This window comes from Fischerella sp., assembly GCF_013388695.1.
Classification (GTDB): Bacteria; Cyanobacteriota; Cyanobacteriia; order Cyanobacteriales; family Nostocaceae; genus PCC9605.
In genome coordinates, this window is record NZ_JACAEU010000097.1 from 1 (window position 1) to 41,423 (window position 41,423).

General features: G+C 41.0%; 41 protein-coding genes, 1 pseudogene and 2 CRISPR repeat arrays. Of the genes and pseudogenes, 27 read left to right on the forward strand and 15 right to left on the reverse strand.

Translation table 11 applies throughout. The features are described 5' to 3' along the window. Positions 1 to 98 precede the first annotated feature (98 nt). The gene (locus HXY43_RS13015; RefSeq protein WP_290883607.1) at positions 99 to 248 is read left to right on the forward strand and encodes a hypothetical protein; all 150 of its coding nucleotides are present in this window, start codon (positions 99 to 101) and stop codon (positions 246 to 248) included. 228 nt (positions 249 to 476) lie between these two features. Here the strand turns inward: HXY43_RS13015 and HXY43_RS13020 are convergent, their stop codons facing one another. From HXY43_RS13020 to HXY43_RS13040, 5 genes are all read right to left on the reverse strand, one after another. Beyond that, complete coding sequence (locus HXY43_RS13020; protein ID WP_290883608.1) at positions 477 to 1,352, reverse strand: NAD(P)-dependent oxidoreductase; 876 nt, start codon at positions 1,350 to 1,352, stop codon at positions 477 to 479. A 137-nt stretch (positions 1,353 to 1,489) separates the two neighbouring features. Continuing rightward, a complete protein-coding gene (locus tag HXY43_RS13025; protein ID WP_290883609.1) occupies positions 1,490 to 2,233 on the reverse strand; it encodes a tetratricopeptide repeat protein in 744 nt (247 codons plus the stop codon). A 913-nt stretch (positions 2,234 to 3,146) separates the two neighbouring features. After that, on the reverse strand, positions 3,147 to 3,299 hold the full coding sequence (locus HXY43_RS13030) for a hypothetical protein (protein ID WP_367161481.1): 153 nt from the start codon (positions 3,297 to 3,299) through the stop codon (positions 3,147 to 3,149). Between the two features lie 128 nt (positions 3,300 to 3,427). Beyond that, positions 3,428 to 4,519, reverse strand: coding sequence for a redox-regulated ATPase YchF (gene ychF / locus HXY43_RS13035; RefSeq protein WP_290883610.1), 1,092 nt, complete (start codon positions 4,517 to 4,519; stop codon positions 3,428 to 3,430). 41 nt (positions 4,520 to 4,560) lie between these two features. Next, a complete protein-coding gene (locus tag HXY43_RS13040; RefSeq protein WP_290883611.1) occupies positions 4,561 to 4,773 on the reverse strand; it encodes a hypothetical protein in 213 nt (70 codons plus the stop codon). A 115-nt stretch (positions 4,774 to 4,888) separates the two neighbouring features. On the opposite strand from HXY43_RS13040, the gene HXY43_RS13045 reads away from it, so the two are divergent. After that, the gene (locus HXY43_RS13045) at positions 4,889 to 6,427 is read left to right on the forward strand and encodes an aminotransferase class I/II-fold pyridoxal phosphate-dependent enzyme (RefSeq protein ID WP_290883612.1); all 1,539 of its coding nucleotides are present in this window, start codon (positions 4,889 to 4,891) and stop codon (positions 6,425 to 6,427) included. A 242-nt stretch (positions 6,428 to 6,669) separates the two neighbouring features. Here the strand turns inward: HXY43_RS13045 and HXY43_RS13050 are convergent, their stop codons facing one another. Beyond that, positions 6,670 to 6,798 (reverse strand): hypothetical protein, encoded by a 129-nt coding sequence (locus HXY43_RS13050; RefSeq protein ID WP_290883613.1) that lies wholly within the window; start codon positions 6,796 to 6,798, stop codon positions 6,670 to 6,672. A 452-nt stretch (positions 6,799 to 7,250) separates the two neighbouring features. Between HXY43_RS13050 and dnaK the strand changes: the two genes are divergently transcribed. After that, entirely contained in the window at positions 7,251 to 9,155 is a 1,905-nt protein-coding gene (gene dnaK / locus HXY43_RS13055) for a molecular chaperone DnaK (protein ID WP_290883614.1), read from the forward strand. Between the two features lie 234 nt (positions 9,156 to 9,389). Then, positions 9,390 to 9,524: pseudogene (locus tag HXY43_RS13060) on the forward strand (acetoacetate decarboxylase); the annotation flags it as partial. A gap of 545 nt (positions 9,525 to 10,069) precedes the next feature. Here HXY43_RS13060 and HXY43_RS13065 read toward each other — a convergent pair. After that, positions 10,070 to 11,656 carry a helix-turn-helix domain-containing protein gene (locus HXY43_RS13065; protein WP_290883615.1) on the reverse strand — a complete coding sequence of 529 codons (1,587 nt, stop codon included), beginning with the start codon at positions 11,654 to 11,656 and terminating at the stop codon, positions 10,070 to 10,072. Positions 11,657 to 12,179: 523 nt separating this feature from the next. Continuing rightward, positions 12,180 to 13,061, reverse strand: coding sequence for a YafY family protein (locus HXY43_RS13070; protein ID WP_290883616.1), 882 nt, complete (start codon positions 13,059 to 13,061; stop codon positions 12,180 to 12,182). A 97-nt stretch (positions 13,062 to 13,158) separates the two neighbouring features. Here HXY43_RS13070 and cas3 point away from each other — a divergent pair, with 97 nt between their 5' ends. The 12 genes from cas3 (at position 13,159) to HXY43_RS13125 (ending at position 24,728) form a co-directional block, all read left to right on the forward strand. After that, positions 13,159 to 15,267, forward strand: a complete 2,109-nt coding sequence (gene cas3 / locus HXY43_RS13075) for a type I-D CRISPR-associated helicase Cas3' (protein WP_290883617.1) — start codon at positions 13,159 to 13,161, stop codon at positions 15,265 to 15,267. Between the two features lie 28 nt (positions 15,268 to 15,295). Then, complete coding sequence (locus tag HXY43_RS13080) at positions 15,296 to 15,571, forward strand: DUF433 domain-containing protein (protein WP_290883618.1); 276 nt, start codon at positions 15,296 to 15,298, stop codon at positions 15,569 to 15,571. Beyond that, complete coding sequence (locus tag HXY43_RS13085; RefSeq protein ID WP_367161482.1) at positions 15,552 to 15,815, forward strand: DUF5615 family PIN-like protein; 264 nt, start codon at positions 15,552 to 15,554, stop codon at positions 15,813 to 15,815. Before HXY43_RS13080 ends, HXY43_RS13085 begins: the two co-directional genes overlap by 20 nt. Further along, positions 15,799 to 15,936, forward strand: coding sequence for a hypothetical protein (locus HXY43_RS26950; RefSeq protein WP_341272410.1), 138 nt, complete (start codon positions 15,799 to 15,801; stop codon positions 15,934 to 15,936). The genes HXY43_RS13085 and HXY43_RS26950 overlap by 17 nt, the downstream gene beginning before the upstream one ends. Next, on the forward strand, positions 15,933 to 19,280 hold the full coding sequence (cas10d, locus tag HXY43_RS13090) for a type I-D CRISPR-associated protein Cas10d/Csc3 (RefSeq protein WP_290883619.1): 3,348 nt from the start codon (positions 15,933 to 15,935) through the stop codon (positions 19,278 to 19,280). Before HXY43_RS26950 ends, cas10d begins: the two co-directional genes overlap by 4 nt. Positions 19,281 to 19,342: 62 nt before the next feature. Further along, complete coding sequence (cas7d, locus tag HXY43_RS13095; protein ID WP_290883620.1) at positions 19,343 to 20,371, forward strand: type I-D CRISPR-associated protein Cas7/Csc2; 1,029 nt, start codon at positions 19,343 to 19,345, stop codon at positions 20,369 to 20,371. Positions 20,372 to 20,376: 5 nt separating this feature from the next. After that, positions 20,377 to 21,084: a type I-D CRISPR-associated protein Cas5/Csc1 gene (gene cas5d / locus HXY43_RS13100; protein ID WP_009458811.1), complete on the forward strand. Its 708-nt coding sequence runs from the start codon at positions 20,377 to 20,379 to the stop codon at positions 21,082 to 21,084. A 187-nt stretch (positions 21,085 to 21,271) separates the two neighbouring features. Continuing rightward, complete coding sequence (gene cas6, locus HXY43_RS13105; protein WP_102219629.1) at positions 21,272 to 22,123, forward strand: CRISPR-associated endoribonuclease Cas6; 852 nt, start codon at positions 21,272 to 21,274, stop codon at positions 22,121 to 22,123. A gap of 77 nt (positions 22,124 to 22,200) precedes the next feature. Continuing rightward, a complete protein-coding gene (gene cas4, locus HXY43_RS13110; protein ID WP_290883621.1) occupies positions 22,201 to 22,794 on the forward strand; it encodes a CRISPR-associated protein Cas4 in 594 nt (197 codons plus the stop codon). Positions 22,795 to 22,925: 131 nt separating this feature from the next. Next, positions 22,926 to 23,930 carry a type I-D CRISPR-associated endonuclease Cas1d gene (gene cas1d, locus HXY43_RS13115; RefSeq protein WP_290883622.1) on the forward strand — a complete coding sequence of 335 codons (1,005 nt, stop codon included), beginning with the start codon at positions 22,926 to 22,928 and terminating at the stop codon, positions 23,928 to 23,930. A 33-nt stretch (positions 23,931 to 23,963) separates the two neighbouring features. Continuing rightward, positions 23,964 to 24,143: direct repeats of the CRISPR family, unit length 37 nt; unit sequence GTGGTTAGTGGTTTACTACTCCCCACACCTCTCACAC. A 66-nt stretch (positions 24,144 to 24,209) separates the two neighbouring features. After that, positions 24,210 to 24,482: a CRISPR-associated endonuclease Cas2 gene (gene cas2, locus HXY43_RS13120; protein ID WP_009458815.1), complete on the forward strand. Its 273-nt coding sequence runs from the start codon at positions 24,210 to 24,212 to the stop codon at positions 24,480 to 24,482. A gap of 54 nt (positions 24,483 to 24,536) precedes the next feature. After that, the gene (locus HXY43_RS13125; protein ID WP_146006310.1) at positions 24,537 to 24,728 is read left to right on the forward strand and encodes a hypothetical protein; all 192 of its coding nucleotides are present in this window, start codon (positions 24,537 to 24,539) and stop codon (positions 24,726 to 24,728) included. A gap of 8 nt (positions 24,729 to 24,736) precedes the next feature. Then, positions 24,737 to 26,798: direct repeats of the CRISPR family, unit length 37 nt; unit sequence GTTGCAACTTAAATTAATCCCTATTAGGGATTGAAAC. 232 nt (positions 26,799 to 27,030) lie between these two features. Here the strand turns inward: HXY43_RS13125 and HXY43_RS13130 are convergent. From HXY43_RS13130 to HXY43_RS13145, 4 genes are all read right to left on the reverse strand, one after another. Beyond that, positions 27,031 to 27,423 (reverse strand): hypothetical protein, encoded by a 393-nt coding sequence (locus HXY43_RS13130; RefSeq protein ID WP_290883623.1) that lies wholly within the window; start codon positions 27,421 to 27,423, stop codon positions 27,031 to 27,033. A 5-nt stretch (positions 27,424 to 27,428) separates the two neighbouring features. Further along, positions 27,429 to 28,037, reverse strand: coding sequence for a hypothetical protein (locus HXY43_RS13135; RefSeq protein WP_290883624.1), 609 nt, complete (start codon positions 28,035 to 28,037; stop codon positions 27,429 to 27,431). A gap of 259 nt (positions 28,038 to 28,296) precedes the next feature. Continuing rightward, a complete protein-coding gene (locus HXY43_RS13140) occupies positions 28,297 to 28,548 on the reverse strand; it encodes a hypothetical protein (RefSeq protein ID WP_290883625.1) in 252 nt (83 codons plus the stop codon). A 14-nt stretch (positions 28,549 to 28,562) separates the two neighbouring features. After that, positions 28,563 to 28,883 carry a glutathione binding-like protein gene (locus tag HXY43_RS13145; protein ID WP_290883626.1) on the reverse strand — a complete coding sequence of 107 codons (321 nt, stop codon included), beginning with the start codon at positions 28,881 to 28,883 and terminating at the stop codon, positions 28,563 to 28,565. A gap of 446 nt (positions 28,884 to 29,329) precedes the next feature. Between HXY43_RS13145 and HXY43_RS13150 the strand changes: the two genes are divergently transcribed. The 3 genes from HXY43_RS13150 to sppA all read left to right on the forward strand — a co-directional run bounded on the left by HXY43_RS13150 (position 29,330) and on the right by sppA (position 33,549). Then, complete coding sequence (locus HXY43_RS13150; protein WP_290883627.1) at positions 29,330 to 30,271, forward strand: alpha/beta fold hydrolase; 942 nt, start codon at positions 29,330 to 29,332, stop codon at positions 30,269 to 30,271. A 99-nt stretch (positions 30,272 to 30,370) separates the two neighbouring features. Further along, the gene (gene fni / locus HXY43_RS13155; RefSeq protein ID WP_290883628.1) at positions 30,371 to 31,426 is read left to right on the forward strand and encodes a type 2 isopentenyl-diphosphate Delta-isomerase; all 1,056 of its coding nucleotides are present in this window, start codon (positions 30,371 to 30,373) and stop codon (positions 31,424 to 31,426) included. 293 nt (positions 31,427 to 31,719) lie between these two features. After that, a complete protein-coding gene (gene sppA / locus HXY43_RS13160) occupies positions 31,720 to 33,549 on the forward strand; it encodes a signal peptide peptidase SppA (protein WP_290883629.1) in 1,830 nt (609 codons plus the stop codon). Positions 33,550 to 33,626: 77 nt separating this feature from the next. On the opposite strand, the gene HXY43_RS13165 is transcribed toward sppA, so the two are convergent. Next, a complete protein-coding gene (locus tag HXY43_RS13165; protein WP_197036123.1) occupies positions 33,627 to 33,776 on the reverse strand; it encodes a hypothetical protein in 150 nt (49 codons plus the stop codon). 212 nt (positions 33,777 to 33,988) lie between these two features. Here HXY43_RS13165 and HXY43_RS13170 point away from each other — a divergent pair, with 212 nt between their 5' ends. Beyond that, positions 33,989 to 34,228 carry a hypothetical protein gene (locus HXY43_RS13170; protein ID WP_290883636.1) on the forward strand — a complete coding sequence of 80 codons (240 nt, stop codon included), beginning with the start codon at positions 33,989 to 33,991 and terminating at the stop codon, positions 34,226 to 34,228. A 126-nt stretch (positions 34,229 to 34,354) separates the two neighbouring features. Here HXY43_RS13170 and HXY43_RS13175 read toward each other — a convergent pair whose 3' ends face one another. After that, positions 34,355 to 35,074 (reverse strand): response regulator transcription factor, encoded by a 720-nt coding sequence (locus tag HXY43_RS13175; protein ID WP_026734768.1) that lies wholly within the window; start codon positions 35,072 to 35,074, stop codon positions 34,355 to 34,357. 516 nt (positions 35,075 to 35,590) lie between these two features. On the opposite strand from HXY43_RS13175, the gene HXY43_RS13180 reads away from it, so the two are divergent. From HXY43_RS13180 to HXY43_RS13210, 7 genes are all read left to right on the forward strand, one after another. Then, positions 35,591 to 35,848, forward strand: a complete 258-nt coding sequence (locus HXY43_RS13180) for a transposase (RefSeq protein ID WP_290883630.1) — start codon at positions 35,591 to 35,593, stop codon at positions 35,846 to 35,848. Positions 35,849 to 35,915: 67 nt separating this feature from the next. Next, the gene (locus HXY43_RS13185) at positions 35,916 to 36,182 is read left to right on the forward strand and encodes a zinc ribbon domain-containing protein (protein ID WP_290883631.1); all 267 of its coding nucleotides are present in this window, start codon (positions 35,916 to 35,918) and stop codon (positions 36,180 to 36,182) included. A 3-nt stretch (positions 36,183 to 36,185) separates the two neighbouring features. Beyond that, complete coding sequence (locus HXY43_RS13190; RefSeq protein WP_290883632.1) at positions 36,186 to 36,665, forward strand: PAS domain-containing protein; 480 nt, start codon at positions 36,186 to 36,188, stop codon at positions 36,663 to 36,665. Further along, positions 36,616 to 36,903 (forward strand): hypothetical protein, encoded by a 288-nt coding sequence (locus HXY43_RS13195; protein ID WP_290883633.1) that lies wholly within the window; start codon positions 36,616 to 36,618, stop codon positions 36,901 to 36,903. The genes HXY43_RS13190 and HXY43_RS13195 overlap by 50 nt, the downstream gene beginning before the upstream one ends. A gap of 479 nt (positions 36,904 to 37,382) precedes the next feature. Continuing rightward, positions 37,383 to 37,814, forward strand: a complete 432-nt coding sequence (locus HXY43_RS13200; protein ID WP_290883634.1) for a response regulator — start codon at positions 37,383 to 37,385, stop codon at positions 37,812 to 37,814. Positions 37,815 to 37,955: 141 nt separating this feature from the next. After that, on the forward strand, positions 37,956 to 39,299 hold the full coding sequence (locus tag HXY43_RS13205; protein ID WP_290883637.1) for an ATP-binding protein: 1,344 nt from the start codon (positions 37,956 to 37,958) through the stop codon (positions 39,297 to 39,299). Between the two features lie 63 nt (positions 39,300 to 39,362). Beyond that, positions 39,363 to 40,484 (forward strand): hybrid sensor histidine kinase/response regulator, encoded by a 1,122-nt coding sequence (locus HXY43_RS13210; protein WP_290883635.1) that lies wholly within the window; start codon positions 39,363 to 39,365, stop codon positions 40,482 to 40,484. Positions 40,485 to 40,535: 51 nt separating this feature from the next. Here HXY43_RS13210 and HXY43_RS13215 read toward each other — a convergent pair whose 3' ends face one another. Then, a complete protein-coding gene (locus HXY43_RS13215; protein ID WP_290883638.1) occupies positions 40,536 to 41,006 on the reverse strand; it encodes a response regulator in 471 nt (156 codons plus the stop codon). Positions 41,007 to 41,423: the final 417 nt, after the last annotated feature.

A 41,423-nucleotide genomic window follows, 5' to 3' on the forward strand; every position in this document is an offset into this window, starting at 1 on the left:
ATATGAATTTACAATTCACGGGTATGTAGAGACGTAGCAATGCTACGTCTCTACAATGATTTGGCATCGAGCTACAAAAATGTATGCAAACATAATTCATGACCAAATTCAGCAACGCCCTAATTCTTGCTCATGAGACTGCTTGCAAACATCGAACGTTAAAGCTAGCGATTGCTGGTTTAAATCCTCAGCAAGCAAAAAATCTTTCTGGAAGCACTGGTACTGTGGAGGCGATCGCATTTAAATGAAAGACCCCGGTAGCTAGCTACCGGGGGAGGAGGTTTTAGCAATTCGCTAAAGGACGGCATATATCTATACGTTACCCGTATCTATTGGGAAAAGTTGCCAAAATGGCATATTTATTGCGGTTACATGGAGAATGGGGGAGTAGAGGAGATAGGGAGTGGGCATCGGGCATTGGGCATAGTTAACAACCACTAACCACTAACTACTAACTCTTGACTAATGACTAATGACTAATGACTAATGACTAATTTTTCTAATTCTTCCCGCAATGATAGCGGCGCATACCCCAATGCAAAAGCTTTAGAACTATCCAAAGAAACATCACTAGGTCTAGGTGCAGCCATTTTTACATCTTGTTGACGACAAGCTTTTAGCCCAGTAGTGGGGAGTTGAAATACTTCTACTAATAAACTTCCAAAATCATAGCGAGAAATCCTTTCTTTCCCACCTAAGTGAATTATGCCGTTAACTTTTTCTAATGCTAATAAGAGTCCTTTGGCAGCAGTAGTTCCACTTACTGGTGTGCGAAATTCATCTATAAATAGATTTAGCTGTTTGCCCTCTTTCAGAGTTTGCATGAATGGCTGCATAAAGCTGGTGGCAGTAGGTGCTGCTGCACCAAACATTAACGGCATTCTACACACAGCAGTCATGGGATAGCGTTCTAACATTCCTACTTCTGCCATCACTTTTTGTTCACCGTATCTGTTAACAGGACATACGGTATCTGTTTCTCGATAGGGAGAATTTAAACCATCAAAAACGAGGTCTGTGGAGGTAAAAACGCAAGGGATAGAATTATCCGCACACAATCCAGCAATATTACAGGAGGCTGTGACATTAATTGCATGGGATTGTTCAGGATAATTTTGACAATAATTTGGTTGTGATTGGGCAGCTGTATGAATTACTGCTGTTGGCTGAATTTCACGAAAGATTTGCTGAAGTTCCTGAAAGTCTGTCAAATTGACTTTCAGCATTTTTATATCTGGAATTTCCACTGCATGAGTAAAGTACGTTCCATACACTTCCCATTGTGGCTTGATGAGTTGGCAAAGATGCCAACCTAAAAATCCACTTGCCCCAGTAATTAATATTTTTCGCATCTTCAATTTAGAATCTGTAGAGGCAGATAATTACATCAAGATTATAATTTTACACCTTCATAAATTTCTGCGATCGCCATCTCTAAACTTACCGGGGATAATAGGATGTTATCTGTTTTTACTAATTACTTCTTCCTTTATTGTAGTAATTCTTGAAAACGGACATCATCACGCACTTTGTTAAAATCTGTATCGGTTTTAGCTAATTTTTCATACTTACCGGGAACAAGCTTTTTTGCTTTTCGCAAGTTCTCAACTGCTAATTCCACATTATTCATGAGAGCATAGGTACAAGCTTTGTTGTAATATGCTAAATCTTTATCTGGCTTAATGGCGATCGCTTGATCGTATGATGCCAGCGCTTGTTTGTAGCGTTGCAATTTTGTGAGTGCAATTCCTCGGTTAATCCAAGCTTCATACTTGGTAGATTTGATGGCGATCGCTTTGTCGTATGATGTTAGCGCTTGCTTGTACCGTTGCAGCGTACTTAGGGTATTGCCTCGGTTATACCACGCTTCATCTCTGTCAGGCTCAAGGGCGATCGCGTGGTCATATGATGCTAAGGCTTCTTGATAGCGTTGCAAAGCTGTTAATGCATTACCTCGGTTAATCCATGCTTCCGCAAGCTGGGGTTTAATGGCAGTAGCTTTGTCAAAAGCCGCTATAGCATCTTCATAGCGATGGGAATTTAACAAATGATAACCTTGATTAAAAAAATCTTCTGCCTTTTGTGCTATCTGTGCTTCTGAAAGCAACTGAGCTACATTGGTTTCTTGCACGATTTGACTGCTATGTTTGCCTGCTGAGTTTGCCCAATCACCACAGCCTAATATGAACACAGTTATAAAGCCAGAAGCTACAAAACAACGCCAGGACACCATTTTTTACAAAACTCACTACCTGAATCTGAAAACAGTTTTGGTTCTTTAAAAACTGTAAATCTGTATTTAGTACAATATCATTGAAATGGATTGAATTTAGCAAAAAATATATTTAGAGACTAAATATAATTAAATTCTAAATTTAGACAATTGTATCATGCTATACAGATTTTATATTTTATTTATTGTTTTCTTTGTGAGGTTATATTGAAAATCAACCAGTAAAAAGCTACGTACAAAAGCTGAGATTTTTATGTGTTGATCGTGGGCAAATGCCCTGAGTGTCTATTTTGAAAACAAGTCAGAAGTTGGGCTGACCAATGAATATAGCTTTTTATCATTATTCTTATGAATGAAATTTATGAGTGGCAACCTTGATGCCAAATAGTAGAGTTATTGTCTGTTTAAATGATGTTATTGACTTGATTCTTACCTGTTATTCAATTTTTCATAGTAGAATCAACCCTTTTTAGTTGTGAAAATCCAAAGGCATTAGAAATCGCGTTTCTTGGATCTCATGTACAATTTCCTAGAGTAAACTCTGACCGAGACAATTTTATATTTTAGATTTTGGATTTTGGATTAAAGTCAAAATCTGAAATCTAAAATAAAAGGTTTAAACCACCATTATTCATTTATGGAAAACAAAAACGAGAGTGCAATCATTACTCAAAGCCCCCAATTTCAATCGTGGGACGGCACTCTATGTGGCGACGCTATGAGAGCCACCCGTGCCTCGTCAATCCATGCATCACAAATCCACGCATCCAAAATCGAGTGACTGGTGATTTATTTGTAAATGAATAAATAACTTTCAAAATAATTGGATTGAGGAATTATTAAATATTATTTAAAGTCAGAAAATACATCTGAAATAAATAAGATTTTCTTTAGCATTTAAGAAGATGCACAATCAGTAAGTTGCTTGTAAACGATTGAGAAGATATTCTCCTGCTAAGATAGGTGGATAAATGGGGGGGTGCTCTCCTTGACAACTGCCAAGACAAGCAATTTCCGTATCGTCATTGGGATGACAGAAAAAGGCCACAGAATAGCGGGATTGCATCACTTGCTCGTTATTGGGAATTAGAGACCATTTATAAATTATTTATTAACCACTAACCACTAACTACTAACCAATGTAGAGACGTGCCATGGCACGTCTCTACAACCACTAACTACTAACTACTAACTTTACACATTGAACCGGAATAGCATCACATCGCCTTCCTTCACGACGTAATCTTTTCCTTCACTGCGAACTAAGCCTTTTTCCTTAGCAGCATTCATAGAACCAGCTGCCACTAAATCATCATAAGCAACAGTTTCAGCGCGAATAAATCCGCGTTCAAAATCACTGTGAATCACACCTGCTGCTTGCGGTGCTACCATTCCCGCTTTAATTGTCCAGGCGCGAGTTTCTTTCTCACCAGACGTGAAATAAGTACGCAATCCTAAAAGTGTATAAGTGGCACGAATTAATGATTTCAAACCACCTTCTTCTACACCTAAAGATGCCAAAAAATCTGCTCTTTCTTCTTCTGCTAATTCAATTAATTCTGCTTCCACTTGTGCGGAAACTACAACAACTTGAGCATTTTCAGTTGCTGCAATCTGCCGCACTCTTTCTACGTATTCATTACCCGTTGCCAATTCATCTTCAGAAACATTGGCAGCATAAATTATTGGTTTCTCAGTCAGCAATCCCAATGGTTTAATTACTGCTGCTTCTTCTTCTGTTAAAGTAAGTTGCCGCACCGATTTTCCTTCATTTAATGCCGCAGCTAATTTTTCCAGTACTGTTAATTCAAACTGCGCTTCTTTGCTAGCACGAGCTTGTTTGCGGGTGCGTTCAATACGGCGCTCGATTTGCGCCAAGTCAGCTAAACCAAGCTCCAGATTGATAGTTTCAATGTCACGCGCTGGATCGACCGAACCAGCAACGTGGATAATGTCATCATTTTCAAAACAACGCACCACATGAACAATGGCATCTACTTCCCGGATATGGGACAAAAATTGGTTCCCTAGTCCCTCACCCTGACTTGCACCTTTAACCAAACCGGCAATATCCACAAATTCAACGCGCGCCGGGATAATTTGTGCCGAATTGGAAATCTTACCTAAAACATTTAACCGCTCGTCTGGCACTGCAACAACGCCGACATTCGGTTCAATCGTACAAAAAGGAAAGTTAGCAGCTTCTGCCTTAGCATTAGCAACCAAAGCGTTGAATAACGTAGATTTTCCAACGTTGGGAAGTCCGACAATCCCGGCTCTCAGCATTTTAGATTTTGGGTTTTGAGTTCAACTAGACGAAATTAATTTTAAACAGGTTCGGGGATTGTTTGGGGAATTGGCTCGGGAACTGTCTGGGGAATCGGGCCGGGAACTGTTTGAGGAACTGGCCCAGGTACAGGTTGTGGTATTGGTTGGGGAATTGTTGGGCCTGGTGTTGGTTCAGGACGTGGTAAAGGATTCGGTTCTGGGTCGGGAATTTGTGGTTCGTTAGGTAGAGGATCGGGATTGGGATAAATCATGGTAAGTCTTTTTAAATTATTCGACTTTTCCAACCTAGATGACAAGCAACTGTGCCGACATCTTCCCAATTAGTTACATCTAGATAATTTATCTGTGTCCATCTATGGTCGTAAAATGCTCAATCAAAATCAAACACCTTTACTAGACACCTTAAAAGTCTGTGCAGAACGTCCCCATGCATCTTTTTACACTCCAGGACATAAACAGGGTGTGGGAATTTCCCCGAAGTTAGTTGATGTTTTCGGCAAAGCCGTATTTCGTGCCGATTTACCAGAATTAACAGAGTTGGATAATCTCTTTGCACCTAGCGGTGTTATCCAACAAGCACAACAGCTAGCAGCGGAAGCCTTCGGTGCATCACATACTTGGTTTCTTGTCAATGGTTCTACTTGTGGAATCGAGGCGGCTATTCTCGCCACCTGCGGCACTGGCGATAAAATCATTCTGCCGCGTAATGTTCATTCCTCAGCGATCGCAGGATTAATTCTCTCTGGTGCTATGCCAGTTTTTGTCAATCCAGAATACGACTCAGTTTTAGATATTGCCCACAGCATTACCCCCACCGCCGTAAAAGCAGCACTAGAACAGCATCCCGACGCTAAAGCAGTGATGATGGTTTATCCTACCTACTACGGTGTTTGTGGAGATGTAAACGCGATCGCTCAAATTACCCACCAATATAATATCCCTTTACTCGTAGACGAAGCCCACGGCGCACACTTTGCCTTTCATCCCCAACTACCCACCCCTGCCTTGCAAGCAGGCGCAGATTTAACCGTACAATCCATTCATAAAACCCTGGGTGCTATGACTCAAGCGTCGATGCTGCATATTCAAGGTGAAAGAATAGATCGCGATCGCCTCAGTAAAGCGTTGCAACTAGTACAATCTACCAGTCCCAGTTATGTACTTCTAGCTTCCTTGGATGCAGCACGTCAACAAATGGCGCTGCATGGCAAAGAATTGATATCCCGCACGCTGCAACTTGCGGATGAGGCAAGAAGGCGGATTGCACAAATTCCGGGATTATGGGTTTTAAACCCCACCCCTAACCCCTCCCCGCTAAGGGGAACTGGAACTGTAAGCGCTATGGGATCACCTGGTTTTGTCGCCCTCGATCAAACACGCCTAACCGTCAATGTCTCTGGTTTAGGTTTGACTGGCTTTGCCGCAGAAGAAATTCTCGACCAACAATTTGGTGTAACAGCGGAATTTGCATCGCTGCAACATCTCACCTTTATCATCAGCTTGGGCAATACCCAGGATGATATTGAGCAGCTGGTACAAGCTTTTACCAAACTAGCCCCCTCTCCTTTGAAGGAGAGGGGGTTTGGGGGTGAGGTTTTATGTAATGATCTTTTTAAAATCGGGGATTCCATGCGTATCTCGCCCCGTGAAGCTTTTTTCGCCACAACAGAAACATTACCCATCCAAGAAACTACGGAAAGCATTTGTGCCGAAATTGTTTGTCCTTATCCCCCAGGAATTCCCGTATTAATGCCGGGAGAAGTTATTATTAAACCCGCATTGGAATATCTGCAACACATTCAAGCAATGGGTGGATTTATCAGCGGTTGTGCGGATGCTAACCTAAAAACACTTAAGGTTGTCAAGGCTAAACCTTATCAGCACTCATACTATCAACATAGGTGATGAGAGCTAATGCGATCACACCCCTACCCATCACTTACTGTGCGATCGCTAACTGATTTTGGCGTTGCTGAATTTGGTTATGAATTATGTTTGTATACGTTTCTGTAGTAGAGACGTAGCAATGCTACGTCTCTACACATCCGTAATATCAAATCCGTTTGATTAGTTATCGTATCTGCCCTCACAAGAACTGCCCCTCTCCCAACTTGGGAGAGGGGGTGAGGGTTTTTAATGAACATGAATTAGCCGGACTTGATATGAATTGTAAATTCATATTTTGATTCAGCAACGCCCTGATTTTCTTCGATAATTTTATATCCATTTACCAACTGTGCGATCGCTTGGTCAATTAAATCTACACCTTGCTGCACAGATTCAATGTATTAAACTGCGATCGCACTATCCAAAAAATTTCTCGTAATCGTCGTGACTACCAACCCAAAACCATATAACTACCCACTTACGACTAACCACCAACTACCCACCATTACAAAAGACGGCAAACACCACCATTAGATTACGGTTCACCCGAATCTCTAGAAGTATTAATTCTCATACATTAGACGAAGTGAAGGCAAATAAATATATGAGCCAACTAGAAACATGAAGCATAACCGTCCTTAATCAGGTTCGGAAAACCACCCTTCATCGACTGGTTACACAGGCTCAGTATATATATCATCAGCATAATCTTGGGTTTTTACCCTAGTAAAACCAAAGGTATTAATGCTGGACTAGCTGCTTTATTAAATCAGTTAGTCCAAAAATTAGCCCTTTATACTCCCATTCATTCATTTGTAGTTATACGGAGCCAGCACCTACAATGGCAAAAGTAGTTGGAATTGACTTAGGTACGACAAACTCCTGCGTCGCAGTAATGGAAGGTGGTAAACCCACGGTTATTGCCAACGCAGAAGGTTTTCGGACAACACCGTCAGTTGTGGCATTTGCCAAGAATGGCGATCGCTTGGTGGGCCAAATCGCCAAGCGGCAAGCGGTAATGAACCCCGAAAATACCTTTTATTCGGTAAAACGCTTCATTGGACGCCGCTTTGATGAAGTTACTCATGAAGCTACAGAAGTTTCTTACAAAGTACTGCGGGATAGCAGCGGCAATGTTAAATTAGATTGTCCTGTAGCTAGTAAGCAGTTCGCGCCAGAAGAAATTTCCGCCCAAGTTCTTCGCAAGCTAGTAGAAGACGCTAGCAAATACATCGGTGAAACCGTTACTCAAGCAGTAATTACCGTTCCCGCTTACTTCAACGACTCCCAGCGCCAAGCTACCAAAGACGCTGGTAAAATAGCCGGTATTGAAGTGCTGCGGATTATCAACGAACCTACCGCCGCTTCTCTAGCATACGGCTTTGACAAAAAGAGCAACGAAACCATTCTAGTATTTGACCTTGGTGGTGGTACTTTCGACGTATCCATCCTCGAAGTTGGTGAAGGTGTATTTGAAGTGTTAGCTACCTCTGGTGATACCCACCTTGGTGGTGATGACTTTGATAAAAAAATCGTTGACTATTTAGCGGAAGCATTTAAGAAAGACGAAGGTATTGATTTGCGGAAAGACAGACAAGCTTTACAGCGTCTGACTGAAGCCGCAGAAAAAGCCAAGATTGAACTTTCTAGCGTTACCCAAGCAGAAATCAACCTGCCATTTATCACTGCTACCCAGGACGGGCCCAAACACCTGGATATGACGCTGACACGCGCTAAATTTGAAGAACTTTGCTCAGATTTAATCGATCGCTGCCGCGTTCCTGTAGAAAATGCTCTGCGCGATGCGAAGTTAACAAAGAACGACATTGATGAAGTCGTGCTGGTGGGTGGTTCTACCCGTATTCCCGCCGTCCAAGATGTAGTGAAGCGGATGCTGGGCAAAGAACCAAACCAAAGCGTTAACCCCGATGAAGTGGTAGCAGTTGGTGCAGCAATTCAAGCTGGTGTGCTTGCTGGTGATGTCACTGGCATCTTGCTGTTAGATGTAACACCGCTGTCCTTGGGTGTAGAAACCTTGGGTGGCGTGATGACCAAGATTATTCCCCGTAACACCACCATTCCTACCAAGAAGTCAGAAGTCTTCTCTACCGCCGTGGATGGTCAAACTAACGTAGAAATTCACGTCCTCCAAGGCGAACGGGAAATGGCAAGCGATAATAAGAGCCTGGGAACCTTCCGCCTTGATGGTATCCCTCCCGCACCACGCGGCGTACCCCAAATCGAAGTAGTGTTTGATATTGACGCTAACGGTATCCTCAACGTTACTGCTAAAGACAAAGGTACAGGTAAGGAACAATCTATCAGCATTACTGGTGCTTCAACTCTCGATAAATCTGACGTTGAGCGGATGGTTAAAGAAGCCGAATCTCATGCGGCAGAAGACAAAGCACGTCGTGAGAAAATTGACCGCAAAAACCAAGCTGACTCCTTGGCATACCAAGCTGAGAAACAGTTGCAAGAATTGGGTGATAAAGTCAATGCAGCCGACAAGACTAAAGTCGAAGGTTTGGTGAAAGACCTGCGGGATGCTATTTCCAAAGAAGACGACGAGCAAATCAAGAAGCTGATGCCAGAACTACAACAAGCACTATTCGCTGTTGGTAGCAATATCTATCAACAAGCTGGTGGTGGCCCTTCTGCTGGCCCTACAGGCACTTCTGATGGCGCTTCCTCCACTGGCAGTGGTGATGATGTAATTGACGCAGATTTCACTGAGTCTAAGTAAGTAGTTAGTGGTTGTAGAGACGTGCCATGGCACGTCTGTACATTAGTTAGTAGTTAGTAGCTAACAACCAAAAAGCTAAGTCCAGCTAATGAGTAATTAACAATAACCCACTCAAGGTATACCTTTGGGTGGTTATTTTTTGATTTGATAGTCAAATAATAGTTAGTAGGCGTACAATGCATACCACCTGTGCAGTAATTAGTTATTAATTTTACCAATATTCAAGTAATAAAAATGGGATACCCATCAGCACCTTGGACACTGAAAGGCTACGCTCTCCTGACCTTGCATTTGCTCGACGTTGACCGCGTACGCCACCTGATTCCCAAAGAATTAGAAATTAAAACTGTGTGGCCTGGTAAAACAGTGCAGAGGTAGCGATCGCTCTGTTTTACCTTCTGGTTATTTTTCAGATAATCACGCGCCCAATAGTCCTCTTCTGTCACTCTCCGAAACTAGAACTTTGAAAGAGTTATTTTATCCGCTAGGAAGATAAAGCTTAAACTCATTCAAAATAAGCTGAAGCAAGTCACTTCTTCAGAGCGATCGCAGAAATTTTTGGTCTACTCAATGTTTATAGATTCCAGGGTTAATTCTTGAAAAGGACTGTAACAGGGATGGTAACAAAAAAAGCGATCGCATTTTGATTGAGATCGAGCCAAGGGTGCTATGCATTAGTCGGATCTAGAGCGAGCAAAAGTATTTTGAGGAGTGGGGAAGTGGATGAGTGGGAGAGTGGGGGATTTATTACAACTTTTCCTCCACTCTCTCCATAGAGGACACAAACAATGCTGAGAAAAGAAGAAAAATTTACGGCGATGACCCTGGAAATAAGTAATGTGATTTTAGCTGCTGGGTATTTTACAAGCAAAAATCCTAAGATGACACGACACTGAGGAGCGGGATTAAGTGAATTAAGCTATACCCAGAACTTTACGTAAAACTACTTGATCCTCTAACTTGACTTTCAGGCGACCTTTTTCAATGTCACGAATCCAGCTTTGGCTTTTACCTGCCAGCTTTGCTAATTCTCTTTGCGAGAGATTCAAGTTTTTTCGTGCCCGCGAAATTTGTTCGCCAAGTAAATCACCTGTGGTTTTGGTTTTTCTTTTGTTTTTTGTAGTTCGCTGCTTTTTTTCTGAGTCCGCCAGTTGCTGTTCCCAATCTGGTGGTAGTGTGAAAGACAAAATCCGGGCATTGATCAGCAGATTCCACTTGCCACGAGGGCTGATGTCTGTCAAGCGCGAACCGTTGCTGCCATCATTAATCCAAAATTCTAATGCTTCATCCGGATCTTCAGGAATATCGACTAGTTTTGCCCATAAAGGTTGTATTGCTGGTGGGTATGTGACTGGGTCAAATACTGGTTTCATACCATAATGATTGAGGACTTCTAGATCGTGTTCAAAAGTCCGTAATAGTCGTTTGCGTTCTTCTCTTTGTCTGCACGCTAAAGTGATTTTCTCCTCACCATAGGCAACGCGCATTAAGGTAGGAACTGTGATGCGTTGGGAAGCACCCATTTTGGTTTTAAACAGCAACCAAAGCATTAGTCGCGCTGCACCCTCATGTTGCTGCCAAATACTCATGACTGTGGTTAACAAAGATTTTGGCAAACTACCATATTGATAAAATGCAGTTCGTTCCTTACATGCTTGTTTGTTTAAGAAATATTGGGCCCAAGTTCCCGCTTTGATTTTAAAGGTTAACCCAACAAGATATTTACACCCGAGTTCATCTTCTTGAAAATGGCGCTGAATTTTTACTAATTGCCACAAACGGCTTTCTCTAATAGAAAACCCCTTGACTATACCTTGTTGGGGCCAGTCAATAGAAATGACGAGTGAGCAAGCTTGCTGTACCAAGTTTTTAATTAAAGTCAGCTTGACATTCTTGCTCAAGTCTTTGCGTTTCTCCAAACCCAAATATTTCTCAAGTTGCCGCTCATCAATAGTAAATTCTTGCTGCCAAGGCTGCTCCAAAGCTGTAGCATGAGCTGCAAAAATTAAATGAATGCAAGCTGATCTGATATCTAGCGCTGCAATTGTCCCTAACTCTGATACAGGTTCGCTACTATCGGGTGATTTAGTAATATGAAAAGCGATCGCTCCCTTACCCTGACTAACTTGGCGATGATAACACAGGTTTCCTTGTTCATCTCTTTGCCAAGGTAACGATGTGCGTTGTGCCAACACATTGCAAGCTTCCCAAATCACAATTGCCGAAGCAAATGGGTTACTCTTTCCATTAGAAAATAAATCTGGACTAGTAACCTCTCTTAAATCTACTTTGCATCTCCCTTTTTTTGCATGCCAAGGCATGGGAGAATTTGTGGGGCAAGCTATCACGCATTGTGGTTCGGGATAATAACCTTCGCAATTGTTGCAAAGACACGGATCGATCCAGTATTCATCGTTCTCGATTTTGATAGCACCTGTAGGACATTGGGGACGGCAGTTGTCACATCCAACGCAACTATTGTTAGGAATTGTATAAGGCATAAGGCTATTGCCACTTTACTCGTTGAGATGTTTGGCTCAAGTCTCCCCTGGATGTGTCCTCTTGATCCACCACTCACTACCGCATTCTTTCGGCAAAATATAAATTTGAATTGCCGTATTAACCACCCACATCTATTTCGGACTTACCATCCAATTGGAAGATATTCTATGCTTAATAACTTGACCGAGCCTAATTTAAATCTTGATTATCTATACATTTCACAAATACTTTTATAAAGTTGTTCATCACGAGCGAAAGATAAATTTTGTTAATTTTTCCATCTTCAGTAATGCCCGCATATCTTACCTTTAAGAAAAACCTGTTACTCAAGTATTTGTTATTTCTAACGTTTAAACATATAGGTCGGTACTTTGAAACTAGATTATTAATAATATTAATATTTAACAAAAATTATTATTCTGTCAATTGGTTTACATTTTTCTGGTTTCTACTCATATTTGTATGTCGTGGGGACTGGTGAGTTCCCCGTGTCTGGTGCGTCAGCCTCATTCATCCCATTATTCAGCAACGCCAAAATTCTTCTGTCTCCTCTGAATCATATCGTTGACAAAGGGTTTTGAGTTTTTCACGGACAAGCGATCGCACGTTTTCTGGTGATACAATTACGCAATCTGGCGCATACTGCATGACTTCGCGGATAAACCAAAAGGTACTGGATACACGCCTAATTACTCGCCGCACCCGTGGAGTATCTGGTAGCCATTCATTGAATATATCTTCTGGTTTGGCTTGGTAAGCAAAGGCTAAACCGTTAAATAAGTGCATTTCTACCTCTATTTGTGCCAAGTGCGATCGCCACTCACCAGCAATTGGGATGACAGCGGCGTCTTGGATTCTATCTAAACGCAGACTCCAGTTGTTTCGTAATTCTTCTATATCTAGATTTCCTTCAGTCTCTTCGCACCAGCAATCGAGGTATTGACGTTTTTCGTGGGGTGTAACTTTGGCGTAACGGACAGTGAAATTCCACAAACGCTGTGCTGCATCTTGATAAGAAAGTTGAAAAGGCTGATGACGCAGGATAAAACGATCAATTTCCAAACGCCAAGGTGGAGGTAAATTTTCTAAAAAACGCTCTATTTCAGTTCGCAGTGGTATTGATAGTTCACAGCGTTCGAGAAGTAGTTTAGCAATTTCTTGTGCTTGCTCATTTTGTCCGATGTCGGTTAATGCACGCATCGCTGTGTCTAAGGCTCTAATGCGTGTTTCTGACCAATCGTGATTTTTACCGATGGTTAACTGATGACGTGCGATCGCTTCTACTAGTTTAGAGATGTTTGGGCGATCGCCCCACATCATCCCAAATTCCCGCGCTAGGTTTTCTAACTCGGCTTTATCGCGTTCTGAAACTGACAGTGTTATCGACTGACCTTTGCGACTCATTTTTATACGGACATTTTTATATGGACATATCTTGTCAATCTCTATTTTGAGTGCCAATATAGGATTTAACAACAACTTACGGACACTATTTAAGGATATGTCCAATTACAGTATTTCGCTTAAGCCTGTATATTCCCAAACTGTGTCAACGCCTGAAGGTTTGAAATTACCTAAGAATTGGTCGCTGTCTTGGCATCAAGTCGAAACTTTTAAAGCACTACAAGATCCAAATATTGAGGTCATCTTCAACACAGCAATGACTGGCGATGGTAAAAGTTTGGCGGCTTTTCTGTCAGCAATGAATCATCGTACGTACACTTTGGCAATGTACCCAACAAATGAACTAGCACGAGATCAAGAAAAACAGGTACAAGGGTACAAAGACAAGTTTCAGCCAAAGTATGACCCGCAGATACAACGCCTCACAGCAGCGGTTTTGGAAGACTATGTAAATACAGGGAAGTTACCTTCTAAGCTGGAAGGACTTGATAATATTTCGACTTTGTATGAAATACTCTTAACAAACCCAGACCTATTTCACTACATTCATAATTTCTACTATCTGCGAGGTAAAGTAGATAACCCAGATAGGTTATTTCGCCGAATTGATGAGAGATACAAACTGTTTATTTACGATGAGTTTCACATCTTTTCCTCTCCACAGATTGCGAGTGTAATTAATACTATCCTGCTAATTAAAAATACAGCAAACGACCCAAAGAAATTTTTATTTCTGTCTGCTACACCCAATAAATTATTACAAGGCTTTCTAGAAAAAGCTGGAATAACACCAAAAATTATTAACCCGGTAGATGTTGGTGCATATAAATTTGATGCTGATGCTGACAATCAAGGTTGGCGACAGATTAGTCAGCCAATAAATTTAATCTTTCCTCAAGGACTGGAACCGAATTTGCGTTCGAGTTATGAATGGCTAGCAGAAAATGCTGAAAAAGTTATTTTGAAATTTTTCCAGGACTATCCCAACAGTAAAGGTGCAATTATTCTCAATTCGATCGCAGCGGTGAAAAAATTATTGCCTAAGTTTAAGGCTATTTTTGAACCGCGATGGCAGGTGAGAGAAAATACGGGATTAACAGGGGAAACAGAAAAAAGAGATTCAGTTGCAGAAGCTGATTTACTCCTTGGGACTTCGACAATTGATGTGGGAGTTGATTTTAAGATTAATTTCTTAGTTTTTGAAGCTGCGGATGCGGGTAATTTTATTCAGCGTTTTGGCAGACTTGGCAGACATGAAGGATTTGAAACTTATCAAGCTTATGCATTAATTCCGAATTTTTTAGTTGCGAGGTTATTTGAAGAGCAATCCCATCCATTACAGGAGGGTGAAACTTTTGACCGAATAACTTTTACGAACGCTATTCGTAGTTCGTGGGTAGACAGAAACGAATTTGAAAGATATCCGAAGCGATGGGGTGGGATACAGTCAGCTTACATTTACTCTCAGCTGCAAGGTAATTCACATATGAAAGAAAAATATCCCGATGTTGCGAAAAAGTTTGGTGCTGATATTCAAAAAGCGTTAGAAATTAGTATCAAACAAATGAACGGACAGTTTTATCGCTGTCAAAATGAAGGGAAAACAAAAATTATTGATGAGGCGAGGAGCTTTAGGGGTAGTAGTCAATTAGATTGTGCAATTTACGATTTAACTAATCCTGATGATCCAGAAGTGGATAGGTTTAAAATGTATAACCTTCCTGGTATTCTCAGCAACTTTATTTTTGAGTTGTGGGATGAGAAAAGCTTTATGGAAAAAGCGAAAAAAACAGGGGTAACAACCAAAAGATTTGAAAAAGCTTTGTGTTATTTGAAGTTAAAAGATTTTCGAGAAGTGCGGGAAGATTGGCATTTTTACTATCCAGGAAATATCCGCAAGTTGGCGGAAACTGGTAAAGTGCAAGTTCTTGAAGATTTGGAGATTTGCCAACCCCACGGTTACGGTATCCAAAAAATAAGTGATGCAGTCAGTCGGCGTAAATTAGTGTGCTTTATTTCGGATCGCGATCGCAATTATTTACGCGCTACCCTCAGACTACCAATGCACTTTCAACTTTACCCCCTCACCAACGAACCAGAAAATCGAGGTTCCTGGTATTCCATAGCCTTTGGACAGGATGCGTTGTTGTTAGAAACCCTAACTTGGCATTGGAAACCCAAGGATGATGAAGGATGGATATGTTAGAACTATAGGCGTTTCGAGGCAAAGCTTTATGAGTAACGATAATTTACTTTCCCGAATTTCCATTGATCCAAATATCTGTTTCGGTAAACCTTGCATTCGCGGACATCGGATTTGGGTTTCTCTGATTCTTGATTATCTTGCAAGCGGTACAACAATTGAGGAAGTTCTTGAAGCATACCCAAGCATCGAACGCGAAGATGTGCTTGCTTGTATCGCTTATGGTTCAGAAATGGCGCGAGGTGCTTTTGTAGAACTTCCTCTAGACAAAAAAAAGAAGCGAGTGCATGAAGTTAAAGCTAGATGAAAATATCGACATACGTGTTGTAACTTTGTTGCGGTTAGTAGGACACGATGTTACAACAGTACCAGCACAAGGTTTAAGTTCAGCACCGAATAAGGAATTGATTGAAGTTTGTCGCAGTGAGGGTAGATGTTTAGTTACGTGCGACAGAGGATTTGGTAATCGTTTGAGATACAATCCATCAGACTATTCAGGAATTGTAATTATTCGCCTACCCCCACGTTACACATTTGCAGACTGGGCGTGAAACGATTGAGACATTAATTGCTGGATTAGAAGCAGCAGATGTCACAGGAAAATTGTGGATTATCCAGCAAGGAAAAGTTCAAGAATATCAACCACTTGCATTAGAGGAAAAAGATCCATGACAGATTTTGAAGATAATTTTGATGACTTACCGGAAGAGGTACCGGATTTTGATTCCACAGATGGTGACGATGATGAATCGCCGATAAAAAAAGAACTGCTAACAATACGCTTGTTCAAAGAAGCAGTGAAAAAATCGAAAGGTAATCAAGGGGATGCAATTTTAGAAAAGTTTGCGGAATATGTCTTACCTAATCTCATTCAACAGTTAGCGGGTGCAACTGCGAAGGGTGGTAAGTTCTTTGATGTCACAGTTCCAAAAATTAACGCCAAACGTGCTTGTGAAGGTAAACCACCTGTTGATAGAAGAAATGCAGGCGATCAATCGATAGTTGCACATTTACTCAATGGTTTGTTTCCCACCTATCGGATTTTAAGGAAACTGCAATCATCAAAAGAAACAAATCCTGTCAAGCGAAATTGTGAAGATTTACAAGCTTGTATTTTCATCACTGCTTATCTACTGCATGATTATGAAAAATTCCCAGACTATCAAGCTTGGTTGATAGAGAATAATATAGCTGAAAGGGATTGGGAATTAGACACACCTAAAAAAGAAGATGCACCCAATTTAGGACGTGGATACATCACCAAGAAAATACTAGATTTTGGCTTGCATTATTTATTAGGTGATGATTGGCAAGATTTTATTGACGATATCATCGAAATTAGTAATAATTCTGGTGTTAAACACGACTCCGATTTAGGTCTTGCTACTCGTGGATTAAAAACCTTAGATGATGAAAGGATAGATAGTAGAATTCGACAGGTTTTAATCGACCTAGTTTCACTATCTGATTTATTTGCTTCTGTCGTCAAACATCCTAGAGATGTAGAAACTGGTCGTTTACCGAATCTAATTAGCAGACTCAGTAACCATCAATTAAAACTTACGTACCATTCCCTTTCAGAAAATCGTGGTGTTCTTACTAATATCCTCAACAATTCATTAATTGAAGCACACCCAGAAGAATTTTATACACCCTTGCTTTATCTTCCTGATGGTGTTGTCTACCTAGCGAATACAAATGCACCAACCATTACTACTGATACACTTCCTGAAGGTGTTGTTGATAAAATCAAAAGTCTTTGTGCTGAGAAGTTAGGCGAAAGACAAACTGGATTTAATCGTGATGGGAAGGGTTTAAAATTTGCTGATTATTACTGGCTATTCTTTGATGTTGTTGGATTAATGAAAGTCAGTATTGACGCAGCTTGCAGATTACTTCCTGATAGTAAAACCGCCTCTAGTGGGAAACGGGGTGAAAGTTTACAAAGCTATCAAACCCAGGGTGAGTTACCAACAAATCTCAATTTGCAATTTCCCAATGAAATTCGGATTGATAGATTAGCTGAATTTGGTGATATTTTGTGTCGAGGAATTTGGAATTCCTGGTGTGACAGAGTTAAAGAAGCACAAAAAGATATACCAAAAGCGAAAAGAAAAGTACCTCCCGAATTGGATTTGACTCAAAAGTTGGCAGAATATTTGGAATTATCTGATGAAATACCAGCCATTAAACAAATTCAATCCCTCAAGAAAACTGGTGGTGTTCCTCTAGATTGGTACTATCTTGCAGCACAGTATTTCCGCAAGTATCCCGGTAAAGATTTTGCTCAAATCTTGGAAGTTATGCGAGGAATGGTAGATTATGCTGCAAGTTTAATTCAGCCAATTCTTCAAGAATTTCAAGATATTCCTGATGGTTGGGAGGATTTAAAAACCTATGTCAAACGAGTTATTTCATTACCAACAGGAGCAGTTTTCGCACCAGAAACCGAACCATTTTTACTGGAATTAAAACGTTACAACGCCGCAAAAGTAACGGGAAGAGGAAGAGAAAGCGTTTGTGCAATGTCGAGTTCTGCTTATACTGTTACTGAACAGATGGAGTCAGCAACTTTATTTGCACCACAAGTTTATAGCAACCGTCAGATTTTATTTAACGCGCAGGCTGCAAAACGGCAAATCTGCTCAATTTGGTCAATTGAAATCATGTTGAGACAGATTTTAATGAATCAAACTAATGCTGTGGGTGGAGATTTTGAAAGCCGCAAATATCGCTATCTTTATCTTTATCCCACCTACTTCTTCACACCTGAAACCAATAAATTTTTGCAATTAGCCTACAATCAATTCGCGAGAACGCGATTTGATGCTGAGTTGCGAAAGCATTTCATCACTGATAAACAAATTGCAAAATTCGGCATTCAAAATTATCAGCAAGTCGATACACTGCTGATTAAAGAAAATCTCAACCCGGATGACGATCGCACTTTTAAAATCAGCTTTCCTGAAAAGGAAACTCTCACATTTTTCTTCTTAGGATTACCCCCAGGAAGAGAACCAACAGACACCGAATCTTGGGTAACACCTGCATGGCTAGCATTAACTTTACCACTCGTTCTCGATGTGAAAGTAGTCGCATCGGAATCTCCTGTACCACCATTTATTAGTGGTGCAGATTTTGAAGAAACTGTGTTATTAGATGGAGAGCATCAAGCAATTCGTTCTTTGATCAAAAAAGATACTTATCGTTTAGATAGTATTCTTCCGAGCAGTTCACAAAAACGTGAATTTTCACCATTAAATGCGCTGACTGCTGCTTACTGTATTCACCTAGAAGTTAATCGGAAAAAGGATGGTGATCCAGATTGGGGTAAATTGTCAGATTTGGCCAGAGATTTGGAAACAAGTCCCTTATATGTTTTTCATTATCTCACTAAATGGCTACGTAAACCCAAGAAAGATAAAGACGATAAACAAAAAACTCTGGATGCTGTACCAGTAGCAAAAATTCGTCTTTACATGGATTTGTATAAATACTTTGAACCGGGAGAAGAAACCATGAATCAACTAAGGAAATTAACAGAACTCTATCGCCGTTTTTATCGTGCGAAAAGTTCTTATGCTAAAGCCAATGCAATCCTTAAACCTATTGACGAAGCTGCGGATGTGATTTTAAAAATTGATAAAGCTATAGCTAGTGACGCTGAATCATTAACAGATGTTGTGGCTGCACGTTTAGCTAAATTAATGAATAACGTCAGACGCAGAGCTGCTGAAGGAAAACCAACCCTTACTTTCGTTGATGGAAAGTGGAAACCTGCACTTACTCCTGAAGAGGAACGTCAAGCAGTATATGACTTCGCCAATTATTTTGTCAAAGAGATTTTTGAGGTAAATTTCAAATGCGATCGCGCACGTTTAGCAGGTACACAACTTAACCTCATCCGCGATACTTGCGAATATCTTTATCGTCTTGCAGATGACGAAGAACGTAAAAATCGTCCGATTGAGGAACCGGATTATATATCAGAAACAGAAGTTGAAAATGCAGCGTAAACTTAGCTGTTTCAGTAGATTATTTCACTTTGTCACAATTAACCTATTTTTTGGAGAAACATATGAGCTTTTTAAAAACCGTTGATGCTAAATTCTTCCACAACGAAATCCCTGCAAAACCAATGGGTAAGTACGCACATTTTATTACTATTCGCATTACCGAATCTTACCCATTATTCCAAACAGATGGAGAACTCAATAAAGCTAAAGTACGTGCAGGAATTCAACATCAAGAAGCAATTAGTCGTTTAGCAATGTTTAAACGTAAACAATCAACTCCTGAGCGTTTAACCGGACGAGAATTGCTGCGTAATTACAAAATTGGTGATTGGGAAAAATGCGACTACAACGTAGATTTCAGCAAAACAACTCCTGATTGTATTCTCTATGGTTTTGCAATTGGGGATGCTGGTTCGGAAAAATCTAAAGTAGTGGTGGACACAGCTTATTCAATCACTCCCTTTGAAGATTCTCACTTGAACTTTACCCTCAATGCACCATTTGAGAACGGAACTATGAGTAGAAACGGGGAAGTTACCAGCAGAATTAATAGCCAAGATCATATCTTACCCCAAGTTTTCTTCCCTAGTATTGTCACACTTAAAGATCCAACAGAAGCGGGATTTTTGTATGTATTCAATAATATCATTAGAACCCGTCATTATGGAGCACAAACAACACGCACTGGAAGGCTGAGAAATGAGCTAATTGGTATTATCTTTGCTGACGGAGAGATTGTCAGTAACCTGCGCTGGACACAGAAAATATATGACTTGTTAAATTTTGATGGGAAAATTAACCCACCCGATCCACTCAACGAAGATGATGTTCGTAAAGCTGCAATTAAAGCAATTAATGAATTAATGACTCAAGAATGTGTCACCCATACTGATTATATTGGGGATAAATTTACCCCTTTATTAGATGAAGTCAAATCAATCACCAGTAACGAAAATAAACTGCAAGAATTATTGACTCAAGCCAATGTAGAATCTTCCGCTTATGCACAGAAATATATTTCTAAGAATTCTGAAACTAAGAATTCCGATAAAAATAAAAGAGGCAAAAAAGCAGGTGCTGCAACGGAGTAAAAATCATGAGTTTTATTTACCGTTGTCACATCGAATTGCATGATAGTATGTATCATGCCACCCGCGAAATCGGCAGACTCTACGAAACCGAACCAATAATTCACAACTACGCACTCTGCTACGCACTGGGATTAGTAGATAGTGAAAAATATGCAACCACGGTTTCCGAAGAGGATTCCTACCGTTATTTTTGTCCCGAACAAGTTCCCAAATATGAGCAGCATTTAACTCCGCTCAATCAACAGGGAATTTATGTAACTCCTGCTGCTTCTATTCATCATACCTCTATTCTCAATACATGGAAATATGCCAATAATAACTACCATGTGGAGATGGAAAAAACCCAAAAGAATATTCCCAGTTTTGGGAGAGCAAAGGAAATTGCACCAGAAAGTCAATTTGAGTTTTTTGTAATTTCTCAAAAAGAACTCAAATTACCAAAATGGATTCGCTTGGGGAAATGGATGAGTAAAGCAGAAGTTACTGTGGAAAAATTACCGGAAGCGAAAACTACAAATGATTTGTTTATCTGTACCCATCCTTTAAATCCTTTGGATGTCATGTTCACTAATCAAGTGATTAGTTACGATGTGGTAAATATGCCTCCCGTTAGTCTAATTCAAAATGTACAGATGCGGGGACAGTATTACTACTTTGAGGATATCAAAGAACTAAAAATTCCTGTGCGGATGACATACCGTTTTCGAGGTTAATCACTTCTCACAATCCGAAGTACGTTTTCTTTTCTTGGCTGATGCTTGCGCCAGCAACTCTGCACTAAAACCTGTTTGATGTTGCAGCATCAATTTGCGAGTTCGCTGGCGTTGGTATCTCTGCACTTCAGCAGCAAGGGGATTTTATCTTCTCCTTAAATGATTTTTCCTAATCTAAAAGCATCTCATGCCGCATAGTTTAGTTCTCAATCTCATTCCCCAGTCTCCCATCTATCCTAATTATCTGACTGGCAGACATTACCACGCACTGTTTTTAAATCTTGTGAGTTCGGTAGATAGAACTTTGGGTGACTTACTCCATCACTCTACCGCCGACAAAGCTTTTACTCTTTCCCCTTTACAAGTAAAGTCAAGTTATACAGGTAATGGTAGTGGCAAGCGAGGACATTCAAGCCAAAAAAATTACACTTTACAATGGCAACACGAAAAACCTATTCCTCCGGGTACTCCCTGTTGGTGGCGCATCTCTCTACTAGACGACACTCTCTTTAGTCAGCTTACTCCACTTTGGCTGAATATTAATCCCGAACATGCTTGGCACTTGGGTTCTGCGGATTTGTACATTACCAGTATTCTCGGTACTCTCCAATCAACCCAACCTTGGGCAAATGCTTGTACCTATGAGCAATTATATCAGGAAGCAAGTGAGAGCGATCGCACAATTTCCCTTACCTTCACCACACCCACCGCCTTCCGCCAAGGAAAGTATGATACCACTCTCCCGACTAGAGAATGCGTATTTAATTCTTTACTAGCGCGCTGGAATAAATATAGTGGTATCGAGTTTGAAAATCTTTTTCTTGATGCTATATTTCCCAGTTTTGTCAACATTCATACAGAAATCTTAGCAGACTCTCGCAGTAAATTTATTGGCATTGTTGGGGAAGTTAATTATCGCATTTTGGGAGAAGCTGAACCCATCCAAATTAAGCAAATTAATGCTTTAGCTGACTTTGCTTTATATGCTGGAGTTGGACGGAAAACAACGATGGGTATGGGTATGACACGTAGAGTTTAGTTGTTGGTTGATGGTTGATTGTTGTTGGTTATTAGCTGCGATTTCTAATCGCTAAGTCTAAGTGCTTTATCACCACTATGAATAATATAGAATATATACCGATTGCGGCATTAAACCAATATGCCTACTGTCCACATCGCTGCTGGCGCATGTTTTGTGCAGATGAATTTATTGATAATCAATACACAATTGAGGGTACAAGTTTACATGAACGCGTACATACTTTGAGTGATGGCAATCGGGAAAACACTTGGCAAATTCGAGCAATTTATTTGAAATCCGAAAAATATCAACTCATTGGCAAATCAGACTTAATTGAATTAGAAAATAATGAATGGTATCCCATTGAATATAAGCGAGGACGTAAAGGTGAATGGGATAACGATGAGTTGCAAGTATGTGCCCAAGCATTGTGTTTAGAAGAGATGACAGGAAAACCCGTCACCACAGGATATATTTATTATGCTCACTCCCATCAACGTCAATTAGTGGAGATTTCTGAGGAATTAAGACAAAGTGCGATCGCCACAATTAAATTAGTAAAAAATCTCCTGGAAACTGGCATCATGCCAATAGCAACCTATAGCAAACGTTGCCAAGGATGCAGTTTTTTCAACCAATGTTTACCGCAATTACCAGAAAAAGTTAGGCGGTATCAAGAAGAAATTTAAGTTAGTAGTTAGTTGTTGTAGAGACGTGCCATGGCACGTCTGTACATTGGTTAGTAGTTAGTTGTTATTTTCTTCTCCCCACCTCCCCATCGATCCAATTCTAATTCCTTCACATAATTTAAAAATCAATCATGGGTACAGTATACATTACACAAGAAGATGCTTTTATCGGTAAAGTTGATGAAAGGCTCAACGTTAAATATGAGAAAAAAACAATTTTGGATGTGCCTTTAATCAAAATTGATGGTTTGGTAGTTATGGGGAGAGCTAGTATTTCTCCTGCTACGATTGCCGAATTAGTTAATCAAAAAATTCCTCTAACTTTCTTGACAAATAACGGTAAATATATTGCGCGGTTAGAACCAGAAATGAGTAAGAATATTTTCTTACGTTCTGCCCAGTGGAAAGCTAGGGGAGAATCACCACAAGCGATTCATGCTAGCAAAGGTTTTGTGAGAGGAAAGTTAAAAAACTATCGTTATTCTCTCCTAAAGTCACAACGCAGTTATCCTGATTTAGATTTGAACGGAGGACTAAATCAATTAGCAACTGCGATCGCAAATCTTGATCAAGCCACATCTATTGATTCTATCCGAGGTTTAGAAGGTGCAGGTAGTGCCGCGTATTTTAGTTGTTTTAATCAACTGATTCGCGTTGATAACTTTCAATTTCACACTCGCAACCGTCGTCCTCCTACAGATCCAGTCAACTCTTTGTTGAGTTTGGGTTATGCATTATTACGTCATGATGTGCAGGGTGCAATTAATATTGTTGGCTTCGATCCCTATTTAGGATATTTACATACAGAGCGTTATGGCAGACCATCATTAGCACTAGATTTAATGGAAGAATTTCGTCCTGTAATTGTCGATGCAGTAGTCTTAACAGCAATCAATCGTCGCATTCTCGTACCTACGGACTTTATTACCGAACCACTTAGTAATGCTGTTTCTCTCACCAAAGAAGGCTTACATAAATTTTTGCGTCTCTATCAAGAAAAGAAGCAAACAAAGTTTAAACATCCCGTCATGCAAAAGCAATACACCTATCAAGAATCCTTTGAACTGCAAGCAAGATTACTTGCAAAATACCTCATGGGCGAAATTGAAAAATATCCGCCATTGGTAATGAAGTAATTTATCTAGTTAGTGGTTAGTAGTTAGTAGTTAGTGGTTAGTGGTTTACTACTCCCCACACCTCTCACACCCAGTTAGCAATCCTGCTAATACTAAAATTGGTGGTGGTTAGTGGTTTACTACTCCCCACACCTCTCACACCGTAGAAGCTGCTGATTTGAATGCACCCTTAGCTGTGGTTAGTGGTTTACTACTCCCCACACCTCTCACACTCCTCAGACTCCCCATCTCCCCACTGCCCCTAATCCCCACCAGGGGCCCCGAGTTCCCCACCTCCCCATGTTTATTGTCGTCAGTTACGATATCCCCGAAGATAAACGTCGTACCAAAATCCACAATATTCTCAAGTCTTATGGACAGTGGATGCAGTATTCTGTATTTGAGTGCAACCTAACTGAAACTCAGTATGCTAAATTGAGGTCGCGGCTAGCAAAACTCATTAAACCTGATGAAGACAGCATCCGCTTCTATTTTCTTTGTGCTTGCTGTCAGGGTAAAATTGAGCGCATTGGTGGCGAAATGCCAATGGATACTACAGTGTTTTTTGCTTGATGATGGTGCAAACCAGTAGATGTAGAAAAAAAGCAATCAATTTTTGGGGCTGAAATGCTGATTCTGTCTAAGTTAGAGACTGATTTGATGGCAAATGAGGTCTGCACCTTTTCTGTAAATCTTACCCTGACTAGATTTGAGCCATTTTATACTCATTTGCTCTTGACAGTGCGATCGCTCAAACGCTATATTTACTCTAGGTCTGCACCACTGAACCTTGAAAACCAAATACAGCAAGGCTTCTGAATCGAGCAGTTGCAACTTAAATTAATCCCTATTAGGGATTGAAACGCTCTGATGCGACAAGACGCATATATCCTGTGCGTTGCAACTTAAATTAATCCCTATTAGGGATTGAAACTTGGGCGGCGTAGACCCGCTCGGCATTTCAGCAAAGTTGCAACTTAAATTAATCCCTATTAGGGATTGAAACCGGATGCCAAAGAAGATACTTTGCATGCATATCATCAAGTTGCAACTTAAATTAATCCCTATTAGGGATTGAAACACCCTACGCACAGATCGAAAAGGCTGATCACAAGGTTGCAACTTAAATTAATCCCTATTAGGGATTGAAACTTTTGATTTTAGAGTTAGATCTTCGACTAACTCTAGTTGCAACTTAAATTAATCCCTATTAGGGATTGAAACAAAAGTGCCACCTGTAAGGACCCCTGGGAGGAACCCCGCAAGTTGCAACTTAAATTAATCCCTATTAGGGATTGAAACATCATACAGGATAGCAGCGACGCCAAAACTCATAGTTGCAACTTAAATTAATCCCTATTAGGGATTGAAACCCAGTTGGGGATATTTGCCCCGTAATCATTCCGAATGTTGCAACTTAAATTAATCCCTATTAGGGATTGAAACATAAAAAAACTCTCATGGAGCCAGCGGGGAGCTCTGGTTGCAACTTAAATTAATCCCTATTAGGGATTGAAACAGATGGATCGCGCCTTGCCCGGAACCTGGCGGGATGCAAGTTGCAACTTAAATTAATCCCTATTAGGGATTGAAACACACTATCGTATCCGAGTTTACAGACCGCTATCGGTTGCAACTTAAATTAATCCCTATTAGGGATTGAAACGGCTTAATTATCAATGCCATCGGACAAGGATTAAGGTTGCAACTTAAATTAATCCCTATTAGGGATTGAAACGGCTTAATTATCAATGCCATCGGACAAGGATTAAGTTGCAACTTAAATTAATCCCTATTAGGGATTGAAACATCTATATTGCTGATTGGGAGAAATTAGATAATTTCTAGTTGCAACTTAAATTAATCCCTATTAGGGATTGAAACCACTAGTGTATGTGACATGCTCCCACACCTCAGCGTTGCAACTTAAATTAATCCCTATTAGGGATTGAAACTGCTATGAATCGGCTGCTTTAATTTATCAGCAATGTTGCAACTTAAATTAATCCCTATTAGGGATTGAAACCCCACCTCTGGGCAAATCTCTCCAATTGCGCCATCGAGTTGCAACTTAAATTAATCCCTATTAGGGATTGAAACGCTTTAATCGCTAGCAAGGATATACTACTATATAGTTGCAACTTAAATTAATCCCTATTAGGGATTGAAACAATTCCATTGAGAAAAATCTATTTTCATCCTATGAGTTGCAACTTAAATTAATCCCTATTAGGGATTGAAACATGGGCTAAATTCCACTCTATAAAAAGAGTGAACTGTTGCAACTTAAATTAATCCCTATTAGGGATTGAAACGCTCGCCATTGCGCCATCGATTCTGCCCCCCGCAGTTGCAACTTAAATTAATCCCTATTAGGGATTGAAACACTTGAGGGCAAAGATGCTCGCGCCTCCCGTGGGTTGCAACTTAAATTAATCCCTATTAGGGATTGAAACTATCGCCGCAATTTCACGATTCCATCGGAGCAAAGTTGCAACTTAAATTAATCCCTATTAGGGATTGAAACGGGGTTGCAGTTTCCTGGAACTCGACAGCAAGAATGTTGCAACTTAAATTAATCCCTATTAGGGATTGAAACCGCGATCGATCAAATAGCTAATTCCACGCTTGATATCGTTGCAACTTAAATTAATCCCTATTAGGGATTGAAACGTCGTGACATTGCTGTAACTAGTAATGGTGATAAGAGTTGCAACTTAAATTAATCCCTATTAGGGATTGAAACCAACCTCGCAAGATACGAATAAATCAGAGGTTTTGTTGCAACTTAAATTAATCCCTATTAGGGATTGAAACTTTGATTTTCTAGTAATCCAAACCACGATTTCTGAGTTGCAACTTAAATTAATCCCTATTAGGGATTGAAACGCTAAAAGATCATCAAAGGCTCAAAGCGATCGCTCCTCGGTTCTGGGGGTGGGCGATCGCCCTTCAGTTCGTGGTATGGAACTTGTTAACAGTGTTTAGTTTGGGGAAAGAGACTTTTGTAAGTTAAGCTAAAACCTGCTTTTTTAGTTTCTGATACAAGAGCGATCGCCCTTCATTGTCACAAGAAAGTTAAGGATGCATCGCACCCAAACGTAACAAAAGACCCCAACTATTAGAAATTTAACTCAAATGTGGTGCCTTTAAGTTTTGGGTTGGGATATGTTTCAACATAAGTTTTGATGATTTGTTGAAAAGCCTCTGCATAGCTAAATGCAGCTGCTAACTGCTCCCAACTGGGAGTACGAGAAAATTTAATTCCTCGTTCTTTAGCTGCTTTGCGACAAGCACGGTAAGAACCATACTGTTTGAGTAACTGAGTTTTATCAATTATTGTTGGCGCAGAAGGTAAAGCCGCAATAGGCGGTTCAGTTATCTGTAAGCTCTGCTGCTGCAATTCATTAACAGCAACCTGTGCAACAGTGTAGATGGCTGCGGAATTGTGCAACTCATGAAGCTGATTTTCTTTTAGATTCTCTAGTAATTGAGTGATTCGTTTTTTACCCATGAGTTTTACTTATCTAAAAGAGAGCGCCCTTGTGAAGCAGAATCTGTGTACATTTGTGGTTTTTCTCTGCGCTCCTCATCGACATCAACTTCACCAGTAACATAGGATTGGGAGACATTTGTAACATTCAGTGCTTTTGTTTCCTCACCTTTATCCTCACGCCACCATAGCACAATTGCTTTGATTGCTCGTAGGAACTTGAAGAACCGACTAGGAACAGATACATAACTCCAGTAAGCTTTTTCTGGATTATCAACATCTGAGACAGAATCAAACGCTGCTGAAAGTTTATCTAAATGTCCAGCCATCGAGCCGATTTCACGCTCTAGGTCTGTCACAATCTGCCGATTACTAGAAGCAAGCTGTTCTTTTTCTAGTTTAAGTTGGCTAATCATAACTTGTAGACGTTCTACATCTGCTTTTAACCGCAAGGCAGATTGTTTATGTTCTTCATTTCTGCGGAGCAGTTGTGAACGACTACGATTTGTAAAAATTAGACAATCTCGCATTTCTTTGTACAATTCATCTGCCTCAGCGTTGCTCAAGCTTCCAATTGTCTTGGGAAACTCTGTAGCGGAGCGAAAACGAGCAGATGATTGATTCCTACCAGTCATAGTGTTATTGAATTAATTATAAAGTTGTGTCACAAAAGTCTTTGCTTTTAACCCAAAGTGCTTAAAAGTATTGATGAGATGTAAAAATCCAAATCTTACAGAACAGCAGTAGATATATGTAAATATATCATTTTACAGCAAAAAATTTGCTAAAAGCTCCACTAGAAAAGTGTCTATAAACCTAAACATTTGTATTGCAAATACTGGTAGAAAAGACAATAACGGCGTTGCTAATTATTTTGATGAAGTATATTTAACGTTACAATGATGGTTCTGTGGTCAAGCAGGCGATCGCACCTGCTGTTGGCGATCGCACCTCCCCACCAGAGCCATAAACGGAGTTGCTGAGGGGTGAAAGATGGCAGCCAAAAGCCAAATCCGCATGACAAGCCAGAGTTTGAAAGCCTTTCACCCAGTTGAGTAGAAGGATAAGAACTGCGATCGCGGTGCTTATCAGGGAAGAGAGAGTCAGGCGATCGCTTTGGATAACTGCGAGCGCCGCAGTATTCATAGCTTGTGTTAAAACTACACCAAGGGAGCTATCTTGGCGTAAAAATCTTCATCGGCACTCCTGAAAGCAGGACGTTGCATTAAATTGTTTAAGTACTCACTCAAGGAGTCACTATCTGATAACATCCCTAGCTTCTTTGCCCATAGCAAAACCCCTCCAGTCACAATATCAGCAGTCGTAAATCGATTTGCTACCAAGTAATTGTTATCAGCAATGGACTTTCTCAAGGGTTCAGCAACTCGGTTAAACCATTCCAGAGCTTCTTGTGTAGAAATTGCAGAGCGTACCTTGGTTGGTAGTACTTTTTCCGGCAGATTAGGTAAAACATTAAACATGAAATGCTCTACAACGCGATCGCCTCTAATACCAATTTAATGTGAAGCCGCACTAAATGATTAACCCTCCACTCTTGGCGTTCTTGGCTTCTTGGCGGTTTGTTTTTTAATATTCTGTGCATCTTCATAAATAATTGCATTTCGTAAGTTCATAGCGAAATGTTTGCACAAAGACTCTGCGCCCCTCTGCGTGTACTCCGCGTCCCTCTGCGTTTCAAATCGCTACTTTTTCATGCAGTTTTCAGGCCTACTTCTATTTCTTCCGCCCGCCAAGGTGAATAGGCAAGTGCTTCCTAGATATATGCTTCTTCTAGATAGGGATATGCTTTGAGAATGTCGTTGGGGCTATGTGAGGAGTACTTAAGTTTTATCCTCCTCCCTCCTGCCTTATTTTCTCAAAAATAGCGATTAAGCTAGAAATTAGGAAGATAAATCAGGAGGCAAATTTGAACAGCGTGGTTCACTGGCAACAACGAGTAGGCAATCAACGAGACTGGGTTTGGCGGGGTTGGCAAACTCGCTACACCTACATTCGTCCGCTCCAAAATCACCAACAGACAACACCCCTGATTTTGCTACACGGGTTTGGTGCTTCTATTGGACATTGGCGACACAATTTAGAAGTATTGGGGGAACACCACACAGTCTACGCCCTTGATATGTTGGGTTTTGGCGCATCAGAAAAAGCTTGCGTTAATTACAGCATCCAGCTTTGGGTAGAACAGGTTTACGACTTTTGGAAAACATTTATTCGTCAACCTGTGATTTTAATAGGTAATTCTACTGGTTCACTGATTTCCTTAGCCGCCGCCGCCATCCATCCAGAAATGGTGCAAGGTGTAGTGATGATGAGTTTGCCAGATCCCTCATTAGAACAAGAGGCTATACCTGCTTTTCTGCATCCTGTCGTTGCCACCATTAAAAATATCGTGGCTTCGCCATTGGTGCTCAAACCCCTATTTTACTTCATTCGCCGACCAAAGTTTTTGCGTCGCTGGGCTGCGATTGCTTACGCTAACCCAGAAGCGATTACAGACGAACTAATAGAAATACTAGCTGGTCCTCCTCAAGATCGGGGTTCAGCCCGTGCTTTTAGTGCTTTGTTTAAAGCTACAATCAGCCCCAATTTTGGATTGAGTGTTAAGTCTTTATTGCCTACTTTAACAATTCCTATGCTCTTAATTTGGGGGCAAAAAGACAGGTTTGTTCCCCCTGCGCTTGCTCGTGAATTTGCTCGGTATAACGGAAATTTGCAACTGTTGAATCTAGAAAATGTCGGGCATTGTCCCCACGATGAATCCCCAGATATAATTAACCAGGCAATTTTGGATTGGATTATTTCACTTTCTAAAAGAGACCCTATTTTATCAGAATTAGCAGATGCTTAACTTTGCTAGCGTTTTACGTTAAAAATATCTGATTAAGTAAGAAATCTTGTGTGAAACTGACACAATAGAAGTTGCAACTGTTTGGAATAACACCTACCTGTGAACACGCCCATTACCCAATCAGCCACTACCCAAACTCGCAAAGCCGACCACATTCGCATCTGCTTAGAAGAAGATGTGCAATTCCAACAAACTACCAATGGACTGGAATCCTATCGTTTCATCCATTGTTGCTTACCCGAACTCGATCGCGATGAAATTGACATTAGTACTACCTTTTTGAAAAAGCGTCTCCTCGCCCCACTGCTGATTTCTTCTATGACTGGGGGAACCCAAGAAGCAGGCATAATTAACCGTCGTCTGGCGGAAGCTGCTCAACACTATAAAATTGCGATGGGCGTTGGTTCCCAGCGCGTAGCAGTGGAGAAACCTTCTGTTGCTGATACTTTCGCCGTCCGTAAATACGCTCCTGACGTTCTTCTCTTTGCCAATCTCGGCGCTGTTCAACTCAACTACGACTACGGCTTAGATGAATGTTTGCGAGTTGTTGATATCCTTGAGGCTGATGCTTTGATCTTGCATCTCAACCCACTGCAAGAGTGCATTCAACCCCGAGGCGATACAAATTTTCGGGGATTACTTGAAAAAATAGCTATTTTATGCAAGTCACTACCCGTACCAGTAATTGCTAAAGAAGTAGGCAATGGTATCTCAGCGGCAATGGCAGAGAAACTTGTTGCTGCTGGAGTGAGGGCGATTGATGTGGCAGGTGCTGGTGGTACGTCTTGGGCAAAGGTAGAAAGCGAACGGGCAGAAAGTCCTTTACAGCGGCGCTTGGGTAGAACTTTTGCAGATTGGGGTTTGCCAACAGCAGATTGTATAACCAGCATTCGTGCTGTTGCACCAGAAATACCTTTGATTGCTTCAGGAGGGTTGCGTCATGGGCTGGATGCGGCAAAAGCCCTGGCACTAGGAGCAGATATAGCTGGTTTAGCAATGCCATTTTTGCAAGCGGCTGCCTCTTCAGAAGCTGCTGTTTACGACTTGGGGAAAGTGTTAATTTCTGAGATCACCACAGTACTATTTTGTACTGGCAACGCCACCTTAGCACAATTAAAGTGTTCGGGAAGTTTAGAGCGATTGACACTCCCCTGACTATCAAAACCTCGCTATTATATTAAGAAACTTCCAAGTCCTCAAAAGCACCACAGCAACTAAAGTTGCCCGTGTCGCCTTCATCCACTACCTTAAAGGTGAGTGGTTTTCGGCTTCCCGCAATTTTCTATAAAATAAGTATAAAAGTCATCCAATTTTGCCGATTTAGGTGATAGGTGTGAGGTATTGGGTGTAAATATAAGGACTAATATTTAAGTCATTAGTCAAGAGTCCACAGTCCAAGTCTTTGACTCTTGACTCTTGACTCTTGACTCTTGACTCTTAAATAAAATATGCAGAATTTTATCAAACAAACTTTTGCCAGCTTAGTTGGAAGCGTTCTGGGACTGTTCATTTTCTTCGGTTTAGGAACTACAGGACTTTTACTGCTGCTATTTGCAGCCTCCAGAGATATGGGCCCGCAAGTTAAAGATAAGTCAATGCTAGTTTTTGACTTGTCAATGAAAATTACCGACGGGGAGCCAAGTTCTAGCCAACTGCTCCAAAAAACCCTATCTGGTGATGAGCAGGAGCAGATGAGCCTCCGCGCTGTTCTGGATTCTTTGGAAAAGGCACGGCGCGATCAACGTATTGTTGGTATCTACTTGGATGCCACTCGTACCTCCCAAGCTGACACTGCCGGCTTCGCTACTTTCAAGGAAATTCGTCAGGCGCTAGAGAAGTTCCGTGCTGGGGGAAAAAAGGTAGTAGCCTATGGCATGGATTGGGGAGAACGGGAATATTATCTGAGTTCGGTAGCCGATACAATCGTGCTTAACCCCCTAGGAGCAATGGAAATCAATGGTTTGAGTTCGCAACCATTGTTCCTGACGGGAGCCTTGCAAAAATACGGTATCGGCGTACAAGTCGTGCGGGTAGGAAAGTTTAAGGGAGCAGTTGAACCTTTTGTACTCACAAAACTGAGTCCGGAGAACCGCCAACAAACTCAAAAATTATTGAATGATGTGTGGGCAGAGTGGCGCTATGCAGTCGGAAAAAGCCGCAAAATTACCCCGGTGAAATTGCAGGCGATCGCAGATAATCAAGCGTTCTTGCAGGCAGATCAAGCCAAAGCCAATGGTTTGGTAGATAAAATCGGGTATTTCGATCAAGTAGTTGCTGACCTCAAGCGACTAACAGATAGTGATAAAGATGAGAAAAGCTTCAAGCAAATCAGCATCAACGAATACTCACAAGTTAGTGACAAGTTACTGGACAGAAAACGCGATTCCAAAAATAAAATTGCCGTAGTTTATGCTGAAGGCGAGATTGTTGACGGCCTGGGTGATGAAGGAGATATCGGTGGCGATCGCTTTGCCAGAATCTTCCGCAGACTGCGACAAGATAAAGATGTGAAGGCGATCGTTCTGCGAATCAACAGCCCCGGTGGTAGTGCTACAGCCGCGGAAGTCATGCAACGAGAAGTGCGGCTAACTCGGGAAGTTAAACCAGTTGTAGTGTCGATGGGTGATTTTGCCGCCTCTGGTGGCTACTGGATTGCCAGCGATTCTAACCGTATATTTGCTGAGCCAAATACAATTACGGGTTCAATCGGTGTATTTGGAATTCTGTTCAATGCTGAAAAACTAGCCAGTAACAACGGCGTCACCTGGGATACAGTTAAAACCGCACGCTATGCCGATAGCCAAACGCTTTCTCGCCCCAAAACACCTGATGAATTGGCACTTTACCAACGTAGTGTCAACAAAATTTACAGTCTATTTCTCGATAAAGTTGCCCAAGGTCGGAAAATTCCAGAAGCAAAGGTAGCAGAAATTGCCCAAGGTCGAGTCTGGTCTGGTACAGCAGCGAAACAAATTGGTTTAGTAGATGAAATTGGCGGTTTGGATGCTGCTATTGCCTACGCGGCTGGACAAGCCAAGTTAGGAAAAGATTGGCAATTGCAAGAATATCCCCAATTTGGAACTTTGGGAGAGCGTCTATTTGGACGAACCCCAGAAGAAGCGCGAACTGCTCTCAAACTAGATGAAACACAACTAAAACTACCAGAGCCGCTCATAACTGAATTACAAAAACTACAAGCTGAAATCTCAATTCTGCAAAAGCTGAACGATCCGCAGGGTGTCTACGCCCGTTTGCCTTTCAACTTAAAAATTGAATAGACTGAATTTTCATAATGAGGCTATGCACCTGCGGTTCAGATCCCACAGGTGCTTTTGCCAGCATTAAGTTTTTTTCGTTATTTAATCGCCGAAAGTGCACGTCCACATACACCTGCGGCTATACCCGATGAAGCCGCCAAAGAAGGTTGATTGTAAACAACACCAGCCACAGCTCCTACAACTAGAGCCATAAAAGCACTCAATGCCATTTTACGCAAGATACTCATTTTGATTCCTCTAGCCAGGTTTTAATAGGGATTACCTATTATTAATTTTCTCCCAAAAAGGATAAATTATATCAGCTTGAACCAGGCACAAAATCTTGTTTGGCATCAGGCGATCGCTCTCGATTGTTGTATTAAAGTTGCTGACACCAGAGCAACGGTTGTGTAAAGTAGTTGAGGAATCTTTGCAATCCATCAAATTTTCACAACCATCTATGGATAGAAAAACCAAACGCCTTTTACTGCTTGTCGTTTCTTGTAGTCTAGCTGGTGTAATTTTAGGAGGTACGGCTAGTTGGGCAGAAAGCAATACCTGTTTGCAAGCGAGTACAGTTACGAATGAGTGCCTGACCAAAGACCCGATCGCTAAAACTATACAGGGAATGAGTACTGGTTTGGTAGCTGGGGCAGGAGCGGCTTTTGGTGTAGCGTGGCAGCACCGTCATGAAGATTAATTGATTGTTATTTTTTCATCAAGTTTTGAGCTTTAGAAGGTGTATTTTGGGCGTTTAAAGCTCAAGCTTAAAACTAGGGATTGGGTTTGATTCTTCCCCAACCCCTGTACCCAATCCCCCCAAGATTCACGCCACTAACCCTGAACGCAAGGCACGAACAGCTGCTTGGGTACGATCGTCAGCACAGAGTTTATTTAGAATGTTGCGTACGTGGGTTTTAACCGTTCCGACAGTAATATACAGTTTCTCTGCAATCTGACCATTACTACACCCAGCTACAATCAACTCCAGAATCTCCAATTCCCGTTGAGTTAAGGGATAAGTTTCTAAAACTTGTTCATATTCTGGTGCTAGGGCATCTATTTTTACTGTCTTGGGCTTATCGGATAACTCCTTAGTTGGCAAACCTTTCCGCATCTGCAACAACACAACGTTGGCGATCGCTGGATCGATCCAGGAGTTACCTTCGTATGTTGCTTGAATTGCTTCTGTTAATCTATCGATACTTGTATCTTTCATGTAATAAGAGTCTGCCCCTGCCGCAAAAGCAGCAAGTACTGTATCCTCGGAGTGTTCCATTGTCAGGATGAGGATTTTGGTTGAAGCGTCCTCATTCTCGGCTTGCCACTGTCTAAATTTGCGGGTGAGTTCAATACCATCCATATCAGGCAAGCCAATATCCACAACAGCCACATCAGGCTTGGCAGTTTCCAATAATTTCAGACCTTTAGTGGCATTTGCTGCTTCTCCAATAACTCGAATTGCGCTATCAGTCTGTAATGCAGCTTTTAGCCCCATTCGTGTCAAGTCATGATCTTCAATTAAAACAATACTAATTTCACTCATTGCTACTCGTACTCTCCGCCGATCGCATCTGTCGAAAGTCGACTTTGTGACTTTTGTTTTTTATTTTCCAAAACCTAAGATAGATGATCTTTTCATAAACCTGCATCCACCAATAGAAATAGCATTTTTACATATCTTAACCAGTGGATATAGGCAAAATCTAGCCAAGGATATAGGTTAGTTTATGAAGTATTATGAAATACTGACATGAAATTTAGCTGTAATAATTTTGAGTAATTAACCAACAACATTCATTAAATAAAGAGTATAAGAGTGTAAAGAAGGAGAAAACAATCAGTAGTTGAAACCTATCTTTAAAACTACTCTTTTCCCACTTGAAAAATACCTATGGTTACAGGAGGGATTTTTGAAACGAACCAGGCGATTAAATGGTCTAGACAATTGCCCAAGGATTGTGAACCCACAACTATCACGGTTAAAGTACAGACGTAGCATGCTACGTCTCTACGACGCTGGTTTGTCAGTCTGCGGATTAATGATCCAACAGATGAAATTATGCAACCTCTTGATAGTGCTGTGGGGTTGGATGTTGGGATTAGTAGTCTCGTTACCCTGAGTACGGGTGAAAAGATTGCTAATCCTAAAGCGTTTGACAAACACTACCAAAAACTCAGGAAAGTGCAAAAGTCTTTGAGTCGTAAACAGAAAGGTTCTCGCAATCGAGATAAAGCAAGACTCAAAGTAGCTCGTGTTCAAGCTAAAATCTCCGACTCCAGGAAAGACCATTCTCGCTTCGCTCCAATGAAAAATTAAAAATGAAAAACGAAAAAATTTTCATTTTTCATTTTTCATTTTTCATTGTTCGTGGTACGGTCGAAACTTGGTAAAAATTGACCGTTGGTTTCCTAGCTCTAAACGCTGTGGTAACTGCGGACAAATTGTTGAGAAACTGCCGTTGAATATTCGGGAGTGGGATTGCCCCAGTTGCGGAACGCACCACGACCGAGATATCAATGCCGCAAGAAATATTTTGGCGGTGGGACACACCGTTGCAGTCTGTGGAGCGAACCTAAGACCTGATAGGCATAAGTCTAAAGGGCAGTTGCGAAAAACCAGTAATGGAAGGAAACAGAAACCCAATCCGTGAGTTTTGGGAATCTCCCGCTACACCGTCAGGTTAGCGGGAGAGGATGTCAAGAAACCAGATGGGACTGTAACTGAGGTAAATCAGGCAGCGTTGGATTTTGGAGGACTTGATAGCGCTGCTTTGATTGGTCGTCCCTTTTGGGAAGCTAGTTGGTGGACAATTTCACCACAGACTCAAGGCGAATTACAAAGAGCGATCGCTGCTGCGGCGCAAGGAGAATGCATTCGCTACGAAGTTGATGTTCTGGGTGCGGAGAATGAAATTGCAACGATTGACTTTTCCATTAAACCAATTCGAGATCAAACAGAGCAAGTAGTTTTGTTAGCTTGGGAAGGTTGGGACATTAGCAATTACAAGCGTGCTGAAGCAGAAATCCGCCAACTCAAATCACAACTACAGCAAAGTGTGAGCGCACCAACAGCACTAATAGAAGTTGCCACGCACCAAAAAGAACAATTACTGCAAGCCGAGATGGAATGCTGATGGTAGTTTTGCTGGATATATAGGTTCATGCATTGATATTAGCGATCGCAAGCAGACAGAATTAAATCTGACGCGGATGAATACGATTTTGACCCAAACAACAGCGATGTTGAAGAAGCGCAATGATGAATTAGATCAATTTGCCTATGTGGCTTCCCATGATTTGAAAGCACCTTTACGGGCGATCGCTAATCTTTCCGAATGGATTGAAGTTTGGCAATTGTTAAGAAAATTGTAGAAACCGAAACAGGTGCGATCGCCTTGGAGTCCCGCCTTGGTGGAGGTAGCACCTTCCGCTTTACTTGGCCTAAGCAAGCGAGAGAATAAAAATATTTCAGCTTTTTATAGACAAAACTTTCTTGGCAACTATGACCAATGGCTGAAGACGTAGTTCAATTGGTCAAATTACAATTGATTTAGCTACTTTAAGTAGTAATTTTTTTTACTACTTTTTCTTGGTTCTATGCTTTAAAGTTGTGGAACTTAATATTTAATGCTGTTAGTGGCTGTTGGTTGCAACATACATCTGCTGAGCAGCAACAAACAAAGTCTCAACTGAGATTTATAGCAAATAAAGTAAGATAGCAATTATTTTCAGTTCGCTAATTACTAATTTTTAAAACTATTTATGATTTAGTAATTAGCTGCCACCCTGACTCTGATAGTCTAGTCAAAAAACCAAATTAGAGAGAAAACCAACTCAATTTAAACTGAAAGATGGCAGAAAGATCAATCAATATACTGTTAGTGGAGGATGATGAAGTAGATGTAATGAATGTCAAGCGGGCATTCAAAAAAGTTAATATTACCAACCCACTTTATGTTGCCACTAACGGACTCGAAGCTCTAACAACGCTACGTGGTAACAATGGAAAACCTCCAGAGGTTCCTGATTCACGGCGCTTAATTTTGCTGGATTTAAATATGCCCAAAATGGGTGGAATCGAATTCTTGCAAGAGCTACGATCGGACTCACAATTAAGACCAACTCCTGTAGTAGTGATGACAACTTCCAATCAAGATAAAGACCGAGTGGAAGCTTATAATTTGAATGTTGCTGGCTATCTGTTGAAGCCTGTGACATTTGCTAATTTTATTGAACTAATGGCAACGCTCAACAAATATTGGACGCTGTGCGAAATGCCTTAATTAGTCATTAGTCATTAGTCCTCAGTCATTAGTCTAATGACGATTGACAAATGACAAATGACAAATGACAAATTTTTTAGGGTGGTTGAAAAATTTCAATGTTATACAAGAATTTATATGTAAGAGCAATAGCTAATGGCGATGGAAGAAACGCTAAAAATACTAGTTGTAGACGATGACGAAGTAGACCGCATGGGAGTGCGCCGAGCCTTAAAGGCAGCTGGTGTAAATGTAGAGCTGTTTGAGGCGGAGGATTGTAACGGCGCGATCGCTGCCTTGAGGAATACTTCTTTCGACTGCGTTTTCCTTGACTATCGCTTACCAGATCAAGATGGTTTAACCTTAATCAATGAAATACGTTCTCACGGCGTCAAAGTACCTTTGGTAGTCCTCACGGGCCAAGGAGATGAGCAAATTGCTGTGGAACTGATGAAAGCGGGTGCTACAGACTACCTCTCCAAGTCTAGAGTCTCCCCAGAAACCCTGGCACAAGTTCTGCGGAATGCCATGCGGGTTTACAAAGCCGAAGTGCAAGTAGCTTTAGCAAATCAACGACTGCGAGAAAGCAATGAGTTGCTAAGTCGTAAAAATCAAGAACTTGAGGCTCAACAGCAACAGATAGAATTACAAAACCTTAAACTCAAAGAAGCATCACAGCTAAAATCGCAGTTTTTAGCAACCATATCTCATGAATTGCGAACCCCGATGAATGCCATTATTGGCTTTTCACAGTTATTGTTACGTCCTAAATGCGGGGATTTGACTACCCAGCAGAGAGATATGGTAGAACGCATCCTCAACAACAGCAAGCACTTACTAATGCTGCTCAATGAAGTTCTCGACTTTTCTAAATTAGAGGCAGGTAGGTTAAATCTCAAGCCAGAAATATTTGATCTCTCACAGGTAGTCAAAACCACCGTAGCGGAAACCACGTCCCTAGCAGAGGCAAAAAAACTTTCCGTGCACGTTCAGGCTGAATTGCAAAACCGCATGGTGTTTAACGATCCTCTGCGCTTGCGACAAATTCTAATGAATTTACTATCTAATGCAATTAAATTTACAGAGTCGGGTAGCATCGGAGTAGATGTCAAAGAACTGGCAGATAATCGAATCGAAATAGCAGTTTGGGATACAGGTATTGGTATTGCTTCCTCAGATTTACAATATATTTTTGAAGCTTTCCGACAACTTGACCAGAGTATCACTCGCAAATATCCTGGCACAGGTCTGGGTTTACCGATTGTAGATGCACTAGTGCAAATGATGGGTGGCAAAATCAGTGTCGAAAGTGAATTGGGTCAAGGTTCGGTGTTTCGCATTGAACTGCCGCGTCACATTTCATCAAAGCAGCAAAATCAAGATAGAATGTCCAAACTTACTCACCTATCATCAACATCAAAAAAACACTTAGCCAAACAACAAGACAACCTCCGTTTTGCTCAAGAAGGAATGCAGGGACTACCAAGAGAAAGAGGAGACAGGTAATTTTCACCCACTTGCTAGCAGCTAAAATAATAAATTGTTTTGCAGTTGAAAAGTAAATAAAATATGTTACCAGCTACAAATTCAAAAGTAGATCGTATTCTTGCTGTCGATGATACTCCCGACAACCTCGTTCTGCTGCAAACAATTTTGGAGATTGAGGGGTACGAAATTGAATTAGTAGCAGATGGTGCAACTGCCTTACAAAAAATAGAACAATCTCCCCCCGATTTGATTCTGCTAGATGTGATGATGCCAGGGTTGGATGGTTATGAAGTCACGCGCCGCATCCGTAGCAACCCACTTATAGATTACATTCCCATCCTGTTGTTAACTGCGTTTCATGATGTCAGTGTGGTTGAAGGTTTAGATGCAGGGGCAGATGACTTTATCCGCAAACCATTCGATCAAGATGAACTACTCGCCAGAGTGCGATCGCTGTTGCGATTAAAGCACAGTCTTGACGAACAAAAAAAATTATTTAGCCAGCAAGAAGACTTTGTTTCTCGTCTGACTCACGATTTGCGGACTCCTTTAGTGGCCGCAGACAGAATGCTGAATTTATTTCAACAGGAAGCCTTCTGCAAAATCTCGCCAGAAATGAAACAGGCGATCGCCGCTATGATTCGCAGTAATCAAAACCTGTTGGAAATGGTCAACACCCTGCTAGAAGTCCATCGTTTTGAGGCAGGTAAAAAGACCTTGCAATTTGAAAGCTGCAATCTCCGTCAGATTATTGAAGAAGTCGTTCAAGAACTCAGTCCGCTTGCTGATGAAAAGGACTTGATGCTGAAAATCGATGCCAGCAAATTAGATCCAAACGATGAAAGTGCAAGCACAGTCATGGGCGATCGCCTAGAACTGCGACGGATTTTCAGTAACTTGATTGGAAATGCGATTAAATTTACAGATACAGGTGGGATAAACGTTCGCATTTTGGAAACGTCTCCATCTTCCACCAATCAAAAATGGGTAATAACAGAAGTACAAGACACCGGGTACGGAATTGCTGCGGACGACCTGCCGACACTTTTTGAACGGTTTCGTCAAGGTAAAAACAAACGCGCTGGCAGTGGCTTGGGCTTACATCTTTCGCGCCGTATTGCCGAGTTTCATGGTGGCACTATTGAAGTAGCCTCTGAACTTGGTAAAGGCAGTGTTTTTACAGTTAAATTGCCAAAATTATAAGCCAAATTGAAAGTTTGAATTTATAAAAAAATCTTAAAATGTAGCTTATTTCTAACACAAGTCCACAGCCGAATAATTATCTAATTTTTCACCAACATAACGGTAAATTATTGCCTCTAAATCTTCAATCATATAAGGCTTGCTGATGTAATCATCAAACCCCGCATCTAAGATGCGTTCTCGATCTTCTGTACTGGCCAAAGCTGTGACTGCAACAACAGTAATATTGCGAGTTAGCGGTTCTTGCTTTAGATAGCGCATAACATCAATCCCATTGATACTTGGCAACAAAATATCCAACAGGATCAAGTCTGGCTGATACTCTTTAGCTACCAGTACAGTAGTTGAACTGTCTGTTTGACAAATCAGTCTACAGCCTAGTGATTCAAGAGTATAACTCATCAGCAGCAAATTATCATCATTATCTTCCACTGCTAAAATTAACGGCGGTTGGAAGTTTTGCTTATTTTGTTCACCCATAACCACTTGTGCCAGTTCCATTCCTTCTCCAGAAAATCTCATTTGCATTCATAGTCTATGCTTGAATGAACAGACGAGGCATTCCGAAAGCGGCTGGATAGCGCTCATTCAAGACTGGCTCGCTTCTCAACTCTATCAAGTCGATTGCCTTTGCTCTCCAAGGATAGAGTGTCAGAGGAAAGAGTATCTCAAGTTGAAAGAGTGGAGCTATACCTCTTGATTATAAGCAAAATAAAGGAAAGATCTAGCAGATTAATTATAAGTACTTAATATATTTAATTATTTTTTAATATAGTCTCTCTAATGTAATGCTAATCGGCACAAATGCATATATTTTTTGTGGCGTTGCTGAATCAAGATATGAATTTACAATTCACGGGTATGTAGAGACGTAGCATTGCTACGTCTCTACAATGATTTGGCATCGAACTACAAAAATGTATGCACACATAATTCATG

Coding starts and splice junctions, on each gene's coding strand:
- HXY43_RS13015 (WP_290883607.1), top strand. CDS start 99: ATGACCAAATTCAGCAACGCCCTAATTCTTGCTCATGAGACTGCTTGC.
- HXY43_RS13020 (WP_290883608.1), bottom strand. CDS start 1,352: ATGCGAAAAATATTAATTACTGGGGCAAGTGGATTTTTAGGTTGGCAT.
- HXY43_RS13025 (WP_290883609.1), bottom strand. CDS start 2,233: ATGGTGTCCTGGCGTTGTTTTGTAGCTTCTGGCTTTATAACTGTGTTC.
- HXY43_RS13030 (WP_367161481.1), bottom strand. CDS start 3,299: ATGCAATCCCGCTATTCTGTGGCCTTTTTCTGTCATCCCAATGACGAT.
- ychF (WP_290883610.1), bottom strand. CDS start 4,519: ATGCTGAGAGCCGGGATTGTCGGACTTCCCAACGTTGGAAAATCTACG.
- HXY43_RS13040 (WP_290883611.1), bottom strand. CDS start 4,773: ATGATTTATCCCAATCCCGATCCTCTACCTAACGAACCACAAATTCCC.
- HXY43_RS13045 (WP_290883612.1), top strand. CDS start 4,889: ATGCTCAATCAAAATCAAACACCTTTACTAGACACCTTAAAAGTCTGT.
- dnaK (WP_290883614.1), top strand. CDS start 7,251: ATGGCAAAAGTAGTTGGAATTGACTTAGGTACGACAAACTCCTGCGTC.
- HXY43_RS13065 (WP_290883615.1), bottom strand. CDS start 11,656: ATGCCTTATACAATTCCTAACAATAGTTGCGTTGGATGTGACAACTGC.
- HXY43_RS13070 (WP_290883616.1), bottom strand. CDS start 13,061: ATGAGTCGCAAAGGTCAGTCGATAACACTGTCAGTTTCAGAACGCGAT.
- cas3 (WP_290883617.1), top strand. CDS start 13,159: ATGTCCAATTACAGTATTTCGCTTAAGCCTGTATATTCCCAAACTGTG.
- HXY43_RS13080 (WP_290883618.1), top strand. CDS start 15,296: ATGAGTAACGATAATTTACTTTCCCGAATTTCCATTGATCCAAATATC.
- HXY43_RS13085 (WP_367161482.1), top strand. CDS start 15,552: ATGAAGTTAAAGCTAGATGAAAATATCGACATACGTGTTGTAACTTTG.
- cas10d (WP_290883619.1), top strand. CDS start 15,933: ATGACAGATTTTGAAGATAATTTTGATGACTTACCGGAAGAGGTACCG.
- cas7d (WP_290883620.1), top strand. CDS start 19,343: ATGAGCTTTTTAAAAACCGTTGATGCTAAATTCTTCCACAACGAAATC.
- cas5d (WP_009458811.1), top strand. CDS start 20,377: ATGAGTTTTATTTACCGTTGTCACATCGAATTGCATGATAGTATGTAT.
- cas6 (WP_102219629.1), top strand. CDS start 21,272: ATGCCGCATAGTTTAGTTCTCAATCTCATTCCCCAGTCTCCCATCTAT.
- cas4 (WP_290883621.1), top strand. CDS start 22,201: ATGAATAATATAGAATATATACCGATTGCGGCATTAAACCAATATGCC.
- cas1d (WP_290883622.1), top strand. CDS start 22,926: ATGGGTACAGTATACATTACACAAGAAGATGCTTTTATCGGTAAAGTT.
- cas2 (WP_009458815.1), top strand. CDS start 24,210: ATGTTTATTGTCGTCAGTTACGATATCCCCGAAGATAAACGTCGTACC.
- HXY43_RS13125 (WP_146006310.1), top strand. CDS start 24,537: ATGCTGATTCTGTCTAAGTTAGAGACTGATTTGATGGCAAATGAGGTC.
- HXY43_RS13130 (WP_290883623.1), bottom strand. CDS start 27,423: ATGGGTAAAAAACGAATCACTCAATTACTAGAGAATCTAAAAGAAAAT.
- HXY43_RS13135 (WP_290883624.1), bottom strand. CDS start 28,037: ATGACTGGTAGGAATCAATCATCTGCTCGTTTTCGCTCCGCTACAGAG.
- HXY43_RS13140 (WP_290883625.1), bottom strand. CDS start 28,548: ATGAATACTGCGGCGCTCGCAGTTATCCAAAGCGATCGCCTGACTCTC.
- HXY43_RS13145 (WP_290883626.1), bottom strand. CDS start 28,883: ATGTTTAATGTTTTACCTAATCTGCCGGAAAAAGTACTACCAACCAAG.
- sppA (WP_290883629.1), top strand. CDS start 31,720: ATGCAGAATTTTATCAAACAAACTTTTGCCAGCTTAGTTGGAAGCGTT.
- HXY43_RS13165 (WP_197036123.1), bottom strand. CDS start 33,776: ATGAGTATCTTGCGTAAAATGGCATTGAGTGCTTTTATGGCTCTAGTT.
- HXY43_RS13170 (WP_290883636.1), top strand. CDS start 33,989: ATGGATAGAAAAACCAAACGCCTTTTACTGCTTGTCGTTTCTTGTAGT.
- HXY43_RS13175 (WP_026734768.1), bottom strand. CDS start 35,074: ATGAGTGAAATTAGTATTGTTTTAATTGAAGATCATGACTTGACACGA.
- HXY43_RS13180 (WP_290883630.1), top strand. CDS start 35,591: ATGCAACCTCTTGATAGTGCTGTGGGGTTGGATGTTGGGATTAGTAGT.
- HXY43_RS13200 (WP_290883634.1), top strand. CDS start 37,383: ATGGCAGAAAGATCAATCAATATACTGTTAGTGGAGGATGATGAAGTA.
- HXY43_RS13205 (WP_290883637.1), top strand. CDS start 37,956: ATGGAAGAAACGCTAAAAATACTAGTTGTAGACGATGACGAAGTAGAC.
- HXY43_RS13210 (WP_290883635.1), top strand. CDS start 39,363: ATGTTACCAGCTACAAATTCAAAAGTAGATCGTATTCTTGCTGTCGAT.
- HXY43_RS13215 (WP_290883638.1), bottom strand. CDS start 41,006: ATGAGATTTTCTGGAGAAGGAATGGAACTGGCACAAGTGGTTATGGGT.